A 55075-nucleotide genomic window follows, 5' to 3' on the forward strand; every position below is an offset into this window, starting at 1 on the left:
GGTGATTGCGGGAGCAGCCGTGCTGCCCTTCTTCATCTGGCGCTCCGCCCATGTTGAGCATTAGCCGGCCGCCATGCAAGCACTCCACCGCCTCGCCCTTCCCCTCGCCAGCCTGACCGCACTGGGCCTGCTGGCCTCGGACCTGTACCTGCCCGCCATTCCGGTGATGGCCGCGGAGCTTGGCGCCTCGATCCCTTCCGCACAGGCGACCATGGCGCTGTTCATGGCAGCGCTGGCCCTGTCGCAGCTCGCCTGGGGCTGGGCCGCCGATCATTTCGGCGACCGCCGCACCATCATGGCGGGCACCGTCCTGCTTGGCGGCGGCAGCCTGGTGTGCGCCATGGCGCCGGGGATCGACTGGATGCTGGCGGGCCGCCTGCTGCAAGGACTGGGCGCAGGCGCGGCCACCGTTGCCGTCCCCGCACTGATACGGCGCCGCTTCAACGAAGCAAACGCCGTCAAGGCGCTGGCCATGGTCGCCATGGCCGAATCGACCATTCCCGCCGTGGGGCCGGTAGCCGGCGCCGCGATCGTGCTGTACGCCGACTGGCGCACCACGTTCTGGCTGATCGCCGCCATGTCGCTCCTGCTGCTGCCGCTGGTCGCGCGCATTGTCGGCCGCCCGCCGGCCCCGGCATCGGCGCATCCCGCCGCGACGCCCGCCCAGCGCGGCTATGCCCCGCTGCTGCGCAACCGCCGCTACCTGCGCTACGCCTTGAGCTACGCCCTCATGTTCGGCGCCCTGCTGATGTATGTCGCCAGCGCGCCGGTGCTGGTCACGCATGCCCTCGGGCTGGGAATCGAAGCCTTCGCCATCTTGCAGATCTGCGGCGTGCTGGCCTTCATGCTTGGCGCCTCGGCCGCGGTAAGGCTGGTGAAGCGGCTTGGCCAGCAATGGCTGGTGCGCAGCGGGACGCTGCTGCAATTCCTGGCAGGCGCGGGCTTGATGGGAATGGCCCTGGCGGGCCTGGCCGGCACGCGCGGCCTGGTGGCGCTGGCCGTGCTCGCGGCCCTGTTCTGCGGCGGCCTTGGCCTGCGCGGCCCCGCCACCATGGGCGGCGCGCTGCATGCGGCCGGGGACGATGCCGGCAAGGGCGCGGGCCTGCTGATGTTCCTGGCCTTTGCCTGCGTTGCGGGCGCCACGCAACTGGTGGCGCCCTTCCTGCATTACGGCTTGCTGCCGCTGGGCGCCCTGCTATTCGCGATGGTCAGCGCCAGCGCGCTCTTGCTGCCGCGTTAATTGCCGCCGATGGCGGCACTCTTGATGAAGACCAGCCTGTCGGCATCGTCTGGCCCGGCGATGCGGCCATTATTGCGTTCGGTGGCGATGCGGGCGCTCACCGGCTTGCCGCGCAAGCTCGGTTTCAAGCTCACCACGTCGTCCTTGTCCGGCTCGGTAAACCAGTCGCCGCAGTGGGTCGTGCAATAGGCCTGGATCTCCTTGCCGTTCTCCGTGCGGATCTTCAAGGAATAGTTATCGAGGCCGCCGCCGCCGACCAGTTTGCCCTTGACAAGTTCGGTCGGGACAGGCGGGCAGTACGCGGGCGCATCATCGCCCAGGATCTTGCAGCCTCGCTTGATTTCGTCGGTGATCATCTCGCAGCTGTTTGCGGCATTGCATGGCGGACGCGTGGCGGGAGAGACATTCTTGCATTGCTTGACCAGTTCGGCGGCCTTTGCCTTGCCAAGCTGCTCGTCACAGGACAATGCCGCGGCATTGCCGGCAAAGGCCAGCCAGGTCAGGGAAATCAGGATCTTATTCAATTGCATGGTTGCACACCTGCGTGTGTTGGAGAGGCGCAAAGTGTAATCGCCGCCGCCCGCACACATATGCACGGAATGTCACGCACGCGGAACTTTGACGTGGCGCAGCAGCTTCATGCGGCTTCCGGTCCATTCGAAAAATGAAATGCCGCGCCGTTTCTCGTCCTCCTCGGGCTCGCCGATCAGGATGAACAGGCGGCTGTCGACGCGATAGCGCAGCATGCCGCCGCTATCGAACAAGGGGCCGTCGATATTGATGACGATATTGGTTTCGACACCGGCCGGATGAAACACCTTGCCGGTGCGGGCATCGATGATCTTGTTCATCACGCAGCTGCTGCCGCAGCCCCATTGCGCCACGATGAAATGACCGGCGAAATCCGGGCGCTGCTCCTGCGCCGCCTTCTTCAACATGGTGCGGTACAGGCGCGCCTGCGGGTCCGCCCGCCAACGCACGGCCGCAACCGGGCCCGTATAGGGCCTGGCGGGATAATCCTCGAAGCGCGGCGCATCGGCCGGATAATCTTCCTGGCAGATGGTGAGGCTGTCCTCCTCGCCGGGCGGATCGCTCTTGCACGCCAGCGCCAGCGACGGCGCCGTGCAGGCTGCCGCCGCCAGCAGCATGCCAAGCCGGCGCAAGACGGTTACAGCTTCCATTTGTTCCACGCCGCCAGCACCGCGTTCGGATATTCAGGCCGGCCGCGGCTGCCGTTGTAGCGGCCCAGGGCCAGGTAGAGGTTGCCCTGCTCCATGTCGATATACATGCGCAGGATCGAGCAGCCATAGCGCAGGTTGGTCTGCATATTGAACAGCTTGGAGCGGTCGCGGTCGCCGATCACATTGGTCCAGAACGGCATCACCTGCATATAGCCGCGCGCGCCGACGATCGACACCGCATATTTGCGGTAGGCCGACTCAACCTGGATCAGTCCCAGCACCAGGCCCGGGTCCAGGCCGGCGCGGCGCGCCTCGTACCACGCGGTTTCGAGGAATTCGCGGCGCGTGAATTCGTCCGGCAGCTTGCGCTTCAGGCGATCCGACATGGCCGCATACCAGCTGTCGTACTGTGCGCGGTCGGTGGGGTTGAGGAACACCGGCTTGGGCGGCCGGGCATCCATGATGGCGTTGGACAGCGCCAGCCGCACGCTGTCGGCCAGCGCCTCCTCTTTCTGGTTGCCGGCAAAGCCGAACGGCGCGCACAGCACGCCGGTGGCGAAGGCCAGCGTATGCCACCAGCGCAGGGGACGCGCCCACCAGCGGCGGCGGTCACGTCCCTGCTTTGGCAAATCCCTTGCCATGGCGATCACTTCTGGATTTTGCCCTTGATGAAGGCCAGGGCATCGGCGACCGGCACGGCAGTCGCTTCGGTATCGCGGCGGCCCTGGTATTCCAGGTTGCCTTCCTTCAGGCCACGCTCGCCGATCACCACGCGGTGCGGCACGCCGATCAGTTCCCAGTCGGCGAACATGGCGCCCGGGCGTTGGCCCCGGTCATCCAGGATGACGTCGATGCCCGCTTCCACGGCCGCGTTATACAGCTTCTCGGTTTCTACCTTGACCAGCTCCGAGCGGTCCATGCCCATCGGGCACAGCACCAGTTCGAACGGCGCCAGGGAAGTCGGCCAGATGATGCCCTTGTCGTCGAAGTTCTGCTCGATGGCGGCGCCCAGGATACGGGTGATGCCGATGCCGTAGCAGCCCATCTGCAGCGGGGCAGGCTTCTGGTTCTCGTCCAGGAAGGTCGCCTGCATCGATTCGGAGTAAGCGGTACCGAGCTGGAACACGTGGCCCACTTCGATGCCGCGCTCGATCGCCAGCACGCCCTTGCCGTCCGGCGAAGCGTCGCCTTCGACCACATTGCGCAGGTCGGCCACGATGGCAGGTTCGGCCACGTCGCGGCCCCAGTTGGCGCCGGTGTAGTGGTAATCCTCTTCATTGGCGCCGGTCACGAAGTCGGACATCAGCGCCACGGTGCGGTCGGCCACCACGGTCACAGGGCCCTTGGTGCCGATCGGCCCCAGGTAGCCAGGCTTGCAGCCGTAGATTTCCAGGATTTCGGCTTCGGTGGAGAAGCGGTTCTGGGCCAGGCCGGGCACCTTGCTGGCCTTGATCTCGTTCAGCTCATGGTCGCCGCGCAGCAGCAGCATGAAGTGCTGCTTGGAGCCGTCTTCCTTGTCGGCGGTCAGGGCGATGGTCTTGACGGTCTGCTTCAGGTCGATGCCCAGCAGCTTGGCCACGTCTTCGCACTTGGCAGCTTTCGGGGTCGAGGTCTTGGCCAGGGCGGCGCCGGCTGCGGCGCGGGTGCCGGTGGCCACCGCTTCCGCCGCTTCCATATTGGCCGCGTAGTCGGAAGTCGGGCAGTACACCAGGGCGTCTTCGCCGGTGGAGGCGATCACGTGGAATTCATGCGAACCGGTGCCGCCGATGGCGCCGTTGTCGGCCGCCACCGCGCGGAACTTCAGGCCGAAGCGGGTGAAGATGCGGGTGTAGGCGTCGAACATGATCTTGTACGACTTTTGCATGCCTTCCAGGTCGCGGTCGAAGGAATAAGCATCCTTCATGGTGAATTCGCGGCCGCGCATCAGGCCAAAGCGCGGGCGGCGTTCGTCGCGGAACTTGGTCTGGATGTGGTAAAAATTCAACGGAATCTGGCGGTAGGATTTAATCTCGCTACGCACCACGTCGGTGATCACTTCCTCGGAAGTCGGCTGGATCGCGAAGTCGCGGCCGTGGCGGTCCTTGACGCGCAGCAGCTCCGGACCCATCTTGTCCCAGCGGCCGGTTTCCTGCCACAGTTCCGCCGGCTGTACCAGAGGCATCAGCAGCTCAATTGCGCCGGCATTATTCATTTCCTCGCGAACGATGGCTTCGACTTTACGGATCACTTTCAGGCCCATCGGCATGTAGGTATAAATGCCGGAACCGAGGCGTTTGATCATGCCCGCGCGCATCATCAACTGGTGGCTGACGATCTCCGCGTCAGATGGAGCTTCCTTGAGGGTTGAAATAAAAAAACGAGATGCACGCATATCGGTGAATTCTTTTTAAAAAGAGAGAGTTATAATCGACCTAATTTTAAAGGATTAGCTGGCCCGATGCGTCCAAACTTTATACAAAGAGCGCTATTGCAGTTGGATTTGTAGTCAAAAATATAAGAGGACGCCTCGGCCACAGAAAGTTTGAGGTGCAATATGCTCGATCGTGAAGGGTTTCGCCCCAACGTCGGCATCATCCTGCTCAACTCGCATAACGAGGTGTGGTGGGGCAAGCGGGTGCGCGAGCACTCGTGGCAGTTCCCGCAAGGCGGGATCAAGTACGGTGAAACGCCGGAGCAAGCAATGTATCGCGAGCTCGAAGAGGAAATCGGCCTGCGTCCGGAGCACGTCAAGATTATCGGCCGCACGCGCGATTGGTTGCGTTACGAGGTGCCTGATCACTTCATCAAGCGGGAAATCCGCGGCCATTACCGTGGCCAGAAGCAGATCTGGTTCCTGTTGCGCATGTGCGCGCGCGACAACGACGTGAACCTGCGCCTGACCGACCATCCCGAGTTCGACGCCTGGCGTTGGCATGATTACTGGGTTCCGCTGGACGTGGTGATCGAATTCAAGCGCGAAGTCTACCAGCGCGCCTTGCAGGAGCTATCGCGCTTCCTGACCTGGCCGGCGCATGGCGACCGCCGCCATTCCTCGCGCTACCTGCGCCAGCCGCATGGCCAGCGTGGACAGCGCAGCAGCGACAAGCCGCAGCAGCCCGCGGTGACGCCGCCGCCAACGGAACTGGTAACGAAAGAATGAAGAAGCTGCCCGAGAGGGCAGCTTTTTTTATGGCTGGCGCAAGGCCCAGCGCTGCGACACATAGTCGATCACCAGCAGCTTGCCCAGCAAGTGGTGCAAGCCCACCACGCCGGCGAGAGGTTCGCCAGGCTCGAAGCCCAGGCCCTCGCAATAGCCGGCCAGGAAGGCGGGCAGCTTGATGCTGTCGCCGATCTCCAGGGTGCGCGGCGCCGTTCCCATCACGCAAGGCAGCTGCCTGCCCCACGCGTTGGCAGAAAAGCGCCGCTCGTCGCGCAGCGCAGTGCCACCGGTCAGCGCGGCCATCGCCTGCGCCGAATGGCCGTTCAGGCCAAACGCCGCGGAGCCGGTATCGAGAAGGGCAGCCTGCGGCTCGCCGCCGGCCACGCGCACCGTCACCAGGGGCTGGCCGCCCGCCCCGCCCCAACGCGCGTAGCGCATGGCTTGCGCGTCCGCTGCCTGCTGCAGCGCCGCGCCCTGCTGCCAGCGGTAGCGCGATCCGGCCAGGTCGAGCTCCAGCGTGCCCTGTTCGAAGAATTCGTTGCCGATGGTGGCAATCACGCCTTCGGTGCAGCGCCCCTGCTCCAGCAAGGCAAGGCTGGCGGAGCTCGCGGCGACCGCACGACGCAAGCCGGCAAGTTCGAGCGTCACCTCCTTGCGTCCCTCGCCGCCCTCGCTGTGCCAGACGACGGCGCCCGCGACACCGGTGTCGAGCTGCGCATAGCAATCGACGCCCTCGACCTTCACCGGCAGCACGATGGCGGCCGGCACCTTGGGCGCGCCTTCATAGAGCGCATGGTCGACAAAGAAAAACGGCAGGAATCCCGGCATTATCAAAAAAGCAGCAAAGAAAGGGGCGCAGGATACACCCTGGCGCAGCAAGGTACAATGGCGGCATGTTTACCCCGTCTTCCCACGACGTTCGCCGCTTCTTCTGCGACGTCTACCGCAAAGCCAACGCCAATGAAATCATGGACCCGATCGAACTGATCGCCCGTGACTGGATCATGGCGCACCCCGAGTACCACGACCAGTTGAAGGATGTGGAAGCGGCCATCGCCCGCGACTACTCGGTCGAAGGCAGCGAAGCCAACCCTTTCCTGCACCTGTCGATGCACCTGTCGATCACCGAACAGCTGTCGATCGACCAGCCGCGCGGCATTCGCGAAGCCTTTGTTGGACTGGCACGCAAGCTGGGCACCGAACACGCCGCGCACCACGAAATCATGGAGTGCCTGGGAGAGATGATCTGGAATTCCCAGCGCCGCGGCGTGCCGCCGGACGGCGCGGCCTACGTGGAAGCGGTCATGCGCCGGATTTGAGGAGCAGGCGCGCGGCGCCCGCCAAGCCATAGCCCGCAGCCAGCAACAAGGCGTAGCGCACGTCGGACATGGTTCGCGTCAGCTGCCACACCACCGCGGCCAGCAGCAGCATGATCGCTGCCGTTCCGAACAGGCCCTGCACAGCGCGTTTCCGGCTTACCGCCCGCGACTGCCAGATCCCCAGGGCCGCCAGGCAGAAGGCGGTAAAGTAAGCGATCACGCCTCGTCCACGCGGACGATAGGCATATGCCAGATCAGGGCGAACACCAGCGGGCTGGCGACTGCCGCGAAAATCACCGAGCGCACCAGGTGGTCGGAACCGGCTGCCAGCGCCGGGCCGACATTGATCAGCCACGGCAGCGTCGCAGCCAGCAGGGCTTGCGACTTGCGTCCCAGGCGGGCGATCAGGCACAGCATCAGCACTGCCACCCCGGCCAGCAATGCAGTAAGCAAGTACACCATCTCTCGGCACCTCCGCGATTTCTTGATACGGCCATGATAGACCACAGGTTCCTCGCGGAAACTATCCAATAATCGCAGTGCAGCAAATATTTATGCCGGCTTCCTGAACACGCAATAGCCGCCTGCCAGGCGGGCATCCGGCGCCGCGGCCAGGTGGCCATCGGACAGCAGGTAGATGCAGGAGCCTGCGCAGGCTTCCAGGTGCGCCAGCATCTCAGGCAGCGTGGCCTCGGCCGCAAAATCATCCCACGCCGTGCCGGCGCCCGCCCCGGCGCGCGGCGTCACGATGGCGTGGCTGGAGCCGAAGGCAGATGCCAGGCGCAAGGCAAGGCCCGCCAGCGCGGCGCGGCTGCCCATGCGCTGCAATACGCAAGGCCAGCAGAAAACGTCGTCGCGCAACTCAAGCGCCACCATATGCTGGCTGGCCTGGCGCGCGCTGGCCGGCAGTCCGCCAACCCGGCCCAGCGCCTTGTCGACGCGCCGCAACAGGCCGCGCGCTGGCAGCGCATGGCTGACGTAGATTGTCGAAGTTTCCATGTTGATTTCCTCCAAGCATCATGCTTTCCTTCAGCATAGACCATGAATGCCACATGGAAACTATCCAATCATTGCAGCCGCAGCCCGGCCTTGATCAAAGGCAAATCGGTGTAGCGCCGGCCGGTGGCGGCAAACAGGGCATTTGCCAGGGCCGGCGCCAGCGGGCCGACCGCTTCCTCGCCGACACCGCCGGGCGCCTCGTTGCTGTCGATGACCACGACGTCGATCTGCGGCGTTTCAGCCAGGGACAGCAGCTTGTAATCGCTGAAGTTCGACTGTTCCACCGCGCCATCCCTGACCGTGATTTCGCCGTAAAAGGCCGCGCTCAGGGCGAAGATGATGCCGCCCTCCACTTGGCCGCGGATGTTGCGCGGGTTGACCGCAATGCCGCAGTCGAGCACCGTGGTGACGCGGTGCAGCCTGACCCGTGATTCCGCGTCGACCGACAGTTCGACCACCTGGCCGATATAGGTGCCGTTGGCCCAGGTGAAAGCCATGCCGCAGTGGCGCCCGGGCAGCCTGTCGCCGCGCCAGCCGGAACGCGCTTCCAGCTGGTCGAGCACCGCGCTTTCGCGGCTGCCTGCCTTCATCAGGCTGCGCCGGTAATCAAGCGGGTCCTCCTTGGCGCGCAGGGCAAGGTCGTCCACGAAGGACTCGGTGGCGAAGACGTTCTGCGACGCGGCGACCGAACGCCAGTAGCCAAGCGGCACGCCGGCGTCGATGGTGTTGGTGCGGTGAGCGAAGCCGGGCAAGCCGTAGTGGCGGGTCATCAGCACGCCGACTGCGCTGCGGTCGAAAGGCCTGGCGTACTGCCTGTCCGCGCCGAATCGCGAGTAGTTGAACAGGGTGTCGCTCGCGCTGTCCATGCGCACGGCGGCCAGCGCACCGGCGGCGTCGAAGCCGGCGCGCAGGCGCAGCACGGCGGCCGGCCGGTGGTAGCCGTGGCGCATGTCTTCTTCGCGGCTCCACAGCAGCTTGACCGGCACGCCGGCTTCCTTCGCGATCAGGGCTGCCTGCACGGCGAAATCGGCCTCGATGCGGCGGCCGAAACCTCCGCCGCTTAGCGTCGTGCGGATCGTGACCGCTTCCGGCGCGATGCCAAGCGCCTGCGAGACATAGGTGCGGGCCGTGTCCTGCGCTTGCGTCGGCAGCCACAGTTCCGCCTTGCCGTCCCTGACGCTGGCGGTGCCGTTCATCGGCTCCATGGTGGCATGCGCCAGCAGCGGCACGCTGTAGGTCCGTTCCAGCCAGGCGATGGACCTGGCCACGCCTGCGTCGTGCGCGGCGCCGATGTCTTCGGCCTTGCCATTGCGCGGCACGACCAGGTCGCCCTCTTTCTGCACTGCCTCGCGCAGCAAATCGCGGTACGGGGCGCTGGAGTGCTTGCTGGCAGCGGCGAGGTTCCATTCCGGCTTGAGCGCATTGAGCGCTTGCTGCGCGCGCCAATAGCTGTCGGCCACGACAGCCACGGCATCGGGCAGGCGCACCACTTTTTTCACGCCGCGCTTTGCCAGCGCCGGCTGCGGGTCGAGCGCCGCCAGCTTGCCGCCGAAGTGCGGGCACTGCATGATCGCGGCATGCAGCATGCCGGGCACTTTCACGTCGATGCCGTACACCGCGCTGCCATCGGTCTTGGCGGGCAGGTCGAGCCGGGCCACGTCCTTGCCCATGCAGCGCCAGCGTTCCTTCGGCATCAAGGGCGGATCGGCCGGCACCGGCTGGGCTGCCGCCTGCTGCACCAGCCTGGCATAGGGCAGCTTGCGGCCGCTAGGCTTGTGCAGTACGGCGCCAAGCTGGGTGTCGCATTCTGCGGACGGGACTCTCCACTCCGCGGCAGCCGCACTCACCAGCATCGCGCGCGCCTGGGCGCCGGCCTTGCGCAGTTGCGTGAACTGGCGCGCCACGCCGCCGCTGCCATAGGTCGCATATTCGCCCCAGCCGGCGTTGATGAACTGCTTTTCGAGCGGCGCCATTTCGATGCGCACGGTTTTCCAGTCCAGGTCCATTTCGTCGGCCAGCAGCTGGGCGATGGCGGTGCCGGTGCCCTGTCCTATTTCACTGGTGTTGGAGAGGATGGTGACGCTGCCGTCCGGCGCAATGCGCACCCAGCCCGGCGGCGGAAGCGGCGCCTCGGCCGCCTCAGCGACGGCCGGGCCGACGGCGAGCAGCAGGCCGCCGGCCGCCAAGGTCTTCAGGAAGTCGCGGCGATTGCTCATGCCACCTCCCCCACCTTCATCCCCGCCGCACGCCTGATTGCGCGCCGCACGCGTGGATACGTGCCGCAGCGGCACAGGTTCGTCATCGCTTCCGCAATCTGCGCATCGGTCGGCCTGGGATGGGATTTGAGCAGCGCCGCCGCCGCCATCAGCATGCCCGACTGGCAGTAGCCGCACTGCGGCACCTGCTCCGCGATCCAGGCCTGCTGCAAGGCATGCGAACGATCCGGCGACAAGGCTTCGATCGTCCTCACCTTACCCTTGCCGACCGCGCTGACCGGCATCACGCAGCTTCGCACCACCTGACCGTCGATGTGCACGGTGCAGGCGCCGCAAACGCCCGCTCCGCAGCCGTACTTGGTACCGGTCAGCCCCAGCGTATCGCGCAGCACCCACAGCAGCGGCGTATCGCCCTCGACATCGGCCGTGCGGGCCGCGCCATTGATATCCAGCTTGTAAGCCATCGTCTCCTCCAAATGTTGGAGGAAGCTTAACAGCGGCCAGTGCACGCAGCTCGGCGCTGTGACGAACGCCGGCAACCGTGGTTTAAAAATGCAAAAAGCCCGCACAGGGCGGGCTTCTCTTCAAGCAGCGCTGAATCAGCGCTTCAGGACCAGCGAACCTGGCAGCGAGTGCAGGTAGGCGGCGATGTCCTGGATGTCCTTGTTGGTCAGGGGCTTGACCTGGCCGGTCATGATCGCGTTGGAGCGGCCGTTCGGCGCGTCGCCGCGCTTGTAAGCGGTCAGCGCATGCTGCAGGTAATCCTTGTGCTGGCCGGCCAGCTTTGGATAGCTCGGGTCGATCGGGGAGTTGTAATCCTTGCCGTGGCAGGCAGCGCAGCTGTATTTTTCAGTCAGGGCCTTGCCATTTTCGATGTTGCCGCCAGCCAGGGCGCTGAACGAGACTGCGGAGCAGAACAGAGCGGTAATCAGTTTTTTCATGGTTCAGGGCCTTATTTCTGCTGGGAGTAGAACGCGGCGATGTCGGCGATGTCCTGGTCGGACAGGCTGACAGCGATACCCTTCATGGTCGGGTGCTTGCGCTCACCCTTCTGGTAGCCCTTGAGCGCGTTTTCAATGTACTTGGCAGATTGGCCGCCGATCATCGGCACCTGGAAAACTTCGGGGAAAGTCGCTTTGTAGCCTGGAATTGCATGGCAACCGATGCACATCTCGATCTTGCCTTTTGCGTTCTTGGCGTCGCCGACGATGTCCGCGGCGACGGCTGCCTGCGCAACTGCGGTCAGCGCGAGGAGTGCGAAGATTTTTTTCATAGGTGTGGGCTTTAGTCAGTTGAAATCGGACACTGCATTGCGCAACAAAACCGCTCCTTTGCGCCCTCAACCTGCGATTTTACCTTAGAAGTTGGCCAATCGTCCATAAGATGGAACAAGCAACAGCCTGAAACTGTGGTTTGCCAGAGCTTGCCATTGCAGCAAGCCCTGGCTGGGCCTTAATAGCCGGCCGGATAGCTGGCGGTTGCACTCATGGCGACCGGCTGCCCCACGCCGCTGCCCGAGCTGACCAAGTCATTCATCGGGAAGAACAGCTGCGCTGCTGCCGGCAGGTTGTATGCCGCCACCTGGGCTTCCGCTGCTGCGCTGACCGTGATGCCCCACAGCTTGAACATCGGACGCATGTCGCGGCCAATCAGGAAGGAGCTCGAGACCAGCATGAAGTCGTTGCCGTCCATATTGGAAGGGTAGCTGGCGTAGGTGCCGAAGCCATAGCCCGATGCCACGCTGGCCCAGTTGCCCGAACTGGCGCTCATATTACGGTCCAGCAGGTATTGCAGGGTCGGCAGCTCCCAGCCGTCGACAAAGCTGCTGTTGTAATAGCGTGCGTATTCCACCAGCTGGCGATAGAACATGATGCGTACCGAGTTGTTGGCGGCGTAGCTGCTGTCGGACCAGGTGCTGTTGAACATGGCGTTGGCCGGATCGGCGGCAGCCAGCGCCGTCTTCAGGGCGCTGAACGCGGCGAAGCCGGTATCCGGGCGCGCCTTGAGCGGGGCGGCAATGCCTGCAGGCGATTGATTGAACTTGATCATCTTATGCACCGGGAAGATGTTGTTCGACACTTCCGTCGACTGGCCGCCGTAAATCTTCATGCGCCAAACCTGCAGGTTATGCCCGATCTCGTGCGACTCGCCCCAGCCAAGCGGCTCGAACGGCCAGTCCTGGTCATAAGGATTGCCGGAGCAGCCGTTGCCGCAAGCGGCATGCGAATCGGCGATCACGTTTTGCATGGTGTCGCGGCGGTGCTGGGTGCCGGTGCAGTCCCAGCCCAGGCTGTCGCACTTGGCCTTGACGCTTGGCGCCAGGCCCAGGAAGCCGCTGGAGGCGTTGAAGCCGGCCAGCTCGTAAGTATCCTTGATGGTGTACTTGAAGGTGGTGTCCGCCAGCCGCACCATATTGCCCTGGTAGTTGGAAATGGTGCGCTTGAACTTGTCCTTCTGCGACTGCACGGTCAGCGTATCGGTGGCAAAGACCACCCAGCCGGTCGGCGTCGTGTTGACGGCATCCTGGAAGGCCGCCACCTGCACCGGGTCGTAGGCATTGCGCAGGATAGGATGCGTAATCACGCCATCGACCTTCACGCTGACCGACTGTTCGCCGGCCACCGGCGCATCGATGAACAGGATCAGCGGACCGCCGTAAGGGCTGCTGATCACGACCGGCTTGTTCGGCTCCAGCGCGAAACGCGGCGAGCTGATTTGCGACGGACGGTCATAGGTGTTGAAGACCCAGGTGGTATCGCGCAGCATGTTCAGGCCGAAGCGTACGGTGTTGCCGCCGTTGTCGGTGCGGGTCAGGGTCACCTTCGTTCCCGGCATGACGTACAGGCCGGTCATGTATTGCTTGGTGCCGCTGCTCGGCAGGCCCGTGGTAACGGTGCTGGACACGGTCGGCGTGGTCGCCGGGAACAGGTCCGAGAAATTGCCCAGGTTCTTCGCGACGGTCGTGACGCTGCGGTTGTACATCACCGTCATGTCGGAGAACAGGCCGCGGAAAAAGTCCTGGCGGTTGGCGGTCCTGGTCATCGGGTAGGACAGGGCCGCACGGTATTTGTCGCCCAGCAGGACCAGCAGCTTCTCCAGCTGGTAGCCGGTCTGGGCGAACAATGGCGCCTGCGGGTTGTCCAGGTCCCGGATCACGTCCTGCACATCCTTGACCGGATTGCCGAATTCCGCCATGTACGCAACGTCATCCGAGCAGTCGATGCGGCCGCCGCTCGTGCAACCGCTCCAGCTGGTGGTGAAGTTGTTCTGGTTCAGGCGGTTGAGCAGGTTCTGGAACTTGCTCAGTTGCGGCGAATTCGCCGGCAAGGCCGCCGGGTCGAAGGACAACAGGCCTTGCTTGCTCCAGTAATTGGTTTGCTGGCTGAGACCGAAGTAATTCAGCAAGCGGTCGGACAGGTCGTCGCTGTCGCGGTAGTGGTGCAGGTACAGCACCGGAATGCCGCGCTTCTGGGCGTCGGCCACTGCCTGCATCACAGCCGCGCCATCATAGGCGCCCGGCCCCTGCTCGCGGCCAATCACCAGCAGGTCCGCGCTCTGCAGGCAGCCTGCCAGCGCAGCGCCGTCGCACACATTGTCTTTTTGCGTAGCGCCAGCCGCCAGGCCGTTGACGGTTGCCGTCGGCGACTTGGCAAAGAACCAGTCGCGCACCTTCTTCTCGTAAGGGAACCAATAGGTCTCGGTACCAGGCAGGTGCGCGGTAACGACCTTCAGGTTGGCCAGGCTGCTGCGCGCGGTCAACCAGGTCGCCAGGTTGACCATGAACTGGTCCATATTGGCGTTGCCCGGCACGCCCAGCGGATTGCCGCCAAAGGCGGCGTAGCGCGCATTGCTGCCCAGTGCAACGCCGGCGACCGCCAGGGCGGAACCGTTACCGGCGGCGCTGTCGCTATAGCTCCAGTTGGAAGGCAGGATAACGTGGTTGCGCGAGTTGTCGCCTACGCCGAAAACCGACGAATCATGGGTCGGGTTCCAGTCGATGAGCCCGACGCTGGAACTGGTCCGCTTGCCATCCGCGCCGAGCTGGAACAAGGCCTGCTTGAGTTCACCGTACTTGGCGGCCTGCCCTGATATCAGCGCCTGCGCCGCCTGCATGATTTCATCGGTCGTGGCGTACTGGGCATCACCGGCCGTCAACGCTGCGCTGACCCCGGTTTGACCGCTGGTCTGGCCGCCGGAAGGAGGCGTGGATGGCTGGCTGCCACCCGTTGCAGGATTGCCGCTACCGGTCGAGCCACTGCCAGGCGCACCGCTGGCGCCACTGTCGGAGCCGCCGCCGCAGCCAGCAAGGCCCGCCAACAAGGCGACCAGGGGAATTAATTGGAATAGGTTCTTATTCACACCAGCCCTTTATCTGAAGAATATTAGCAGTCGAAAAAATGTTGCCATATGGAAATGGCGGGAAGTATATCTCAAAAGGCAAGAGATATATCCGGCTAATTTTCGAGGGCACCCTCATTAGTGAGTAATTAGCAACAGAAGGCGGACATTTTGGCCAGAATCGGCAGAAATCATCGGGCAAATGCACGCTTGGCGGTGCGCCCGGCAGCAACCGCGAGTTTGCAAAACAATAAATACGCATTAACGCAATAGCATCAAATAAGAATATAAAAGTGCAACGGGATAATATAAAAAAGTTAATTGAAATCCGAGGACCGCGGCACCGCGCCAGGCCGCTCTGGCATATACTTCCATTGATCAACTCACTGGAAATTTTCTATGCACGCACCGCAACGCTTTGAAGGCTCGGACAACTACGTCGCCACCAATGACCTGAAGCTGGCCGTCAACGCCGCCCTCACCCTGCAGCGTCCCTTGCTGATCAAGGGCGAGCCGGGCACCGGCAAGACCATGCTGGCCGAAGAAGTCGCCGCCGCCCTCGACATGCCGCTGATGCAGTGGCATATCAAATCCACCACCAAGGCCCAGCAAGGGCTGTACGAATATGACGCCGTGTCCCGCCTGCGCGATTCCCAACTGGGCGATGAACGCGTGCGCGACATCCACAACTACATCGTCAAGGGCGTGCTGTGGCAAGCCTTCACCGCGCCGGAACCGGTGGTGCTGCTGATCGACGAGATCGACAAGGCCGACATCGAATTCCCGAACGACCTGCTGCGCGAACTGGACCGCATGGAGTTCTACGTCTACGAGACGCGCGAGATGGTCACCGCCAGGCACCGCCCGCTGGTGATCATCACCTCGAATAACGAGAAGGAACTGCCGGACGCCTTCCTGCGCCGCTGCTTCTTCCACTACATCAAATTCCCGGACAAGGACACGATGGAAGCCATCGTCAAGGTCCACTACCCTCACCTGAAGCAGGAATTGCTGGCCACCGCCCTGCAAACTTTCTACGAAGTGCGCGACGTGCCGGGCCTGAAGAAGAAGCCATCGACCAGCGAATTCCTCGACTGGCTGAAGCTCCTGATGGCCGAAGACATCCCGCCGGAAGTCCTGCGCGGCAAGGACCAGAAGGCGGCTGTCCCGCCGCTGCACGGCGCCCTGCTGAAAAACGAACAGGACGTGCACCTGTTCGAACGCCTGGTATTCATGTCGAGGACCAACCGCTGATGGACGCACCAACCCCGGTCACGCTGGAAGCCAACGGCCTGCGCCTGGAGCCGCTCGGACCGCAGCATGCCGACGCCCTGCGTGAAGCCGCGCAGGACGGCGAGCTGTGGAAGCTGCGCATCACCTCCGTGCCGGAACCGCACAAGGTGGAAGCCTACATCGCCACTGCACTGGAAATGCGCCCTTCCCGGCTGGCCTTCGCCGTGGTGGATGCGGCCAGCGGCCAGGTGCTGGGTACCACCAGCTACCACGACATCGTGCCCGCCATCGACCGCGCCGAAATCGGCTACACCTGGTACCGCCGCAGCGTGCAGCGCACGCATGTGAACACCACCTGCAAGCTGCTCCTGCTGACGCACGCCTTCGAAACGCTGGGCTGCGCCGTGGTCGGCTTCCGCACCGATAACTTCAACCATGCCTCGCAGGCCGCCATCGAACGACTCGGCGCAAAGAAGGACGGCGTGATCCGCCACCACGCCGTGCGCCGCGACGGCACCGTGCGCGACACGGTCATGTACAGCATCGTGCGCGGCGAATGGCCGGAAGTGAAGGCGCAGCTGCGCTACCTGTTGGCTCGGAGGGAAACGGCATGCTGATCGACTTCTTCTTCACGCTGAAAGACGCCAGGATCCCGGTCACGATCAAGGAATTCCTCACCCTGCTGGAAGCCATGCAAAAGCAGGTGCTGGAGCCGTCGCTGGACGACTTCTACTACATGAGCCGCCTGTGCCTGGTGAAGGACGAGGCCAACTACGACAAGTTCGACCGCGCTTTTGGCCAGTACTTCAAAGGCATCAACGCCGTCTTCGACACCACCAAGGAGATCCCGCTCGACTGGCTGCTGCAGCGCATGAAGCGCGAGCTGACGCCCGAGCAGATCGCCGCGCTGGAGAAATTCGGCTACGACAAGCTGATGGACCGCCTCAACGAACTGCTGAAAGAGCAGAAGGAACGCCACGAAGGCGGCAACAAATGGATCGGCAGCGGCGGCACCTCCCCGTTCGGCAATGGCGGCACCAATCCCGAAGGCATCCGAATCGGCGGCAAGGGTGGCAACCGCACCGCGGTCAAAGTGTGGGAGCAGCGCACCTACAAGGACTACGACGGCGAGCGCGAACTGGGCACGCGCAACATCAAGGTCGCCCTGCGCCGCCTGCGCAAGTTCGCGCGCGAAGGCGCGGCCGAGGAACTGGCGCTGGACCAGACCATCCGCGCCACCGCCAACAATGCCGGCTACCTCGACATCAAGATGCAGCCCGAGCGCAAGAACAACGTCAAGGTGCTGATGCTGATGGACGTAGGCGGCACGATGGATGACCACATCGAACGCGCGGAAGAACTGTTCTCGGCCGCCAAGACCGAGTTCAAGAACATGGAGTTCTACTACTTCCACAACTGCGTTTACGACTACCTGTGGCGCAGCAACCGCCGCCGCAACGCCGAACGCTTCGCCACCTGGGACGTGCTGCGCAAATACCCGCCCGACACCAAGTTGATCTTCGTCGGCGACGCCACCATGAGTCCCTACGAAGTGCTGCAGCCCGGCGGCTCGGTCGAATACAACAACGAAGAAGCCGGCGCCGAATGGCTCGGACGCTTCACCTCGCACTTCCCGAAGTTCATCTGGCTCAACCCCGAGCCGGAAGGCCTGTGGCAATACCGCCAGTCGATCAGCATCATCAAGCAGATCATGCAGAACCGCATGTTCCCCATCACCATCGAAGGCCTCGAGCGCGCCATGCGCATGCTCTCGAAATAAAAGTCGGGGTCAGGTCTGGCAATCCGCCACATTTGTGGCGGATTGCCAGACCTGACCCCGACTTTCAAGTTAATTGGAGGCGGTAGCCGACGGCGGTTTCGGTCAGCAGGTATTGCGGCTGGGCGGGGTCGTCTTCCAGCTTATGGCGCAGGTGGCCCATGTAGATGCGCAGGTAGTGGCTGTTGTCCGATTGCGCGGGGCCCCAGACGGCGCGCAGCAACTGGGGCGCGGTCATCACGCGGCCGGCGTTGGCGACCAGCACGGACAGCAAGCGGTATTCGGTTGGCGTCAGGTGGACGTGCTCGCCGCGCTTGGTGACGCGGCGGTTCGGCAAGTCGACCACTACTTCGCCAAATTGCACTTGGCCGGCGCTGTCGGCCTGCGGTTGCCGCTGGCGGCGCAGGGTGGCGCGCACCCGGGCCAGCAGCTCGCCGGTACCGAATGGCTTGCTGAGGTAATCGTCGGCGCCGGCGTCGAGCGCCTTGATCTTGTCGGCTTCGTTGACGCGCGCCGACAGCACGATGACCGGCACGTTCGACCATTTGCGCAGGTCGGCGATGAAATCGTTGCCGTCGCCATCCGGCAGGCCGAGGTCGAGGATCACCAGGTCGGGCCGGCGCGTTCCGGCGTCGATCAGGCCACGCTGCATGCTGGCCGATTCGTGCACGTGCCAGCCCTCTTCCTCCAGTGCGGCGCGCACGAAGCGGCGGATCTGGGGTTCGTCTTCCACTAGCAAGGCGGTGGGGACAATCTCGGATTGTTGGGTGTTCATTCTTCCTCGATTTCAGGCAGCCCCGGCGGCGTGCCGACCGGCAGCGTGAAGACGAAGGCGGCGCCTCCCAGGGGCGATTTGTCCGCTGCAATGGTGCCGCCGTGTGCTTCGACGATGGCGCGGCAAATCGCCAGCCCGAGGCCGACGCCCGGCTTGGCCGATTCTTTTTCGCCGCGGGTGAATTTTTCAAAGATCGCTTCTTCGCGCCCACGCGGCAGGCCCGGGCCGTTATCGTACACCATGACCCGCACGAATTCGCCACGCTGCACGGCGTAGATCACGATGGATGCGCTGGGCGGCGTGTACTTGGCGGCGTTTTCCAGCAGGTTGCACAGCACGCGTTCGATCAGCACCGCGTCGAAGCGCAACAGGGGCAAGCCGAGCGAGAGCTGGGTGCTGACCTTGTGCCCTGTCAGCTGCAGGCGGCTCGAACGCAAGGCGCTGCCCACTACTTCTTCCAGCGGTTGCCATTGCAGGTTGAATTTCAGTTCGCCGCTTTCGATGCGCGCCATGTCGAGCAGGTTGGCGACCAGGGCGCTCATGCGCAGCGCTTCGGCATGCAGGGAGCTGGCGAGGGACAGCTGCTGCGCCGACAGCGCCGGGCGCGAACCGGCCAGCGATTCGGACAGGCCGACCAGTGAAGTCAGCGGCGTGCGCAGGTCGTGCGACAAGGCTGCCAGCAGCGAATTGCGCAGCCGTTCCGATTCCATATTGACCAGCGCCTCCTGCGCCACTTCGACGTAATGCACCCGCTCCAGTGCAATCGCGGCCAGCGCCGCGAAGGTGTCGAGGTGCTGCCGCTGTTCGGGAATCAGTAGCCAGCGGCGCTGCGCCGGCTCAATGGCCAGCACGCCACGGGTGCGCATGGGCGCTACCAACGGCATGTAGAACAAGGGGCTGGCCGGAAGCGTGTCCGTGCACAGGCCAGCGCTTTCGGCATGGTCGAACGCCCATTGCGCCACGCCCTCGTCAAGCGCAGGCACCGGAGCGGTGCCTGGCGGCAGGTGCAGCCTTCCGTCGGCATCAGGCACCAGCAGCGTTGCCTTGGCATTGAAAGTCGATTGTACGAAGCGCGCCGTGGTCTCGAACACTTGCCCGGTCTGCAGCGCCCCGGACAGCTCGCGCGCGAATTCGTACAGGGCGCGGGCGCGTGCTTCACGATAGGAGGCCACACGGGCCTGGAAGCGCAAGCCCGCGGTCAGGTGGCCGGTGATCAGGCCTACCGCCAGCATCACGGCAAAGGTGATGGCGTATTGCAGGTCCGAGATCGCGAAACTGAAGCGTGGCGGCACGAAGAAAAAGTCGAAACACGCCACGCTGACGCAGGTCGCCAGCACGGATGGCCCGCGCCCGTAGCGCACTGCCACCAGCAGCACCACCAAAAGGAACAGCATGGCAATATTGGCCAGGTCGAAGTATGGCAGCAGCGGCGTCGCCAGCATGGCCATGCCGACGCTGGCGAGGCCAGCCACCGCAAAGCCCTTCGCCCGCCGCCTGAAGCGCAGCGCATCTTCGTCGGCGTCGTCCGGCGCGGCGGTGCCGGCTGCGGCTTGCACCGGATGCGCTTCGACCTCGCTGCCGGACACTTCGATCAGGTCGATGTCGGGCGCATGCGCCGGCAGGCTGCGGATATGCGAACGGCGCCATGGCCAGTTGCGGTGCGCCCGCCCCATCGCAATCTTGGACAGGTTGTGGCTGCGCGCGTACGCGGCAGCCGTGGCGGCGATATCGCTGCCGGACAGCACGGCAGTGGTGGCGCCCAGGTCCTGCGCCAGCTTGAGCATTTTCAGGACGCGCTCACGCTCCCCGGCCGGCAGGCGTTGCAAGGCCGGCGTCTCGACGTAGATGGCGTGCCATTGCGTGCCCAGTTGTCCCGCCAGGCGTGCGGCGCTGCGCACCACTTGCTCGCAGCCTGGGCGCGGGCCGATCAGCGCCAGCACCGATGCGCCGGTTTTCCAGATGGTGTCGATCGACTGCTCGACACGATAGGCGCGCACATCGTCTTCGATACGGTCGGCAGTGCGGCGCAGGGCCAGTTCGCGCAGCGCGATCAGGTTCCCTTTGCGGAAGAAGTTTTTCGCGGCCCGTTCGGCCTGCTGAGCCTGGTAGACCTTGCCGCCTTTCAGGCGCGACAGCAGTTCGTCGGCCGGGATGTCGACCAGCACCACTTCGTCGGCGGCGTCGAACACGGTATCGGGCACGGTTTCATTGACCTGGATGCCGGTGATGCCGCCCACCACGTCGTTCAGGCTTTCCAGGTGCTGCACGTTGACGGTGCTGAAGACATCAATGCCGGCTTCCAGCAGTTCTTCCACGTCCTGCCAGCGTTTGGGATGGCGCGAGCCCGGCGCGTTGGAGTGCGCCAGTTCGTCGATCAGGACCAGCGGCGGGCGGCGCGCCAGGGCGGCATCGATATCGAACTCGTTCAGGATCTTGCCGCGATAGGCAATTGCCCGAAGCGGCAGTACGTCCAGCCCTTCCAGCAGCGCCGCCGTTTCGCTGCGGCCGTGGGTCTCGATGACGCCGACCAGCACCAGCTGCCCGGCCGCCTGCAACTTGCGGGCGGCCGACAGCATGGCGTAGGTCTTGCCGACGCCGGCCGACGCGCCGAAGTAGATGCGCAGCTTGCCCCGCGCCGCCTTGCGCTCCTGCTGCTGCATTTGCGCCAGCAGCGCGTCGGGATCTGGCCGGTCGTCGTCGAGTGGAATCATATCAGCGAGTATGCGGCGTTTTCTCGTCCAGCGCCAGATTCAACGCCAGGACGTTCACGCGCGGCTCGCCGAAGACGCCCATGACCTTGCCCGACGCATGCTCGGCGATCAGCGCCCGCACCTTGTCCGGTGCGATGCGTCGCTCGTCCGCCACGCGCCGAAGCTGGTATTCAGCAGCGGCCACGCTGATCTCCGGATCGAGCCCGCTTCCCGAGGCCGTGACCAGGTCGACAGGGATTGGCGCCGTGTTGCCCGGATCGGCAGCCTTGAGCGCTTCGATGCGGGAGCGCACAGCATCGGTGAAGGCGGGGTTGAGCGGGCCCTGGTTGGAGCCGCCGGAGCCGTTGGCGTTGTAGGGCATCGGGCCGGTGGCCGACGGGCGGCCCCAGAAATACTTCGCCGAGGTGAATTGCTGGCCGATCAGCTTTGAGCCGACCGGCTTGCCGTCCACTTCCAGGATGGAACCGCCAGCCTGGGCCGGGAAAGCCGCCGAGGCAACGCCTGTGACGGCAAGGGGATAGATCACGCCGCAGGCCAGGGTCAGTGCGCCGAACAACACCAGCGCGGGACGAATAGTCGAAATCATCTTGTTCTCCAGCTTAAACGAAGTTGAACGCTGCCAGCAGCATGTCGATCAATTTGATGCCGATGAACGGCAGGACCAGGCCGCCGGCGCCATACACCAGCAGGTTGCGGCGCAGCAGAGCGGTGGCGCCGATGGCGCGATAGCGCACGCCTTTCAGGGCCAGCGGAATCAGGAACACGATGATCAGCGCGTTGAAGATCACGGCGGACATGATGGCGGAGTTGGGGCTGGCCAGGTGCATGACGTCCAGCGCCTTCAGTTGCGGATAGGTGCCGACGAAGGCTGCGGGGATGATCGCGAAGTATTTGGCAATATCGTTCGAAATCGAGAACGTGGTCAGCGAGCCGCGCGTCATCAGCATCTGCTTGCCGATCTCCACGATCTCCAGCAGTTTGGTCGGATTCGAATCCAGGTCCACCATATTGCCTGCCTCCTTGGCAGCCTGGGTGCCGGAGCTCATGGCCACGGCGACGTCGGCCTGGGCCAGCGCGGGCGCATCGTTGGTGCCGTCGCCGGTCATGGCGACCAGGCGGCCGTCGGACTGGTAGCTGCGGATAAGTTTCAACTTATCCTCAGGCGTCGCCTCGGCCAGGAAGTCGTCGACGCCGGCTTCTGCCGCAATCGCAGCGGCGGTCAGCTTGTTGTCGCCGGTGATCATCACGGTCTTGATGCCCATGCGGCGCAGCTCCGCGAAGCGTTCCTTGATGCCGCCCTTGACGATATCCTTGAGTTCCACCACGCCCACCACGCGGCCATTGTCGGCCACCACCAGCGGCGTGCTGCCGCGGCGCGATACATCCTCCACAGTGCGGCCCACTTCGGCAGGCCATTGCTGGCCGGCCGCTTCCACATGCTTGCGCACTGCGTCGGCGGAGCCCTTGCGCACTTCACGTCCCTCCATGTCGACACCGCTCATGCGGGTGTTGGCCGAGAACGGAATGAAGGAGGCATGCAACGGCGACAGTTCGCGTTCGCGGATATTGAACTTCTGCTTGGCCAGCACCACGATGCTGCGGCCTTCCGGCGTTTCATCCGCCAGCGAGGCCAGTTGCGCCACATCGGCCAGTTCGCGCTCGGTGACGCCCGGTGCCGCGAAGAAGGCCGACGCCTGGCGGTTGCCCAGGGTGATGGTGCCGGTCTTGTCCAGCAACAGCACGTCGACATCGCCAGCTGCTTCCACCGCGCGGCCGGAGGTGGCGATCACGTTGGCCTGCATCATTCGGCTCATGCCTGCCACGCCGATGGCCGACAGCAAGCCCCCGATGGTGGTCGGGATCAGGCACACCAGCAGCGCAATCAGCACCGTAATGGTGATCGGCGAACCCGCCTGCGCGGCCGCCACCGAGAACAGCGAGAACGGCAGCAAGGTCGCGGTCACGATCAGGAACACGATGGTCAGCGCCACGAGCAGGATCGTCAGCGCGATCTCGTTCGGCGTCTTCTTGCGCTTGGCGCCTTCCACCATGGCGATCATGCGGTCGAGGAAAGTTTCGCCCGGGTTGGCGGTGACCTGTACCACCAGCCAGTCGGACAGCACGCGGGTGCCGCCGGTAACGGAAGAAAAGTCGCCGCCCGATTCGCGAATGACCGGCGCGGACTCGCCGGTAATGGCGCTTTCGTCCACCGAGGCCACGCCTTCGATCACGGTGCCGTCGATCGGTATGATGTCGCCGGCCTCCACCAGCACGTAGTTACCCTTGCGCAGGTCGGTGGCCGGGCATGGCAACCAGGCGGTGCCATGTTGTGGCGCCGCGAGGCGCTTCGACATCACGCTCTGCTTCAGGCTGCGCAGCGAAGCCGCCTGCGCCTTGCTGCGGCCTTCGGCCAGCGCTTCAGCAAAATTTGCGAACAACACGGTGAACCACAGCCACACGGCTATGGCAAGGATAAAGCCGGAGCTGGCCTCGCCCACGCCGTTCAGCGCCTGGATGTAAAGCAGCGTGGTAATGATGCTGCCGATATAGACGACAAACATCACGGGGCTGCGCAATTGGACCGCGGGACTCAGCTTGCGGAACGCATCGGTGATGGCAAGAACCACCAGTTGCGAATCGAGCAGCTTGAGGCGCTGGCCTGGTTGGGCGAGTGGAATCGCCTGGGATTGCGACATGGTGTGCACTCCTTATTTATACAATTGCAGGTGTTCGATCACCGGGCCAAGCGCCAGCGAAGGAACGTAATTCAACACGCCCACCAGCAGCACCACGGCTACCAGCAGCATTACGAACATCGGGCCATGGGTCGGCATGGTGCCGGCGTTGGCCTGAAGCCGCTGTTTGGAGGCCAGCGAGCCGGCTATCGCCAGCACCGGCACGATCATCGCGAAGCGGCCAAACCACATGGCGACGGCCAGCATGATGTTGTAGAACGGCGTATTGGCGGAAAGCCCGGCGAAGGCGCTGCCGTTATTGTTGGCGGCCGAGCTGAAGGCATACAGGATCTCGGAGAAACCATGCGCGCCCGGATTGGCAACGCCGGCCTTGCCCGCTTCCAGCATGACGGCGATGGCGGTCCCCACCAGCACCAGGGTCGGCGTCACCAGGATGGCGATCGACGTCATTTTCATTTCATACGACTGGATCTTCTTGCCCAGGTATTCCGGGGTGCGGCCGATCATCAGGCCGGCGATGAACACCGCCATGATGGCGAAGACCAGCATGCCGTACAGGCCAGAGCCCACGCCACCGAACACCACTTCCCCCAGCTGCATCAGCAGCATCGGCCCTGCACCGCCCAAGGGCGTGAAGGAATCGTGCATGCCGTTCACGGCGCCGCAGGATGCAGCCGTGGTCACGGTGGCGAACAGGCTTGTGGCGGCGATGCCGAAACGCGTTTCCTTGCCTTCCATATTGCCGCCAGCCTGCAATGACGTGGCTGACTGGTCGACGCCCATTGCTTGCAGTGCCGGTTGCGCGGCCTGCTCCGCAGCGGTGATGCCGGTAGCTGCGACCACGAACATGATGGTCATAGCGCCCAGCACGGCCCAACCCCGGCGGCGATCGCCCACCAGGCGGCCAAAGGTAAAGCACAGCGCGGCGGGGATCAGGAAGATGGCGAGCATCTGTGCGAAGTTGGACAGCGGCGTCGGGTTCTCATACGGGTGCGCCGAGTTGGCGTTGAAGAAGCCGCCGCCATTGGTGCCCAGCATCTTGATCGCTTCCTGCGAAGCGACCGGGCCCATCGCGATGGTTTGCGTGGCCACGCTCTGGGTTTGGGCAGGGGCCTCGGGCGTGGCGCCCGGGACGGTATAAGTCACCGGTTCCACCAGGTTCACTTCCTTATAGGCGGAAAAGTTCTGGATCGATCCCTGGCCGACCAGGAATACTGAAAAGACAAAGGACAAAGGCAGCAATACGTACAGCACGGTGCGGGTCAGGTCGACCCAGAAGTTGCCGATCGACTTTGCCGAGCGCGCGGCGAAACCGCGGATCAGGGCAAAGGCCACGGCAATGCCGGTGGCCGCCGAGAAGAAGTTCTGGCCGGCGAGCGCCAGCATCTGGCTCAAATAGCTCATGGTCTGTTCGCCCGCATAGCCTTGCCAGTTGGTGTTGGCCACAAAGCTGACGGCGGTATTGAAGGAGGAGTCCGGACTGACGCCAGGCAGGCCCTGGGGGTTAAGCGGCAGCCAGGCCTGCAAGCGCTGAACAGCGTAGACAAACAGGGTGCCAACGAGATTGAAGACCAGAAGTGCCTTGGCGTAGGCCTTCCAGCCCATGCCTCGCTGCGCTTCGTCGCCCGGCACGCCAGCGGCACGGTACAGCAGCCTTTCGACTGCAGCCAGCCAGCCAAGGCCAGGGATTTTGCTGCCATCGGCCACGCGAGCCAGCAAGGCGCCGAGCGGCCACGCTGCGGCGACCAGGACCAGCAGGAAGACGGCCAGCAGCAGGAAGGATTGGGGGGTCATATTACAGGTCCTCCGCTTTCAGAAGGGCAGCCAGCAGGTAGACCAGCAAGCCGGCCGTGGCGACGGAGCCGATGAGATAAAAGATATTCATTGCTTCCCTCCCAGCTTGTCGCAACCGGCCGCCATGGCGACAACCAGCACGAAAAAGGTGACGATTGCGCCAATAAAAACGATGTCCATCAGGTTCCCCGAAAGGTCTTGTTTGCATGCGAACCAGCTTATCGAGACACGCCTAAATTCGGTGTAAAGACTCGGCAAAGCGGTGTAAACAAGGTGTAAAAATCAGAAGGTCCGGCTGACCGTGAGCTGCAAGGCGCTCTTGCCCAGGAACTTGCCGTTGGCTGGCGAGGCGTAGGCTGCCTTGCCGGCATTGGTGCCGACGGCAGCCAGCTGCACGCTGGCGATGCCCAGGTCTTTGCTCACGCCCAGCTTCCAGTCGCTGTAGTCGGCGACGCCATTGTTTTTCACGCGCTGGTGGCCGGCGTGCAGGTTGATGGTGTAGCCGGCGCCCGCATCGACATTTACGCCCAGGTCCAGGTAGCCGGAGTTTTTGCTGTCGGCGAAGCCGAACAGGCTGGTCACGGAATGCGAGTATTTCAAGGTCGCCGGGCCGTATCCAAGCTGGCCGTGGATCTCCGTCGTGTCAGGGTTATCGAGGCCTGGGATACGCCCCTTGTAAACATAGGTCAGCACGCCCGCGTCGTAGCTGACATCTGCCGTCAGTTGGCCGCGCTTGCCGCCGTAGATATCCAGCTCCACGCGGCCAGCCCCGCCGGCATCGCGCGTCCAGTTGATGGTCGACGCCCAGGCGCCCGCGTACCAGCCTGTCCCGCTGTCGGCAAAATCGGCGCCGGCCTGCAACGCGGGCTGCAGGCGCGATTGCGAGATCCCGCGATAGCGGTAGTCGCTGGCCAGCGCAGCGTTGAAGCTCAGGTCATTGGCAAAGGCAGGAGCGGACAGCATCGCCGCCGCCAGGAAAAACGCGTTCTTCATACATTCGCTTTCGTCAAAAAAGAAGGTGACGAAAGCGTATCGATCGGCGCGTAAAAACGGTCTAAATAGAAGGCAGCGACAAGTCAACGCCGCATAAAAATACCTACAGCCGCATGAACTTGCGCAGCACCGCCTGCACCTGGTGTTCAGCCAGCGGCTTGTCCAGCATGCCGGCGGCGCCGGCGGCGCGGCCGCGCGTCAGGTCGTAGTCGTGGGCCGACTGCACCAGGAAGATCACTTCGGGTTGCGCCTCCAGGCTGCGCAGTTGGGCGCACAGCAGGTAATGGTCGATGATCGGGGCGGCGAAGTCGATTAGTACCACAGCCACCGGCTGCTGGCGGCAATGCGCCAGCGCTGCCACACCGTCCACCGCCCACAGCACCGCAGTGCCGAACTGTTTCAGGGACTGGCCCAGCTGCTCGCTGAAATTGGCGTTGGCATCGACGCACAGCACGGCGCCCTCGCGGCGCGGCTTGCGCATCTTTTCATAGACAGCGGGATCGGTCAGATCGAGGTCGAGCCGCTCGCGGCGCCGGCGCTCGGGTACCAGCGAATCGACGGAAGCCGACAGGCCGGCCAGCACGTCGGCACGGCGCTGGAGCAGGCGGCCCAGTTCCGCATACATGGCGCTCCACTGCACTGGTAGCGGCAGGTTCGGGTATGGCAGGAGCACGCCGGTCGCTCCCAGCACCAGCGCCGGCCGGATGTCGCCTGCAGCCAACGATGCGATGGCTGCCAGCGCTTTCAGTTCCGTGCCGTTGGCCAGGTAAATATCGGGGTCCTGCAGGCTGTCTTCGGTCAGGCAGAGATAGGCCGGTCCGTCGGCGGGCGCCTTGGCCAGTCCCAGCGCGAGCGCCCGCTCGGCTTCCAGGGGGAAGCCGACCAGCCTGACTGCGAACGGGCGCCGATCTGTAGTCATAAAACCCATTTTAACGCTGCGATTCCCTTGCGCCACCGGCCGTAGCGGATAGAATGCGCAAGCATGCGATCCGTCAAACCGGAAAATACTGTATATAATCACAGCACTTTGCATTACCAATAACACGTATGGCCACTAAAAAACCAGTTTCCGACTACAGCGAATCATCTATCCGCGTCCTCAAAGGACTGGAACCCGTCAAGCAGCGCCCGGGCATGTACACCCGCACCGAGAACCCGCTGCACATCATCCAGGAGGTGATCGACAATGCCTCGGACGAAGCATTGGGCGGCCATTGCAAAAACATCATCGTGACGCAGAATGCCGACGGTTCCATCACCGTCGAAGACGACGGCCGTGGTATTCCGGTCGGCTTGCATCCTGAAGAAAACGTGCCGACGGTGGAAATCGTCTTTACCCGCCTGCACGCGGGCGGCAAGTTCGACAAGGGATCGGGCGGCGCTTACGCCTTCTCGGGTGGCTTGCACGGTGTCGGCGTATCCGTCACCAACGCGCTATCCAAGCGCCTGGAAATTGCAGTGTGGCGTAAAGACGACGCCGGCAACGGTTTCCACCAGATCGCCTTCGAACACGGCGACCTGGTCGAGCCATTGAGCTCCCAGCCGGCGCCGAAGGATGGCAAGAAGTCCGGTACCCGCGTGACCGCCTGGCCGGATGCGAAGTATTTCGATTCGCCGCTGATCTCGCAGGTCGAGCTGCAACGCCTGCTGCGCTCCAAGGCCGTGCTGCTGCCCGGCGTATCGGTCACGCTGAAGAATGCCAAGACCGGCGACGAACAGACCTGGATGTACAAGGACGGCCTGCGCGGCTACCTGAACGAGCAACTGGCGCAAACCACCTCCGGCGGCGAAACCCTGATCCCCCTGTTCGAGGGCGAGCAGTTCGCCACCCCTGATGCGGAAGGCTTTGCCGAAGGCGAAGGCGCGTCCTGGGTGGTGGCATGGACCGAGGAAGGCGCCGTGGTGCGCGAATCCTACGTCAACCTGATTCCGACCCCGAACGGCGGCACCCACGAATCGGGCCTGCGCGAAGGCCTGTTCGGCGCAATGAAGAACTTCGTCGAGCTGCACTCGCTGCTGCCGAAGGGCGTGAAGCTGCTGCCGGAAGACGTGTTTGCCCGCGCTTCCTTCGTGCTGTCGGCCAAGGTGCTGGACCCGCAATTCCAGGGCCAGATCAAGGAGCGCCTGAACTCGCGCGATGCGGTACGCCTGGTATCGACCTTCTCCAAGCCCGCGCTGGAACTGTGGCTGAACCAGCACATCGACTACGGCAAGAAGCTGGCGGAGCTGGTGATCAAGCAAGCCCAATCGCGCCTGCGCTCCGCGCAGAAGGTCGAGAAAAAGAAGTCGTCCGGCGTGGCTGTATTGCCGGGCAAGCTGACCGATTGCGAATCGGACGAAATGACCCGCACCGAATTGTTCCTGGTCGAGGGCGACTCGGCGGGCGGTTCGGCCAAGATGGGCCGCGACAAGGAATTCCAGGCCATCCTGCCGCTGCGGGGCAAGGTGTTGAACTCCTGGGAGACTGACCGCGACCGCCTGTACGCCAACAACGAAATCCACGACATCGCGGTGGCGATCGGCGTCGATCCGCACAATCATGGCGATTCGCCTGACCTGTCTGGCCTGCGTTACGGCAAAATCTGCATCCTCTCCGATGCGGACGTCGACGGCTCCCACATCCAGGTGCTGCTGCTTACCCTGTTCTTCCGCCACTTCCCTGCCCTGATCGACAAGGGCCACATCTGCGTGGCGCGTCCGCCGCTGTACCGCGTTGACGCACCGGCGCGCGGCAAGAAGCCGATCCAGAAGCTGTATGCGCTGGACGACGGCGAACTGGTGGCCATTGAAGACAAGCTGCGCAAGGACGGCTTGAAGGAAGGCTCCTGGACCATCTCCCGCTTCAAGGGCCTGGGCGAGATGAACGCCGAGCAGCTTTGGGAAACCACCATGAACCCGGACACCCGCCGCCTGCTGCCGGTGTCGCTGGGCGATTTCGACCACAGCTACTCGTCCTCGCGCTTCAATATGCTGATGGGCAAAGGCGAAGCCGCAGCCCGCCGCGCGTGGATTGAAGAACACGGCAACGAAGTGGAAGCGGATATCTAAAACCGGTAAAGCAGTGTCTGACCCGCGGGGTCAGACACTGGTACGCGACCGGTGCGGGCCTGGTGTCTGACTCCGCGGGTCAGACGGGACGGCCACCCGGCCGAATTACCAGTTAGAAAGTAAAAACTATGACTCAAGCAAATCTCTTTGACGAACCAACCCCGGAACTGCCGCCAAATGGCGGCAGCGGCGGTGATGACGGCGGCGAATCGCTGACCCTTTCGACCTTCGCCGAGCGCGCCTACCTGGATTACGCCATTTCCGTGGTCAAGGGCCGCGCTCTGCCGGACGTGTGCGACGGCCAGAAGCCGGTGCAGCGCCGCATCCTGTACTCGATGAATGAACTGGGCCTGGGCCCGACCGCCAAGCCGCGCAAGTCCGCCACCGTGGTCGGCGACGTGCTGGGTAAATTGCACCCGCACGGCGACCAGTCGGTGTACGACGCGCTGGTGCGCATGGCGCAGGATTTCTCGCTGCGCTATCCGCTGATCGACGGCCAGGGTAACTTCGGCTCGCGCGACGGCGACGGCGCAGCGGCAATGCGATACACCGAAGCCCGCTTGACCCCGATCTCGCGACTGCTGCTGGACGAAATCGACCAGGGCACCGTGGACTTCATCCCGAACTACGACGGCTCGTACGAAGAACCGGCCCTGCTGCCGGCGCGCCTGCCGATGGTGCTGCTGAACGGCGCCTCCGGTATCGCTGTGGGCCTGGCGACCGAGATCCCTTCGCACAACCTCACCGAGGTGGCGAAAGCTGCCGTGGCGATGATCCGCAATCCGAAGATCAGCCACGCGGAACTGATGGAACTGATCCCGGGCCCGGACTTCCCGGGCGGCGGCCAGTTGATCACTCCGCGCGCGCAACTGGACGACATGTACGCGTCCGGCCGCGGCTCGATGAAGGTACGCGCTCGCTGGAAGATCGAAGAACTGGCGCGCGGCCAGTGGCAGGCAGTTGTATACGAACTTCCGCCCGGTACTTCATCGCAGAAGGTGCTGGAAGAAATCGAAGAGCTGACCAATCCAAAGGTCAAGCTGGGCAAGAAAGCGCTGTCGCCGGAACAGGTTGCGCTGAAGGGCTTGCTGCTTGGCCAGCTGGACAAGGTGCGCGACGAATCCGGCCGCGAGGCCGCGGTGCGCCTGGTGTTCGAGCCTAAATCGAAGAACCAGAACCAGACAGAGTTCATGCACATGCTGCTGGCGCATACCTCGCTGGAGACTTCGGCGTCGATGAACCTGGTGATGATCGGCGGCGATGGCCGCCCGCGCCAGAAAGGCATCAGCGAAATCCTGGGCGAGTGGATTGAATTCCGCTTCGCCACCGTGACCCGCCGCACCCAGTTCCGCCTGAACAAGGTCGATGAGCGCATCCACATCCTGGAAGGCCGCCAGATCGTCCTGCTGAACATCGATGAGGTCATCGCCATCATCCGCAATTCGGACGAGCCGAAGGCGGCGCTGATCGAACGCTTCAAGCTGTCGGACCGCCAGGCTGAAGACATCCTGGAAATCCGTTTGCGCCAACTGGCACGCCTGGAAGCGATCAAGATCGAACAGGAACTGGCCGAGCTGCGCAAGGAGCGCGAAGGCCTGCAGGACGTGCTGGACAATCCGTCCACTCTGCGCCGCCTGGTCATCAAGGAAATCGACGGCGACGCCAAGACTTACGGCGACGCACGCCGCACCCTGATCGAGGAAGCGCAGAAGGCTGTCGTTGAACAGAAGGTGGCCGACGAACCGGTCACCGTAATCATTTCCGAAAAAGGCTGGGTGCGCGCACGGTCCGGCGTCGGCCACGATCCTGCGCAGTTCACCTTCAAGGCCGGCGATTCGCTGTATGGCGCATTCGAGTGCCGTACGGTCGATACCCTGCTGGGCTTCGGCGACAACGGCAAGGTGTATTCCGTGCCCGTAGCCGCCCTGCCTAATGCGCGCGGCGACGGCGTACCGATTACCACGCTGGTCGACCTGTCGGGCGGCGCCCGCCTGCTGCACTACTTCGCGGGCAATGGCGACAAGCAGTTGCTGCTGGCGTCCGACGCGGGATATGGCTTTATCGCCAAGGCCGGCGATATGGTGTCGCGACTGAAGGGCGGCAAGTCGTTCATTACGCTGGACGAGGGCTCGAAGCCGCTGCCACCGACCGTGGTGGCCGATGGCGCGAGCGCGGTGGCGGTCATTTCCGAGAAATCGAACCTGCTGGTGTTCGGCATGGACGAGATGAAGGTGCTGTCCAACGGCGGCCGCGGCGTGATCCTGATGGATCTGGCCGACAAGGAGAAGCTGGTTGCTGCTTGCGCGATCACCGACAAGGGCGTGACCGTGCAGGGGATTGGCAATGCTGCGAAGGCGAAGGAAGACCGCATGGGGCCGACGGCACTGGCGCCGCACTTCGGCAAGCGCGCGCGCAAGGGCAAGCCGATGCCGGTGCGGATCAAGCCGACTGGGTTGGCGCCGAACACCTGAACCGGCAACCCAGTGTCTGACCCGCAGGGTCAGACACTGTAACGCGGCGGCCGCAGGCCAAGTGTCAGACCCTATGGGTCTGACACTGGTTTACCGGTTTAACGCGGGGCGTACAAGTCAATTGTCTCCTGCACCGCATCGCTGCACACCGCGCAAAACTCCTCGCTGCGGTCAAACATCAGGCACTGTTGCTGCGAACGATAGTAGCCCGTCGCTTCGTAGTTCGCTCCTTCGAACGCTCCCACGGCCTTGCGGTTCGGCGCTTTCGAGAACAGCGCATTGGTCCAGGCCAGATCCTCCTTGAACAACTTGCTCATCTCCGCTTCCGGACGATTATCCTTGCGCAGTTGCGCTCGAATCTTCTGGTACTCGCGTGAATGCGCCTCGTACTCCGCCTTCGGCCAGGCAGTCGGCAACGCAGTCCCCGGCGTCACAAACTTCTTCCACTTCACATTGGCCGGATCCAGCAAGGCCGTCACGTTCGGCTCCCACGGCTCCATGCGCACTCCGCCCGTGGCATAAGCCACCGGCGAGGTGTAATACTCATCCGCCAGTCCCGCGAAGTGGTGGCCGAATTCGTGCACGAACAGATAGTTCGCCCAATCGTTATCCGCGGCGGCCGTGCTGAATTGCCCGTAGATGCCGCCACCGCCGTAAGTATCGTTGTTGACCAGGATCTCGATGAACTCATACGGCGCGTGCTGCGCAATCTCGCGCAGCGCGCGGTTGTCGATGGTCAGCACATAACGTTCGCTGCCGAAGATGTCGTAGCGCGTACCCAGCCTGGACGCATGGTGTGTATTGGTGGAAGGGCGCGACACGCCGCTCTCCTGGGTCGGCACCGCCATCGCCCATACGTTGAAGTCCTTGGCCCGCTCCTTGAACGGCGATACCGTGAACAGGTATTCGGACAGCTTGCGTGCCCGGGCTTCGAACTTGGCCATGTCGGCTTTGGTGTAGCCGTCGCCCAGGATCAGCAAGTCCACCTTCTTCTCGCTCGGCCCGTTGACACGGATCGGGATCGGCTTGGCGGGCGCCACGTCCTGCTTGCGCACCACATCCATCGCATCGGTATCGACGTCCACGCTCCACACCACGGAGAATTCATTACGCTCATCACGCTTCAGGATGCGCACCTTGACCGGGCGGTCAGGCTTAGGGAAGCGCACCGACTCATGGAAGCCGCGCGTCAGCTTGCCCGCCTCCTCGGTCGACTTCCACTCAACAAAGATGGTGGAGAAGGTGCGGGTGTACAGCACCTTGCCGGTCTTGGCGTCCACCACTTCAACCTTGTTCACGCCGCGGTTAGTGGTATCGATTGTCTTGGACATATCGCCGGGCCATGGCAACGGCTCAATCACAACTTGTTCGATCGCATAACTTTCGTTTAGCGCGTTACCGGTGTGCATATAGTCAAGGCGCACGGTCGCAGGTTGCGCCGCCAGCGCAAGGCCGGCCGCGGTGCTCAGCGCCGCTCCCGCCAGCAGTCGGTTCAGGTACGACATGAAGTCTCCAGTGTGGTTTTGGTGGCGGTTATTGTAGCTTTGCTTTGCGGAATACAGTAGACCGCCCCGTAAGCCCGGCATAAGATGGCCCCATGCCCATCGAACCCGAACAGCTAAGAACATGGCTGGCAGCGGCCGGCCGCCAGGATGCCGTGGCGTTTCGCGCGCTGTACGATGCAGCCGCGCCGAAACTGTTTGGCTTTGCCCTGCGTATATTGCAGAAGCGGGAACTGGCCGAGGAAGCGCTGCAGGAAGGCTTCGTGTCGATCTGGCACGCGGCGCCGCACTACCAGGCCGGCCTGGCAGCGCCGCTGACGTGGATGGCTGCCATAGTCCGCAACAAGGCACTGGATATCCTGCGCCGCACGGACGATACGGTGGAATTGGACCATGAAGCATTTCGCGACGAGTACACAAGCTCACCCGCCGAGGCGAGTGAAATGAGCAGCGACGCCCGTGCGCTCATTGCTTGCATGGCGCGGCTGGAAGGCTTGCACCGGCTGGCGATCGGCCTCGCCTTCTTCCATGACCTGTCGCACACCGAAGTGGCGCAGCGCCTGTCGCTGCCGGTCGGCACGATCAAGACATGGATCCGGCGCGGCATGGAAAAGCTCAAGCATTGCCTGTCGCAAGGAGAAGGCCCATGAAGATCCGCGGCAACGATGCCTTGCGCGACAAGCTGGCCGCCGAATACGTGCTTGGCACCTTGCGCGGCGGTGCACGCCGCCGCTTCGAAGGCTGGATGTACACTGATGCCGCCCTGCGCATGCTGGTCAAGGAATGGGAGCGCCGCCTGCTGCCGATGCATGAATTCGTGCACACGGCCGAGCCATCGCCCCAGCTCTGGCGCAATATCGAAATGCGCCTGCACCTGAAGCCGGAACGCAGCAGCTGGCATTTCTGGCGCGGCTTCGGGCTCGGAACGGCATCAGCCACAGTGGCGGCGGGGCTGGTGGTGGCGATCAGCTTGCAGCAGTTGCGCGGGCCTAGCTACGACCTGATCGCGACATTGACCGACCAGCAAGCGCAGCCTGCCCTGCTGGTGAAGGCCGACACCAGCAAGCGCCTGCTGCAGGCCCATATCGTCGGCGGCGCACCGGTGCCGGTCGACCGGTCATTGCAATTGTGGGCGATTCCGAAGAAAGGATCTCCACGTTCGCTGGGCGTACTGGGAAGCGATGGGCGTGCAACGTTCTCGCTCGCGTCGGGCGCTGTCGGCGACGACGTCGTGATGCTGGCGATCTCGCTGGAGCCGCGCGGCGGATCACCCGATCCGAACGGGCCGACCGGGCCTGTGCTGTACAAAGGCCCGTGGGTACGGGCCATGTAATTACACAGTAGCCCGTTCGACGATCCACAACATGGCCAGCACGGCGATGCCGGCCGAGCCGGCCTTCACCATCAACTGTTTGTAGATCCAGCTGCGGCGCATGGCGAATGCGAGCGGCAGGAAGGCCGCCACAATTGCCAGCTGTCCCAGTTCGACGCCCGCGTTGAACGCTGCCAGCGCGAGTACCGCCGAGCCTTTCGGCAGGCCAAGGTCGCCAAGCACTCCCGCAAAACCGAAGCCGTGCAGCAGCCCGAAAGCGAAGGCGGCCAGCCAGCGCCTGCCTTGCACCAGAGGCCAGATGTTGTTCAGCGCCGCGACCGCGACCGAGGCCGCGATGGCGGTTTCGATCAGGCGGCTTGGCAGCGCGACCACTTGCAGCGCCGCGAGCGAAAGCGTGATGGAGTGTGCGAGCGTGAAGGCCGTGACGACGCGCAGCACATCCACGCCAGCCGGCCGCCAGCCTTTTGCCAGCACCGCCGGCAGCAACAGGGAAAGCAGGAACAGGATGTGGTCGTAGCCGGTCCAGATGTGCCAGATGCCGTGGTGCAGGTAGCTGCCGGCCTGTTGCCACGCGTTGCCACCGCCATCTCCCCCGCCTGCGGCGAGCCCCGTGCGCTCACCGCCCAGCACGGCCGATTGCGTGCGGCCGTCGACCGTAATGCTGGCCATGCCGCGATGCTGCGCATCCAGGTCGGCGAACAGCTGGTAGTCGATGGCGAAGGCGGCGCCGCTTTCGCAATCGCCTTGCAGCAACAGGACGGAGTAAGCGCCGTCAGTATGGCGGTCGATTTGCTGGCCTGTCACGCGCAGCCGGCAGCCCGGCGCCAGGCCGAGGCGCGGCATGGCATAGGTGGCAATGTCAGCATGGCGGGACCGGACTTCATCCCACGTCAGCTTGCCGTCACCATCGGCATCCAGCCCAAGGGCGAAATCGAGGTCGCGCAAGGCAATGTCCCAACGGCCGTCGACAAGGCGCAGCTGGCGCGCCGCCGCCGGGACGGCAGCCGCCAGGCGCAGCGCCAGGTAGCTATCGCTTGGCTTGTGGGCGTGCGCCGTGCCGGCGGCCAACAGTAAGGTCAGGAAGATCAGTCCGGCCAGCCTGCATGCGCGGAATTGTCGGGCGATCATGGTGCGCCTCCCTCCAGCTGCCGTGCCAGCGAAGCGACCAGGCTGTCCTCAAGGCCATGCCGGCGACGCCATGCCAGCGCCGGGCGGGCAGCCTCTGGATCGCGCGCCGCGAGTGCCGCTTCCAGCAGTATGCGCAGGTCTGCAGGCTCTTTCTGCACTTGCCAGTTGGCCAGCGCCAGCTGCAGCGCAGCGCGCGCGTCATGGCGCAAATGCAGCTCAAAACGGGCCTGTTCACGCTGGTGGATCGCGTCGCCACGGCGGGCAGCCGCATCGAAGCGCGCCTGCAAATCTGCAACGGCGCTTGTCACGGCCGGCGCGGCCGGCGCGGAACGCGACGCGGCGATGGTGTGCCGCAGCAGCAGGCCATCGATGCGAAGGTGCTTGCGCAGCAGCGCCTGCACTTCCTCGCCGCGTCCCTGGTCCAGCAAAAGGTCGGCATAAGCGCCAAGTAAGTAGCTATCGCCCGGCGCCAGGCCGAGCCCCAGGCGAAAACGCTCTTCTGCGCGCACGGCATCGGCGCGCCGATATGCCAGTTCGCCGAAAAGCGTCAATGCCCAGAGCCGCAAGCCGGCGTCCGATGCGGACGATGCGCCCTGGCCCCTGCCCGAGCGTTCGATGGCCAGCGCCAGCAGGTGTTCGCTGGCTGCAAGCTGGCCGCTGGCGGCGCGGGCGTTGGCAAGGCAGGCCATGCCGGCCAGTTGGCTGGCCAGCGACGAGAGCCGTCCGCAGCTGCGAACGGCCGCGTCGTACTCGCCCCGCACCACCTGCACTGTCGCCAGCGTCAGCCAGGCCTGGGGGTTGGCCGGGTCTGCGCGCGTGACGGCGCCCAGGTCGCGGATCGACTCGGCGAAGCGATGGCTGGATTGCAGCAGCGTCGCGCGCAGCAGCAATACCTGGACCGGCGGCGCAGCAGACTTCCACCAGGGAGCCAGCACCGCTTGCGCGTAGCCGAAATAGCGTGGATCGCCCGACGCGCGGCCACGCTCGATGTACTGCCGCGCGGCTTCTGCGGCAAGGACAGGATCGTGCGGCGCAGCGGCTATCTGCGCACGCTGGCGGCGCAATGCCGCATCCGGGGCATCGCCCCAGCGCGGCAGCGTCTCCAGCACCTGGGCGCCGGATTGCGGCACAAACGGCGCGGCCAGGCCGGGCAGCGGGAGCGCCGTGGCTGCAACTGCGGCGAGGGCCGAAGCGGCAGCGCGGATGATGCAGGTATCGGGCTTCATGCCGGCCTCACTCCAGCGCGACCGGCTCACCGCCGTCAGGCTGGCCCAGCGCCGTGCCATCGACATCGGCAGGCTCGGTGGTTTCAGGCGCGCTGCGGACCAGCGCAACGAGGGCGGAGGTGAAGGTGTCGCCGGGCGGCGGCGGGGCCGGCACCGGATCGGATATCGACATCGTCGAAGCGGCATCGCCACCACCGCCGCCGCAGCCGGCGAGCAGCACGGCCGCCATGGCAAGACAAAGGCGTTTCATGATCGCGCCCCCTATTGCTGCGGCGAGCCGGGAATCGGCGTCTTCAGGTAGGGGAAGCCAGCGCTGAAGAAGCTGTCGTCCAGGAAAGCGCCATCGGTGAAGCGGATAGCCCCCGCCGGCGCGTCGCCGGGCGCGCAGCCGATGTTCAGCGTGCACAGCTTGCCCATGACGACACGCAAGGCGATATCGACCACGTCGTCGCCCGGCCGGCGTCCGTTGGGGAAGCCGGCGTTATCGCCATCGATCACGCCCAGCCGTTTCTGCGCGCCCTTTTCAACCGGGGCGATCGAAGTATTCAGGCGCAGCATCTCCGATGCCTTCACGCGCGCAGGCTGGTTAAGCCCGGGCACGCCGGTAAGGAACACCGTTACCAGGTCATTGCGCGGGAAATTGACAGGCGCCTTGGCGCCCGCGCTGCCGAACAGCACTTCAACCAGTGCCGGCAGGGTTGGATTGGTGACGTAGTCCGCAAACTGCCCATCCTGCACTGGCTTGCTGTGGTTGAAGCGGTCCTTGTCCTTCAAGCCGATCACCACCTCATTCACCAGCGGCATGCCGAGCCGCGACACCTGCGTCCATGCCCCGCCCTCCTTCGAGCCGCCGTTCGGATTGATCAAACGTCCCTGGCGCAGGCTGGCCGTGGTCCAGCCGCCAATCACCGCCTCCGTGCCGGAAGTCAGGCAACGGGCCGCCACTTCCATCTCGATGGATGTCACGTTCTTGTCGTCCAGGTCGTCGCGCGCATTCTTCTCCGCATTGGCCAGGAATTCCACCGCAGGCGCCTTGATGTTGATCAGGTCAAAGGTTTCGCCCAGGTTGACCACGAACGAATCCTTGCGCTGCCCGACAAACAAGCGCGCCGGCACCTCGCAGCCGGGAATACTCACGGTGTAGACATGCTTGCCCGCATACCCCGCATAATCGGGAATCGACTTGTTGCCGATATTATCGATTGGCTTGTCGAACACCGTGGCGCCGTTGCCCGCCATGCGCACCGCCTGGCGCACGCCGCGCCGGTCGCCGCGCACCACGCCCACCGTATAGGTCTCGCGCACGTTCAGCCCGGCCGCATTCACCTCGTTAATCGGCCCGCCATTGATCACCAGCGGAATCGGCACTTTCTTGCCGCCCACCGTGAACGCCGCATTCTTGAAAGTATTGGTGAAGCGGAACTGGAAAGTCAGGTCTTCCCGCGCATCGCCATTGTTATCGATGTGGATCTCGTACAGCGCATCCGGATCCATGGTGAAGAAATTCGGTCCGCCATACGCATCCTGCAAGGGCACGTAATTGGCGATCAGGGTCACGAACTGCTCGCGCCCCGGCTCGTAGCTGCGGAACATGTAGAAGTCTGTTCCGTCGACCTTGGGTTCGCGCGTAATGAATGGCGCTTCGCGGTGGCTCGATGCCTGCGCCGCCGGCGCCAGGGCCGACAGCAGGGCTAACTGAACAGCAGCTTGCTTGATGGGTGCCATGGTTTCCTCCTCTGTGGTTGGTTGCCATGGCATATACGCGGCTGCGCCGCCGCCGGATTCAGGAAATCGTCATTTATATTTGTATAGCGGCCGCGTGATTTCGATAGGCCGGATATCGAGGCGGATATTCAGCACCGAATACGCCTCAGCCACGCTGGAGACATAGCCCACCGTCTCTGGCGTCTTGGTGAAACGGAACTCGAAGCCGACCTCGGTCCCGCTGGCACGCGGGTTACCGCTGGCAATGCCGATCGCCTCTTCCTGGTTGCTGTCGATCAGCCGTTCCATCAGGTCGATCACGGCGCTATTGCCCAGCACGTCATTGCTGAACACGGCCCCGCGGCCCAGGGTGCGCGTCGGGTCGATGCGGCCGCCTGCCTTGTCGTTGGACGGCAAAAACATATGGGTGCCGATATTGAATTTGTCGCCCCGGTCGAGATAGCTGATCACGGCGTTGCGCACGCCGAAGTGCGGCGCTTCCTTGTCCCACTCGGCGCGCGACAGGTCGATCAGCAGCGCCCCCTTGTAGCCGATGATTTCCACCTCGCGCTGGGCATTCACCACCATCGCGCTGTCCTCATCGATGCCAAGGCCGATCTGGTACCCCTTGGCCAGCATGGCCGGGATCATGCGCGCAAAGCGGCCGCGCACCAGCAAGTGCTGGTCCACGAACACGTCGTCGCCGATGAAGCCAAGGCCCGGGCCCAGCTCGCGCCCATCGGCAATGCCGGTCTGCAGCATCGACAGGACGGCTTTCGGATTGGCGAACATGGTGCTGCTCATGATGGCCGCACCGGCCGAGGAACCGGCAATCACGCCGCCACGGCGGTACACGTCCCACACCGCCTCCAGCACCGCGGTCTGGGTGCCGTCCTCCCGCAACAGCGCCTTGGTGATGCGCCCCTGGTCGCCGCCGGCAAAATAGACGCCGTCCGATTCTCGGATCCTCTTCGCCAATGCTGCGTCGTCAGCGTTCTTCCGGTAATCGCTGCCGGCCAGGCGCACCGCAACCGGCACCAGGAAGGCATCCGCCCCCCACTTGCGCAGGTAGCCGATGATGGTCTGGGCCGAACGTTCCGGATTGCCCGCGGCAGAAGGGAAGACGGCGATGCGCGAGCCCTTGCCGCCCGCCAGTTTCACCACGCGCTGCCACACGTCGGCATTGTCGCCGCGCAGGCCGCCTCCGATGATGACCAGCGAGCCCTGGTGCGCCGCCACGGGAGAAGGTGCGATGGCGGCCGATCCGCCGCTGACGGTAGCGCTGGCGCCGGCCACGATGCGCACCGGGGCGACCGTATCGGGCAATGGGGCGGGAGTCGAAGGCGGCGCCGCCGGAGGCCTGGATGGCGCGTCCGGCGGCGGCGTGGTGCTGGTGCGCCCGGTCGTTGCCGGGACGGGATTCTTGGGCGGCGCTTCGCGGGCGTGGATAGGAAGGCCGCAGGCGGCTAGCAAGGCCAGGCCCAATCGGACCAGGCCGGCGGGGGAGTACAGCTTCACGATGGCCTCCTGTTCTGCTTGCTCACTGGCATCGCTGCTAGACATCTGGGTAATACCTTTCCGACAGTGTAGCCGGACGCAACGGTGGAGTAAAACCCTATCGCACGCCGGCGCACACTTTATTTTTATTGCGGCTTCAGGTAGCGTTCCGGCAGCGGGGTCTTTTCGCCTTCCGGCTGCCACAGGAGTTGCGAAATCCACCAACGCTTGCCGTCATTGACGAGCTGAATCGAATTGATGCCGCGCACAAAAGGCTTTTCCGCCGGCGCGTGGCGCGCCTCATAGGTACTGAAGACCTGGGCAATCTGTCCATATTCCTCGCCCTTGCGCGCGAGTTCGGATTCGTAGAAGCCTTCCTTCGCAAACACCGGCGTGACGCGGGTAATGTAGTCTTCCAGCGACAGTACGCGGGTATTCAGCGCCCCATCCTTGCCGGTGCTGTGCACCACCATGCGGCCATCGTTGCGGAACAGGGAACGCAGGCGGTCCCAGTCGCGCGCCTTGCCGGCGGGGCCGGAAATGGTGTCGTACAGGGCGGCCACGATGCCGTCCACGGATGCCACGTCGGACGGACGCGCACCCTGCGCGAAGGCGCTACCGCTGGCCAGCACCAACAGTAGCAAACTTGCTAACTTCTTCATTGACTCTCCTACTAATTTATAATCGTTTGAATTTCTCGTGCAAATCTCACCGCAAAGCCACTATGACAGATCAATTCTCCAAGAAGGCGGAAGCCTGGTCCGCTCGCTTCTCCGAACCTGTTTCCGACCTCGTGAAACGTTACACCGCCTCGGTGTTTTTTGACAAGCGCATGGCCAAGGCCGACATCCAGGGTTCCCTGGCGCACGCCGACATGCTGGCTGCCCAAGGCATCATCCCGGCCGCCGACCTGGCTGCGATCCAGAAAGGCCTGGCCCAGGTCAGCGCCGAGATCGACGGCGGCCAGTTCGAATGGCAGCTCGACCTGGAAGACGTGCACCTGAATATCGAAAAACGCCTGACCGAGCTGGTTGGCGACGCTGGCAAGCGCCTGCACACCGGCCGCTCCCGCAACGACCAGGTGGCCACCGACATCCGCCTGTACGTGCGCTCTGCGATCGACGACATCACCGGCCTGCTGCAGCAGTTGCGCGGCGCCCTGGTCGACCTGGCCGAGAAGAATGCGGACGTGATTCTGCCCGGCTTCACCCATATGCAGGTGGCGCAGCCGATCACCTTCGGCCACCACATGCTGGCCTACGTTGAAATGTTCGGCCGCGACGTCGAGCGCATGCAGGATTGCCGCAAGCGCGTGAACCGCCTGCCGCTGGGCGCCGCCGCACTGGCCGGCACCACCTTCCCGATCGACCGCCTGCGCGTGGCCAAGACCCTTGGCTTCGACGATGTGTGCCACAACTCGCTGGATGCCGTGTCGGACCGCGACTTCGCGATCGAGTTCACCGCCGCCGCCTCGCTGCTCATGATGCACGTGTCGCGCATGTCGGAAGAACTGATTATCTGGATGAGCCCGCGCGTCGGCTTTATCGACATTGCCGACCGCTTCTGCACCGGCTCCTCGATCATGCCGCAGAAGAAAAACCCGGACGTGCCGGAACTGGCGCGCGGCAAGACCGGCCGCGTGTACGGCCACCTGATGGGCCTCCTGACCCTGATGAAAGGCCAGCCGCTGGCTTACAACAAGGACAACCAGGAAGACAAGGAGCCGCTGTTCGACACCGTCGACACCGTGGTCGACACCCTGCGCATCTTCGCCGACATGGCGGGCGGCATCACCGTCAAGCCGGAAGCGATGCGTTCGGCCGCGCTGCAGGGCTACGCCACTGCGACCGACCTGGCCGACTACCTGGTGAAGAAGGGCTTGCCGTTCCGCGATGCGCACGAAGCAGTGGCGCATGCGGTGCGCGCCTGCGACGACCTGAAGATCGACCTGGCACAGATGTCGCTGGAGCAGCTGCGTGCCTTCTCGCCGCTGGTCGGCGAGGATGTGTTTGCGGTGCTGACGCTGGAAGGCTCGGTGGCGGCGCGCGACCACGTTGGCGGCACGGCGCCGAACCAGGTGCGCGCGGCGATTTCCCGCGTGCGTCAGCAGTTGGCAGGTTGAGCCTTGCGGGCGTGGCGGATGCTGTCCGCCATGTCCCGCATGACGAAGCGGTGCATGGAGCGGATCACGAGGTCCACGAGCAGGCGCCGCAACGTGCTCTCCGATCCTTTGGGCTCGTAGCTGGTGGCCATGCTCACCAGCGTCTGGCTGCCGGACAGGCGGGTCAAATGGATGCTGCCGCCCTTCAGCGCGAGATGGCGCTGGAACTGTTCGCTGGCTTCGGTCACGCTGAATTCAAGCGCAGCGTTATGCGCCGACTTCGTGATGCGCTTCATGATGTACTGCCCGTCCCCATACTCGCACCGGCACAGGGTGCCTACCGTCTTGTGGTCGCCGACTGTCCTCACGGGCAGGGGCAAGGTCCAGCGCAGGAACCAGTTCGGCCTGGCTTTCACTTCCTCGTAAAAGCAGACTTTATCCCATACTTCCGCGATGTCGGCGTCGATGATGCGTTCCGTTTGAGCGATGTTCATCTTGTAGCATCCTTATGGTTTTTGGCAGTGAAGAAAGCGTTACATCCAACCAGCCAGACTTCGACCTGGCTGAATCGTTGCGATAATTCGGCGTGCAGGGCGTCCAGCGAGTCGTCCCGGTTGTCCACCACTTTCAGCCAGTTCATGAAGCCCATCAGGGCCCTGGCGTACCAGGACATCGGCGCATCCTTGCCCAGCAGCGTGTAGCCGAACAGCGTCGTCCCGGGTGCGCACAGCGGCGCAATGGCGTCGAAAATGCGGCCCTTGTCCCGCATCGTCCCCGGCGCGCAGTGAATCAGGCCGCCGATACAGATTGAATCGACCGTGCCGCCGATGGCAATGGGTTCGAACGCGTTGCGCACATGACAATCGGGGACGTAGCGCTGCAGGCGCTGTGCCGTGTGGCGCAGGCAGTTCGGATTCAGGTCGATCAGGGCAATCTGCTGCCTTCCCTCGTCAAGCCCGGCATGGTCCAGGAAGTATCCGGTGCCCACGCCGATGTCGGCATGGCGGCGCCCGGCATGCCGGCGGTAGATGTCGATATAACGCTGCCCCTCGCACTTCCAGAAATACCTGGTAAAGATACCGATCACCAGCAGGTCGTAGCAGTGAAGGAAGAAAGGCGTGTAGGCCTTGACTCCGTTGCGGTATGCCCCAACGTCCATGCGTTGCCCTTTAAGTCAAAAAAAGCGTGCAAGAAACCCTGGCCCATGAAAGGCCATCATTGCGGTCTGCGTGTACTGGCGATTTACGCTTCGCCGGCCTTTTTCCTGGCCTTGCTTTCGCGCTTGATTGGCCCGGCGACCGGGCACAGCGCAAAGGCAAACTGCGTCAGCGTATTGACGAGGTTGTCGGACATCAGCTTGTAATAGACATACTGGCCGCGACGCTCGCTGCTGACCAAGCCTGCACCTTCGAGGACGGACAAATGACGGGAAACCGCAGGCGCACTCATTTCAAAGCGGGCAGCCACCTCCCCGGCCGTCATCTCCTGCTCAGAGAGATAGGCGAGGATCAGTCGACGTGGCGTCGATGCCAATGCTTCAAATACTTTGTCCGACATGCTGGTTTTCTGTTGAGGGGCACCGCAATGCGCGGCGAGGCCTCTAGTCTATACCCGACGGGCGCTCCAGCCAATGCCGGAGTACTACTTTTATTTAATTAAGCATTTAACGAATATCTTAAATGCTTAATTGTCACCTGTCCAGTTTTTTCGTGGCGAAACGTCAACCGTCCCCGGGGAGCGATTCAATTCGGGGTGATTCTCGGCTAATATCCTTGCAATAAATAATCCAATCACCAGGAGACGCAATGCAGGAGTTTCTTCGCCTGTCGCATTGGCTTGACCGCCTTGGCTACCGCTGCGGGCAGCTGGCCAATGTGATGATCCTCGCCTCATGCTTCATCAGCGCCAGCAACGCCATGATCCGTTATGGCTTCGACTGGAGTTCCAACGCCCTGCTCGAAATGCAGTGGTACCTGTTTGGCGCCGCCGTCATGCTTGGCGCCAGCTACACCTTCCAGCGCAATGAGCACGTGCGCGTCGACCTGGTCTACGGCCACGTCTCCGAGCGCAAGCAACTCTGGATCGACGTCTTCGGCATCATCTTCTTCCTGTTCCCGGCCTGCATCCTGTTTGCCTGGCTGTCGTGGGAATCATTGTTCCTGCCTTCCTGGGCCATCATGGAACAATCGAGCAACGCCGGCGGCCTGGCGCGCTGGCCGATCAAATTCGTGGTGCCCGTCGGCTTTGCCCTGCTCACCCTGCAAGGCATTTCTGAACTGATCAAGCGCATCGCCCACCTCGCCGGCCAAGCCAACCTGGACAGCAAATACGAAAGGCCAGTGCAATGATTCCGTTGGAGATGATGCCGCCGCTGATGTTCGGTGGCCTGGTCGTATTCATGCTGGTCGGCTTCCCGGTAGCGTTCTCGCTGCTGGCGGTGGGCCTGTTCTTCGGCTTTATCGCGATTGCGCAGGGCTTCTTCGGCGTGCCCTTCCTGCAGGCAGTACCGCAAAGGATTTTCGGCAGCGTGCTGGCCAACGACCTGCTGCTGGCGATCCCCTTCTTTACCTTCATGGGCGCGGTGCTGGAAAAGTGCCGCCTGGCGGAGGACATGCTCGACTCCATGGGCCGCCTGTTCGGCGGCGTGCGCGGAGGCCTGGGCTACTCGGTGATCATCGTCGGCTTCATCCTTGGCGCGATCACCGGCACGGTGGCGGCGCAGGTGATCGCCATGGCCATGATCTCGCTGCCGGTGATGATGCGCTACGGTTACCACATGCGCTACGCCACCGGCGTGCTGGCCGCTTCCGGCACCATCACCCAGCTGGTGCCGCCGTCGCTGGTGCTGGTGGTGCTGGCCGACCAGCTCAAGACCCCGACCGCTGCCGCCGACGTCGGCAGCATGTACCTGGGCGCCTGGGGCCCTTCGCTGGTGCAGATCGGCCTGTTCGCGCTGTACACCTTCATCCTGTCGCGCGTGAAGCCGCAATGGCTGCCGCCGGCGCCGCAGAACGAATTGGGCCCGCGCGGCTGGGCGCTGTGGAAGCAATGCCTGCAAGGCATCGTGCCGGCCGCTGTGCTGATCTTCATGGTGCTGGGCACCATGATGCTGGGCGTTGCGACGCCGACCGAATCGGGCGCCATGGGTGCGCTGGGCGCGGTGATCCTGGCAGCCCTGCGCCATCCGGAATTCAACGGTCGCGACAAGATATTCTTCCGCATCGGCATGGCGGCCCTGGCGGCCGCGGCATTGCTGGGCGCCTTTGTGGAAGGCGCCAAGCCTGTCGTGCAGGGCGCGCTGGCCGTGCTGTACGTGTGCGTGGCCTGGATCGTGATCCGCGCCAGCCAGATCAAGTCCTTGCGCGACCTGATCGTCCTGAGCTACCAGTCCACCATGCGCCTGACGGCAATGGTGGTGTTCATCCTGATCGGCTCCACCTGCTTCTCCGTGGTGTTCCAGGGCGTGGACGGCGGGCTGTGGGTGGAGCACCTGTTCAACGGCATCCCGGGCGGCTGGATCGGCTTCCTGCTGGTGGTGAACCTGTTCGTGTTCTTCCTCGCCTTCTTCCTCGACTTCTTCGAGATCGCCTTCATCGTGGTGCCGATGCTGGCGCCGGTGGCGCAGAAGGTGCTGGCGCCGCAACTGGAGCCGCTGATGGGCAGTCCGGAGGCGGCGGCATCGGCGGCGCTGGTATGGTTCGGCGTGATGCTGTGCGTGAACATGCAAACCTCCTTCATGCACCCGCCTTTCGGCTTCGCGCTGTTCTACCTGCGCGGCGTGGCGCCGAAAGAAGTGAAGTCTTCGGATATCTACTGGGGCGCCCTGCCCTGGGTCGGCCTGCAAATGCTGATGGTGCTGCTGGTGGCTGCGCTGCCGCAAACCGTCACCGCCTTCCTCGACCGGGGCACGGGCGGCAAGGTGGAGTCGGGCGACCTGCATATCGAGCAGCCGGCGGCTCCGGAATCGCTACCTGCGCAAAAGCAGGACGACGAACAGCAGCCCGAGCTGAACTTCTCGCAGCCTGAGGAAGAAAAGAAAAAGTAATCTGGGCAAACCTGATTATTTTATTGCAAGATTGCCATGAAGTAATTATCCTGTGGTGACCGGTCCGTTTCCGGGGTCAATACCACAGGATAATCATGTACAAGAAACTGCTATTCCCATTGGCCGCCAGCGCAATGCTCGGCGGCTGCGCCAACAACGCCCCGCTGATCGCGCCGGACCAGCTGGCAACGCCGGCCAATATCACCTGCATCCAGCTGCCCGAGGCCATGACGGCCGTCGATGAAGCCGGTATCCTGAAGCTGGTGACCGAAACCCGCCTTGAGCGCGGCCCCTACGTTTCGGAAAAAGTGGATGCGGACGGCACCTACTACCGTGCCCCGCAGGGCGGCATCTCAATGTTCCAGCCCGGGAATCCCGGCGCCAAGCGCGGCTACAACGATGGCGGCTTCTACATCCCCAACGATCCGCAGAAGATGCCTTACATTTACATGTACACCTCAATGGATGGCGTGCCGCACGAAGCGCCAGCCGCAGGCGTCGGCTGCGCCGATGTCGGCTATGCCAAGGACCCGGTCACGAAAAAAATCAGCGTCGGCCTGATGGCAGCCGTTGGCGGCGCAGGTGGGGTGGCTGGCCGTGCCGCCGTCAAACATAGCAGCCTCAGCTACGGACAAGCGGCCGCCGGCGGCGCGATCGCTGGGGCACTGGTCGCTTACCTGGTCAATCAGGACATGGGCAAGATCAGCCCTGTCACGCTGGTCAAGGACAAGGCCGTGCTGGGCAAGCTGCGTGAAATGTCGCTGCAGGCCGTTCCGGTCGCGCCGCAGCAGGGAGCCGCTACGTCCCCTGCCGCCGCCGCACCGCAATAAGACAGCGCGGCGCAGCGGCCCCTCAGTCGAGCGGGCCGCAGGAGGCCTTGGTGTATTGGGCCTCCAGCTTGTCGATGTCGTCCTGGGTCTTGGCCATGGCATCGAGCTGGGAATTGCGGCGGTTCTCATTGCGCCGGCCGTACAATTCTTCGCGGCGGGAACGCAGCGAATCGCAGCTGCTCTTTGCCACTGGCGCACTGGCGGCGGACTCCTTCGACGCTTCCTCTTCCTCCTTGGCCTGTCTGGCACGCGCTTCGCGGTTGCGCACGACAAGTTCGTCCACACGCTCGCGGTCTTCCTGCGCGCGCGCCTGGGCCGCCTTTACCTGGGCGGCCGTCGGCGGCGGCGGGTAATCGAGCGGGGCGCCGCCCTTGGCGCATGGCATGGACTGGTAGGTCACCTTGCCGTCTACCGTACACTTGAACAGCCCTTGCGCGCCGGCCTGCGACGCGGCGGCCATGCCAAGTACTGCGAACAACAGCGCTTTCTTCATTGCGCTTACTCCCAATGGGTCTGGGTCAAAAATTTGAGCCGGTTGTTATCTGGATCGAGAACGGACATCACGCGCAGGTCCGCTCCTAGGTCATTGTTCGGCGCTTGCTCGACGTTCACGCCGTACTCCAGGAAGTCGTCGTACAAGGCGTCGACGTCCGGAACATAAAAGTGTACCAGCCCGCCCGGTTGGCAGTCGCCCGAATGTTCTGATAGGAAAATTTCCATGCCATCGAGCATCATCGAGGCAAAGGTCGGCATGCCGGGCTCGAAGTGGTGGGTCCACTCCTCGCGAAAGCCAAGCGACTCATAGAAAGGCTTGCTGGCGGCGTAGCTCGCCACCCGCAATGCCGGCACTACCCGCTGCGTGTCTTTCAAGCCCATGCGAACTCCCTGTAAGTTCTCCTTACAGGGAAGTGTACATCAGTGCTTGTGCGCGATCATGTTGGAGAGGACGCTGAAGGCGGCGCCCGTGTGTTCCTTCTCCAGCAGCAGGGTGAGCTCGGTGTGGGTCGAGATCAGGTTGATCAGGTTGACCTTGTCCCACGCCAGCTTCTTCAGGATGGCGTGATAGATGCCCGGCGTGCGCCAGGAATCGGCGGTCAGCTGCAGCGTGACGGCGTTCAGGTTCTCCAGCCGCGCCAGCAGGCGCTCGCCGGCGAAGATCTGTTCGACCAGGCCGATGAATGGGCGGCTGCAGATCACCACCACTTCCTCGCTGCCGCGGGTGACGGTCAGGTACAGGCCGTGGCCCGTGCCCGAACGCTCCAGCAGTTGGCGGTGGCATTCATCGATGCGGTCCGAGCGGCGGAAAGTGAATTCGACGAGGTCGGTGCGTGCGGTCAGCTGGCCGGACTGCTGGGCCAGCACCAGTTCCTGTGCATCCTTGTCCGGCAGGCGCCCGGCCACGCGGCGCAAGGCCATGACCACGGCCGCCTGGCCGACGGGCTTCCACAGGTCGTTCTGGAGCTGCGGCTGCAGCTGGCGCGCCAGTTCCGACAGGTTGATCAGGCCACGGCGCAGACCTTCGCTCAGGAAGGGCGACTCCGTGACGATCCTTTCGACTTTGGTAGATATAGACAACATGAGTGATGCGCCCTCACTAAGTGGTACGTCAAACAAATGACGGGCTAGTGTAAAACGCAAAATTCAACTAGTGCAACATGAGTGTGACAATTTGATACATATTTGTGTTGCGTCAAACACGAAACTAGAAAAACACCTCTATTTCGTTGTAACTTCCCTACAAATCGCGCCAATCGTGCGCCATTTCGTCGCGAGGCAAGCTAGTTCAACAACCACGCAAATGTAATCAAATGTCTAAAACTGAACAAAAAGTGTAGAAACGACTTATTTCGCAACTTTTTTGACTTGCATAAAGAACAGGCATAACTTCCCGCTCTCCCTAAACCCCAACGCTCACAAGGAGAGCTGATGAAACTTCGCAAAAGCCTGCTGGCTGCAGCTGTAGCCGCCTCTTTCGCCCCCGCATTTGCAGGCGTCCTGCCAGAAACCATGATGGCCGCGCCGGCCCAGCCGATGAGCCTTGCAGCCAAGGCCAACCTGGCTGCGCGCCTGGACGAGCGCCGTTCCGCCGCAGGCCTGGACAGCGAGCACGGCTACAAGATGCGTGAACAGCACCCGGGCGCCAACGGCCAGCGCATCCTGCGCGCCGACCATACCTTCCAGGGCCTGCGCGTGTTCGGTTCCGAGTCCGTCGTCGTCACAGACGAAAACGGCGACATCGTCAGCGAGTCCGCATCCGACCGCCGCAACGGCCTGGACGCGCATCGCTCCGCGCGCGCCACCGGCAAGGGCGCTCCTGACACCACGCCAGCCTTCAGCGCCGACGAAGCGATCCGCGTCGCCGTTTCGCGCACTGCCGGCAAGACCCACCGCGTCAAGCCGGAAGCCGAACTGCTGATCTGGCCGGTGGTCAAGACCCAGCGCACCGCCGCCGCCGCCAACAAGGCGGAAAGCGCGCTGAACGCGATGGACGTGGAAGACGTGGTCGACCATTACGAGCTGGCCTACCTGGTCAAGACCCGCATGAATAAGGACGGCCGTCCTGTGTTCCGCGATACCGTGATCAACGCCGCCACCGGCGCCGTGATCAAGCAGTGGGATGCGCTGCAGACCGTGGTCGGCGTCGGCCACAGCCAGTACAACGGCGACGTGCCGATCAACACCACCCTGTCCGGCTCCACCTACAAGATGCTGGACTCCACCCGCGGCGTAGGCGGCACCTTCGGCGGCATGGCAATCACCAACGCCAACCACTCGCCGGAATCCAACCCCCAGGCCGGCTCGATCTACACCAACAGCACCAACACCTGGGGCGACGGCCAGCAGTACATCAGCGGCGGCAGCACCACCAACGCCAACGGCCAGACCGCCGCAGTGAATGCGCTGTGGGGCCTGATGAACACCTACGACACGCTGAAGAACGTGGTGGGCTGGTCCTCGCTGGACGGCAACAACACCGCCACCTACATCGCCGTCCACGTCGACAACAACTACGACAACGCCTTCTTCGATCCGAACTGCAAGTGCATGTACATCGGCGACGGCTCCAGCTTCTACAGCCTCGGTTCGATCGACGTGATCGGCCACGAAATGGGCCACGGCGTGACCGACGCCACCTCCAACCTGACCTACTCCGGCGAATCCGGCGGCCTGAACGAGTCCAACTCCGACATCACCGGCGAAATGGTGGAAGCGTATGCCCGCAACGGCGGCACCGGCAGCACCATCCCGTCCGGCAACGACTGGATGATGGGCAAGGAAATCGCCAGGAACGGCCAGCCGCTGCGCTGGATGTGGAAGCCTTCCAAGGATGGCTCGTCGAAGGATGCCTGGAGCAGCACCCTGGGCAACCTGAACGTGCACTACTCCTCGGGCCCGAACAACCGCATGTTCTACTTCCTGTCGCAAGGCTCGAACTCCTCGTCCTCGAGCGAGATGTACAGCCCGTACCTGACCAAGCAGCCGCTGGCCATGACCGGTATCGGCAACGACAAGGCGTTCCGCATCTGGTTCAAGGCCAACACCACCAAGTTCACCGCGTCGACCAACTATGCTGACGCGCGCAACAAGGTGATCCAGGCTGCGGAAGAACTGTACGGCGTGGGCAGCAAGGAATCGATCGCTGTCAAGCGCGCATACGCTGCGATCAACGTCGGCACCGACGTCGACGAAGCAGGCGGCACCGGCGTGTCAATCTCCACCCAGCCGAACAACATCACCGTGGCTGCAGGCGGCACCGCCAGCTTCACCGTAGGCGCAACCGGCGGCACTTCGCCTTACAGCTACAAGTGGTACCGCAACGGCACCCAGATCTCGGGCGCCACTTCGGCTACCTACTCGTTCACCGCGCAGGCGGCCGACAACGGCGCCGTGTTCAATGCCGTGGTCACCGACTCGTCGTCGCCGGTGAAGACCGCGACCTCGAACAACGCGACCCTGACCGTGGGCACCACCCAGCAATCCGAGCTGGTCGTGAACGGCGGTTTCGAGTCCGGTACCACGCCATGGGCCGGCAGCACCGGCGTGATCGGCAACTACAGCGGCCAGTCGGCGTACGAAGGCACCCGCTTCGCATGGCTGGGCGGTAACGGCGCCACCGCGACCGAAACCCTGTACCAGACCGTGTCCATCCCATCGACCGCGACGTCGGCGAACTTCTCGTTCGCGCTGCATATCGACACCGCGGAATCGGGCAGCACCGCGTACGACAAGCTGGTCGTGACCGTGAAGAACAGCTCCGGCACCACCCTGGGCACCCTGGCGACCTACAGCAACGCCAACGCCGCCAGCGGCTACCAGGTCCGCAGCTTCAACCTGCTGCCGTACAAGGGCCAGTCCGTGCGCCTGCACTTCAACATGACCGAAGACTCGTCGCTGCAGACGTCCTTCGTGGTTGACAAGGTCAGCCTGCAAGTCAAGTAACAGGCGGTAACCGGCAGTCAGGCGGGGGCGGCTCACCAGGCCGCCCCCGTTTCTTTTGGTGACTATAAAACCGTAATCTATTGTCTAAAAATATACAAAATAAGTAAAAATGACTCATTTCGCAAGTTTGTTGACTTGCACAAAAAACAGGCATAACGTCATCTCTCCCCACCAACCCAAGTTCCCAAGGAGAGTCGATGAAACTTCGCAAAAGCCTGTTGGCCGCAGCCGTTGCCGCCTCGTTCGCCCCTGCATTCGCAGGCGTCCTGCCAGATACCCTGATGGCCTCTCCTGCTCAACCGCTGAGCGTTGAAGCCAAGGCGAACCTGGTGACGCGCCTGGATTCACTTCGCTCTGCAGCCGGCCTCGATAGCGAGCATGGCTACAAGCTGCGCGAACAGCACCCGGGTGTCAACGGCCAGCGCATCGTGCGCGCCGACCACACCTTCCAGGGCCTGCGCGTGTTCGGTTCCGAGTCCGTCGTTGTCACCGATGAAAACGGCAATATCGTCAGCGAGTCCGCATCCGACCGCCGCAATGGCCTGGACGCTTCGCGCGCCGCCAGGGCCTCGGGCAGGGGCGCACCGGAAACCACTGCTGCCTTTGGCGCCGACGAGGCGATCCGCATCGCCGTATCGCGTACACCGGGCACCCAGCACCGCATCAAGCCGGAAGCAGAATTGCTGATCTGGCCAGTAGTCAAGACCCAGCGCACCGCCGCCGCCGCCAACAAGGCCGAAAGCGCGCTGAACGCGATGGACGTGGAAGAAGTAGTCGACCACTACGAGCTGGCCTACCTGGTCAAGACTCGCATGAACAAGGACAACCGTCCGGTGTTCCGCGACACCGTGATCAGCGCCAAGACCGGCGCCGTGATCAAGCAGTGGAACGCCCTGCAGACCGTGGTCGGCGTCGGCCATAGCCAGTACAACGGCGACGTGCCGATCAACACGACCCTGTCCGGCTCCACCTACAAGATGCTGGACTCCTCGCGCGGCACCGGCGGCACCTATGGCGGCATGGCCATCACCAATGCAAACCATTCGTCGGCCAACAACCCAAGCCCAGGCTCCATCTACACCAACAGCACCAACACCTGGGGCGACGGCCAGCAATACAACGGCGGCAGCACCACCAACGCCAACGGCCAGACCGCCGCTGTGAACGCGCTGTGGGGCCTGATGAACACCTACGACACGCTGAAGAACGTGGTGGGCTGGTCTTCGCTGGACGGCAACAACACCGCGACCTACATCGCCGTCCACGTCGACAACAACTACGACAACGCCTTCTTCGACCCAAGCTGCAAGTGCATGTACATCGGCGACGGCTCCAGCTTCTACAGCCTGGGTTCGATCGACGTGATCGGCCACGAAATGGGCCACGGCGTGACCGATGCCACTTCCAACCTGAACTACTCAGGCGAGTCCGGCGGCCTGAATGAATCGAACTCCGACATCACCGGCGATATGGTCGAGGCCTATGCCCGCGCCGGCGGCACCGGCAGTACCATCCCGTCCGGCAACGACTGGATGATGGGCAAGGAGATCAGCAAGTCCGGCCAGCCGCTGCGCTGGATGTGGAAGCCTTCCAAGGACGGCGCATCGCGCGATGCCTGGAGCAGCACCCTGGGCAATATCGACGTGCACTACTCCTCGGGTCCGAACAACCGCATGTTCTATTTCCTGTCGCAAGGCTCGAATTCCTCGTCCTCGAGCGAGATGTATAGCTCCTACCTGAACAAGCAGCCGCTGGCCATGACCGGTATCGGCAACGACAAGGCGTTCCGCATCTGGTTCAAGGCCAACACCACCAAGTTCACCTCGTCGACCAATTATGCCGACGCGCGCAACAAGACGGTGCAGGCTGCGGAAGAACTGTACGGCGTAGGCAGCCCGGAATCGATCGCGGTCAAGCGCGCATACGCTGCGATCAACGTCGGCAGCGACGTGGACGAAGCCAATCCGAATACGGTAACGATCACCACGCAGCCGAACAACGTGACGGTCGCCCCCGGCGGCACCGCCACCTTCACCGTGGGTGCAAGCGGCGGCACAACGCCTTACAGCTACGCGTGGTACCGCAACGGCACCCAGATCTCGGGCGCCACTTCGGCGACCTACTCGTTCACCGCGCAGGCAGCGGACAATGGCGCCGTGTTCAAGGCCATCGTCAGCGACTCCTCGTCGCCGGCAAAAACCGCCACCTCGAACAACGCCACCCTGACCGTGGGCACCACGCCGCCGCAGAGCGAACTGATTGTCAACGGCGGCTTCGAGTCCGGCACTTCGCCATGGGCTGGCAGCACCGGCGTGATCGGCAACTACAGCGGCCAGACGGCCTACGAAGGCAGCCGCTTCGCATGGCTGGGCGGTAACGGCACGACCGCTACCGAAACCCTGTACCAGACCGTGACCATCCCGGCCACCGCAACGTCGGCCACCCTGTCGTTCGCGCTGCATATCGACACCAACGAGTCGGGCAGCACCGTGTACGACAAGATGGTCGTGTCCGTGAAGAACAGCTCCGGCACCACCCTGGGCACCCTGGCAACCTACAACAACACCATGCCGGCCAGCGGTTACCAGATCCGCACTTTCAACCTGCTGCCGTACAAGGGCCAGACCGTGCGCATCCACTTCAACATGACGGAAGACTACTCGCTGCAGACTTCCTTCGTTGTTGACAAGGTAAGCGTGCAAGTCCAGTAAGATTCGTCATCCCGGCCGGTATGCGGCTATCGTCATCCCCCGATACGATAGCTGCATAGCCGGCTTTTTTCCGTCCTTGCGGTGCTATGATGTTTCCCTTGTTTTTAAGGAGGCAGCATGGGCATTGGTATCGGCGGCAAGACTATCGAAGAGGCATTGGCATCCCTGTCGGACATGACGGCGGGCGCCACGCCGATCGGCAAGGATGAACACCTGGCGCGCATCGACAAGGCGCAAGCCTACATGCGCCAGCAAGGCATTGCCGCCATCTATATCAATGCAGGCTCCAACCTGCTCTACTTCACCGGCACCAAGTGGTACCCGAGCGAACGCATGGTCGGCGCCATCCTGCCAGCCAGCGGCGCCGTCGAATACATCGCCCCCGCCTTCGAAGAAGATACGCTGAACGACTTCATGCTGGTGGAAGGCGCCGTCAACTGCTGGCATGAGCATGAAAGCCCATATGCGCTGTTCATCGCGGTCCTGAAGAAAATGGGCATTGTGCCGAATGCCGCACAGCCGCCGCGCGTCGGCATCGACGAAAGCGCCGCCTTCTTCATCTTCGACGGCATCCGCCCCCTGGCCGAAGGCTATGCGCTGGAAAACGCGCGCCCCGTCACTGCCCATT

The 55075-nt window shown here is 63.5% G+C and carries 52 protein-coding genes (2 of these 52 cut by a window edge); 18 read left to right on the plus strand and 34 right to left on the minus strand.

What is annotated here, in order from left to right; all coding sequences use genetic code 11:
• Positions 1-64 carry the 3' portion of an MFS transporter gene (locus ACN9M3_RS27840; RefSeq protein ID WP_426319279.1) on the plus strand. 1076 nt of this gene lie to the left of the window's left edge, so 64 of the gene's 1140 nt are visible here — the last part of the coding sequence; its start codon lies off the left edge, out of view; it ends in the stop codon at positions 62-64.
• A gap of 9 nt (positions 65-73) precedes the next feature.
• Entirely contained in the window at positions 74-1240 is a 1167-nt protein-coding gene (locus tag ACN9M3_RS27845; RefSeq protein ID WP_426319280.1) for an MFS transporter, read from the plus strand.
• Here ACN9M3_RS27845 and ACN9M3_RS27850 read toward each other — a convergent pair.
• The 4 genes from ACN9M3_RS27850 to ACN9M3_RS27865 form a co-directional block, all read right to left on the minus strand.
• Complete coding sequence (locus tag ACN9M3_RS27850) at positions 1237-1770, minus strand: hypothetical protein (protein ID WP_426319281.1); 534 nt, start codon at positions 1768-1770, stop codon at positions 1237-1239. The genes ACN9M3_RS27845 and ACN9M3_RS27850 overlap by 4 nt on opposite strands.
• Before the next feature lie 72 nt (positions 1771-1842).
• The gene (locus ACN9M3_RS27855; protein WP_426319282.1) at positions 1843-2421 is read right to left on the minus strand and encodes a hypothetical protein; all 579 of its coding nucleotides are present in this window, start codon (positions 2419-2421) and stop codon (positions 1843-1845) included.
• The gene (locus ACN9M3_RS27860; protein WP_426164943.1) at positions 2409-3062 is read right to left on the minus strand and encodes a lytic transglycosylase domain-containing protein; all 654 of its coding nucleotides are present in this window, start codon (positions 3060-3062) and stop codon (positions 2409-2411) included. Before ACN9M3_RS27860 ends, ACN9M3_RS27855 begins: the two co-directional genes overlap by 13 nt.
• A 5-nt stretch (positions 3063-3067) precedes the next feature.
• The gene (locus tag ACN9M3_RS27865; protein ID WP_426319283.1) at positions 3068-4792 is read right to left on the minus strand and encodes a proline--tRNA ligase; all 1725 of its coding nucleotides are present in this window, start codon (positions 4790-4792) and stop codon (positions 3068-3070) included.
• Positions 4793-4954: 162 nt separating this feature from the next.
• Between ACN9M3_RS27865 and ACN9M3_RS27870 the strand changes: the two genes are divergently transcribed.
• Positions 4955-5560, plus strand: coding sequence for an RNA pyrophosphohydrolase (locus tag ACN9M3_RS27870; protein WP_057260876.1), 606 nt, complete (start codon positions 4955-4957; stop codon positions 5558-5560).
• Between the two features lie 27 nt (positions 5561-5587).
• Here the strand turns inward: ACN9M3_RS27870 and ACN9M3_RS27875 are convergent, their stop codons facing one another.
• Positions 5588-6388, minus strand: coding sequence for a hypothetical protein (locus ACN9M3_RS27875; protein ID WP_426164947.1), 801 nt, complete (start codon positions 6386-6388; stop codon positions 5588-5590).
• Positions 6389-6453: 65 nt separating this feature from the next.
• On the opposite strand from ACN9M3_RS27875, the gene ACN9M3_RS27880 reads away from it, so the two are divergent.
• Positions 6454-6879, plus strand: coding sequence for a DUF1841 family protein (locus ACN9M3_RS27880; protein WP_426319284.1), 426 nt, complete (start codon positions 6454-6456; stop codon positions 6877-6879).
• On the opposite strand, the gene ACN9M3_RS27885 is transcribed toward ACN9M3_RS27880, so the two are convergent.
• The 8 genes from ACN9M3_RS27885 to ACN9M3_RS27920 form a co-directional block, all read right to left on the minus strand.
• Positions 6863-7099 carry a hypothetical protein gene (locus tag ACN9M3_RS27885; protein ID WP_426319285.1) on the minus strand — a complete coding sequence of 79 codons (237 nt, stop codon included), beginning with the start codon at positions 7097-7099 and terminating at the stop codon, positions 6863-6865. The two genes, ACN9M3_RS27880 and ACN9M3_RS27885, sit on opposite strands and share 17 nt — an antisense overlap.
• Entirely contained in the window at positions 7096-7341 is a 246-nt protein-coding gene (locus ACN9M3_RS27890) for a hypothetical protein (protein WP_426164953.1), read from the minus strand. The genes ACN9M3_RS27885 and ACN9M3_RS27890 overlap by 4 nt, the downstream gene beginning before the upstream one ends.
• Positions 7342-7431: 90 nt before the next feature.
• A complete protein-coding gene (locus ACN9M3_RS27895; RefSeq protein WP_426164955.1) occupies positions 7432-7878 on the minus strand; it encodes a hypothetical protein in 447 nt (148 codons plus the stop codon).
• Positions 7879-7946: 68 nt separating this feature from the next.
• A complete protein-coding gene (locus ACN9M3_RS27900; RefSeq protein ID WP_426319286.1) occupies positions 7947-10094 on the minus strand; it encodes a molybdopterin cofactor-binding domain-containing protein in 2148 nt (715 codons plus the stop codon).
• On the minus strand, positions 10091-10558 hold the full coding sequence (locus ACN9M3_RS27905; RefSeq protein ID WP_426319287.1) for a (2Fe-2S)-binding protein: 468 nt from the start codon (positions 10556-10558) through the stop codon (positions 10091-10093). Before ACN9M3_RS27905 ends, ACN9M3_RS27900 begins: the two co-directional genes overlap by 4 nt.
• 135 nt (positions 10559-10693) lie before the next feature.
• Positions 10694-11035: a c-type cytochrome gene (locus ACN9M3_RS27910; protein ID WP_426319288.1), complete on the minus strand. Its 342-nt coding sequence runs from the start codon at positions 11033-11035 to the stop codon at positions 10694-10696.
• 11 nt (positions 11036-11046) lie between these two features.
• On the minus strand, positions 11047-11367 hold the full coding sequence (locus ACN9M3_RS27915) for a c-type cytochrome (protein ID WP_426164961.1): 321 nt from the start codon (positions 11365-11367) through the stop codon (positions 11047-11049).
• Positions 11368-11546: 179 nt separating this feature from the next.
• Complete coding sequence (locus ACN9M3_RS27920; RefSeq protein ID WP_426319289.1) at positions 11547-14453, minus strand: ImpA family metalloprotease; 2907 nt, start codon at positions 14451-14453, stop codon at positions 11547-11549.
• Positions 14454-14831: 378 nt separating this feature from the next.
• On the opposite strand from ACN9M3_RS27920, the gene ACN9M3_RS27925 reads away from it, so the two are divergent.
• Genes ACN9M3_RS27925 through ACN9M3_RS27935 form a run of 3 tightly spaced genes read left to right on the plus strand, consistent with a single transcriptional unit; the run spans position 14832 to position 17445 of the window.
• Entirely contained in the window at positions 14832-15686 is an 855-nt protein-coding gene (locus ACN9M3_RS27925; protein WP_426164965.1) for an AAA family ATPase, read from the plus strand.
• Complete coding sequence (locus tag ACN9M3_RS27930; protein ID WP_426319290.1) at positions 15686-16282, plus strand: GNAT family N-acetyltransferase; 597 nt, start codon at positions 15686-15688, stop codon at positions 16280-16282. Before ACN9M3_RS27925 ends, ACN9M3_RS27930 begins: the two co-directional genes overlap by 1 nt.
• On the plus strand, positions 16276-17445 hold the full coding sequence (locus tag ACN9M3_RS27935) for a vWA domain-containing protein (RefSeq protein ID WP_426319291.1): 1170 nt from the start codon (positions 16276-16278) through the stop codon (positions 17443-17445). Before ACN9M3_RS27930 ends, ACN9M3_RS27935 begins: the two co-directional genes overlap by 7 nt.
• A 64-nt stretch (positions 17446-17509) precedes the next feature.
• On the opposite strand, the gene kdpE is transcribed toward ACN9M3_RS27935, so the two are convergent.
• The 8 genes from kdpE to ACN9M3_RS27975 form a co-directional block, all read right to left on the minus strand.
• Positions 17510-18217, minus strand: coding sequence for a two-component system response regulator KdpE (gene kdpE, locus ACN9M3_RS27940; RefSeq protein ID WP_426164970.1), 708 nt, complete (start codon positions 18215-18217; stop codon positions 17510-17512).
• On the minus strand, positions 18214-20928 hold the full coding sequence (gene kdpD, locus ACN9M3_RS27945) for a two-component system sensor histidine kinase KdpD (protein WP_426319292.1): 2715 nt from the start codon (positions 20926-20928) through the stop codon (positions 18214-18216). The genes kdpE and kdpD overlap by 4 nt, the downstream gene beginning before the upstream one ends.
• A gap of 1 nt (position 20929) precedes the next feature.
• Positions 20930-21514 (minus strand): potassium-transporting ATPase subunit KdpC, encoded by a 585-nt coding sequence (gene kdpC, locus ACN9M3_RS27950; RefSeq protein ID WP_426164974.1) that lies wholly within the window; start codon positions 21512-21514, stop codon positions 20930-20932.
• A gap of 13 nt (positions 21515-21527) precedes the next feature.
• Positions 21528-23624 carry a potassium-transporting ATPase subunit KdpB gene (gene kdpB / locus ACN9M3_RS27955; protein ID WP_426319293.1) on the minus strand — a complete coding sequence of 699 codons (2097 nt, stop codon included), beginning with the start codon at positions 23622-23624 and terminating at the stop codon, positions 21528-21530.
• A gap of 12 nt (positions 23625-23636) precedes the next feature.
• Positions 23637-25418 (minus strand): potassium-transporting ATPase subunit KdpA, encoded by a 1782-nt coding sequence (gene kdpA / locus ACN9M3_RS27960; protein ID WP_426319294.1) that lies wholly within the window; start codon positions 25416-25418, stop codon positions 23637-23639.
• A gap of 1 nt (position 25419) precedes the next feature.
• A complete protein-coding gene (locus ACN9M3_RS27965) occupies positions 25420-25509 on the minus strand; it encodes a potassium-transporting ATPase subunit F (RefSeq protein WP_426164980.1) in 90 nt (29 codons plus the stop codon).
• 191 nt (positions 25510-25700) lie between these two features.
• Complete coding sequence (locus tag ACN9M3_RS27970; RefSeq protein ID WP_426319295.1) at positions 25701-26411, minus strand: TorF family putative porin; 711 nt, start codon at positions 26409-26411, stop codon at positions 25701-25703.
• Between the two features lie 103 nt (positions 26412-26514).
• A complete protein-coding gene (locus ACN9M3_RS27975) occupies positions 26515-27330 on the minus strand; it encodes a response regulator (RefSeq protein WP_426319296.1) in 816 nt (271 codons plus the stop codon).
• Positions 27331-27458: 128 nt separating this feature from the next.
• Between ACN9M3_RS27975 and ACN9M3_RS27980 the strand changes: the two genes are divergently transcribed.
• A complete protein-coding gene (locus tag ACN9M3_RS27980; RefSeq protein ID WP_426164986.1) occupies positions 27459-29459 on the plus strand; it encodes a DNA topoisomerase IV subunit B in 2001 nt (666 codons plus the stop codon).
• A 128-nt stretch (positions 29460-29587) separates the two neighbouring features.
• Complete coding sequence (gene parC / locus ACN9M3_RS27985; RefSeq protein WP_426319297.1) at positions 29588-31930, plus strand: DNA topoisomerase IV subunit A; 2343 nt, start codon at positions 29588-29590, stop codon at positions 31928-31930.
• Positions 31931-32028: 98 nt separating this feature from the next.
• On the opposite strand, the gene ACN9M3_RS27990 is transcribed toward parC, so the two are convergent.
• Complete coding sequence (locus tag ACN9M3_RS27990; protein ID WP_426319298.1) at positions 32029-33435, minus strand: M64 family metallopeptidase; 1407 nt, start codon at positions 33433-33435, stop codon at positions 32029-32031.
• A gap of 92 nt (positions 33436-33527) precedes the next feature.
• On the opposite strand from ACN9M3_RS27990, the gene ACN9M3_RS27995 reads away from it, so the two are divergent.
• Both ACN9M3_RS27995 and ACN9M3_RS28000 read left to right on the plus strand, forming a co-directional pair.
• On the plus strand, positions 33528-34082 hold the full coding sequence (locus ACN9M3_RS27995) for a sigma-70 family RNA polymerase sigma factor (protein WP_426319299.1): 555 nt from the start codon (positions 33528-33530) through the stop codon (positions 34080-34082).
• Entirely contained in the window at positions 34079-34765 is a 687-nt protein-coding gene (locus ACN9M3_RS28000; protein WP_426319300.1) for an anti-sigma factor, read from the plus strand. Before ACN9M3_RS27995 ends, ACN9M3_RS28000 begins: the two co-directional genes overlap by 4 nt.
• Here the strand turns inward: ACN9M3_RS28000 and ACN9M3_RS28005 are convergent, their stop codons facing one another.
• The 6 genes from ACN9M3_RS28005 to ACN9M3_RS28030 all read right to left on the minus strand — a co-directional run bounded on the left by ACN9M3_RS28005 (position 34766) and on the right by ACN9M3_RS28030 (position 40982).
• Positions 34766-35893 (minus strand): HupE/UreJ family protein, encoded by a 1128-nt coding sequence (locus ACN9M3_RS28005; RefSeq protein WP_426319301.1) that lies wholly within the window; start codon positions 35891-35893, stop codon positions 34766-34768.
• Positions 35890-37179, minus strand: coding sequence for a hypothetical protein (locus ACN9M3_RS28010; RefSeq protein ID WP_426319302.1), 1290 nt, complete (start codon positions 37177-37179; stop codon positions 35890-35892). The genes ACN9M3_RS28005 and ACN9M3_RS28010 overlap by 4 nt, the downstream gene beginning before the upstream one ends.
• Complete coding sequence (locus tag ACN9M3_RS28015; protein WP_426165000.1) at positions 37127-37369, minus strand: hypothetical protein; 243 nt, start codon at positions 37367-37369, stop codon at positions 37127-37129. The genes ACN9M3_RS28010 and ACN9M3_RS28015 overlap by 53 nt, the downstream gene beginning before the upstream one ends.
• 11 nt (positions 37370-37380) lie before the next feature.
• The gene (locus ACN9M3_RS28020; RefSeq protein ID WP_426319303.1) at positions 37381-38844 is read right to left on the minus strand and encodes a DUF4331 domain-containing protein; all 1464 of its coding nucleotides are present in this window, start codon (positions 38842-38844) and stop codon (positions 37381-37383) included.
• 69 nt (positions 38845-38913) lie between these two features.
• Positions 38914-40341, minus strand: coding sequence for a cyanophycinase (locus ACN9M3_RS28025; RefSeq protein WP_426319304.1), 1428 nt, complete (start codon positions 40339-40341; stop codon positions 38914-38916).
• 125 nt (positions 40342-40466) lie between these two features.
• On the minus strand, positions 40467-40982 hold the full coding sequence (locus ACN9M3_RS28030; RefSeq protein ID WP_426165006.1) for a hypothetical protein: 516 nt from the start codon (positions 40980-40982) through the stop codon (positions 40467-40469).
• A gap of 62 nt (positions 40983-41044) precedes the next feature.
• Between ACN9M3_RS28030 and argH the strand changes: the two genes are divergently transcribed.
• Entirely contained in the window at positions 41045-42442 is a 1398-nt protein-coding gene (gene argH, locus ACN9M3_RS28035) for an argininosuccinate lyase (protein WP_426319305.1), read from the plus strand.
• Here the strand turns inward: argH and ACN9M3_RS28040 are convergent.
• From ACN9M3_RS28040 to ACN9M3_RS28050, 3 genes are all read right to left on the minus strand, one after another.
• Positions 42424-42915, minus strand: a complete 492-nt coding sequence (locus tag ACN9M3_RS28040) for a hypothetical protein (RefSeq protein WP_426319306.1) — start codon at positions 42913-42915, stop codon at positions 42424-42426. The two genes, argH and ACN9M3_RS28040, sit on opposite strands and share 19 nt — an antisense overlap.
• Complete coding sequence (locus ACN9M3_RS28045; RefSeq protein ID WP_426319307.1) at positions 42912-43580, minus strand: class I SAM-dependent methyltransferase; 669 nt, start codon at positions 43578-43580, stop codon at positions 42912-42914. The genes ACN9M3_RS28040 and ACN9M3_RS28045 overlap by 4 nt, the downstream gene beginning before the upstream one ends.
• A gap of 83 nt (positions 43581-43663) precedes the next feature.
• The gene (locus tag ACN9M3_RS28050) at positions 43664-43978 is read right to left on the minus strand and encodes a metalloregulator ArsR/SmtB family transcription factor (protein ID WP_426319308.1); all 315 of its coding nucleotides are present in this window, start codon (positions 43976-43978) and stop codon (positions 43664-43666) included.
• Positions 43979-44226: 248 nt separating this feature from the next.
• Here ACN9M3_RS28050 and ACN9M3_RS28055 point away from each other — a divergent pair, with 248 nt between their 5' ends.
• From ACN9M3_RS28055 to ACN9M3_RS28065, 3 genes are all read left to right on the plus strand, one after another.
• Entirely contained in the window at positions 44227-44769 is a 543-nt protein-coding gene (locus ACN9M3_RS28055) for a TRAP transporter small permease subunit (protein ID WP_426319309.1), read from the plus strand.
• Positions 44766-46466: a TRAP transporter large permease gene (locus tag ACN9M3_RS28060; RefSeq protein WP_426319310.1), complete on the plus strand. Its 1701-nt coding sequence runs from the start codon at positions 44766-44768 to the stop codon at positions 46464-46466. Before ACN9M3_RS28055 ends, ACN9M3_RS28060 begins: the two co-directional genes overlap by 4 nt.
• A gap of 95 nt (positions 46467-46561) precedes the next feature.
• Positions 46562-47296, plus strand: coding sequence for a hypothetical protein (locus ACN9M3_RS28065; RefSeq protein WP_426319311.1), 735 nt, complete (start codon positions 46562-46564; stop codon positions 47294-47296).
• A gap of 22 nt (positions 47297-47318) precedes the next feature.
• Here the strand turns inward: ACN9M3_RS28065 and ACN9M3_RS28070 are convergent, their stop codons facing one another.
• From ACN9M3_RS28070 to ACN9M3_RS28080, 3 genes are read right to left on the minus strand one after another with little or no spacing between them, the layout of a single operon-like run.
• Complete coding sequence (locus ACN9M3_RS28070; RefSeq protein WP_426319312.1) at positions 47319-47789, minus strand: hypothetical protein; 471 nt, start codon at positions 47787-47789, stop codon at positions 47319-47321.
• A 5-nt stretch (positions 47790-47794) separates the two neighbouring features.
• Entirely contained in the window at positions 47795-48172 is a 378-nt protein-coding gene (locus tag ACN9M3_RS28075) for a glyoxalase superfamily protein (RefSeq protein ID WP_426165023.1), read from the minus strand.
• Positions 48173-48211: 39 nt separating this feature from the next.
• Positions 48212-48874: a hypothetical protein gene (locus ACN9M3_RS28080; protein WP_057260906.1), complete on the minus strand. Its 663-nt coding sequence runs from the start codon at positions 48872-48874 to the stop codon at positions 48212-48214.
• 348 nt (positions 48875-49222) lie between these two features.
• Between ACN9M3_RS28080 and ACN9M3_RS28085 the strand changes: the two genes are divergently transcribed.
• The 3 genes from ACN9M3_RS28085 to ACN9M3_RS28095 all read left to right on the plus strand — a co-directional run.
• Positions 49223-51736: a M4 family metallopeptidase gene (locus ACN9M3_RS28085; protein ID WP_426319313.1), complete on the plus strand. Its 2514-nt coding sequence runs from the start codon at positions 49223-49225 to the stop codon at positions 51734-51736.
• A gap of 197 nt (positions 51737-51933) precedes the next feature.
• Positions 51934-54447 (plus strand): M4 family metallopeptidase, encoded by a 2514-nt coding sequence (locus tag ACN9M3_RS28090; RefSeq protein ID WP_426165027.1) that lies wholly within the window; start codon positions 51934-51936, stop codon positions 54445-54447.
• A gap of 117 nt (positions 54448-54564) precedes the next feature.
• A protein-coding gene (locus tag ACN9M3_RS28095) for a M24 family metallopeptidase (RefSeq protein WP_426165029.1) crosses the window boundary here: on the plus strand, positions 54565-55075 show its 5' end (the start). It continues 722 nt past the right edge of the window; the window shows 511 of its 1233 coding nt (coding positions 1-511); it begins with the start codon at positions 54565-54567; the stop codon falls past the right edge of the window.

It is taken from the genome of Pseudoduganella sp. R-43 (assembly GCF_049913255.1).
Taxonomy (GTDB): domain Bacteria; phylum Pseudomonadota; class Gammaproteobacteria; order Burkholderiales; family Burkholderiaceae_D; genus Rugamonas.

Bases quoted from the DNA above. Each gene is read 5' to 3' on its own strand.
- ACN9M3_RS27845 (WP_426319280.1), top strand. From the start codon at position 74: ATGCAAGCACTCCACCGCCTCGCCCTTCCCCTCGCCAGCCTGACCGCA.
- ACN9M3_RS27850 (WP_426319281.1), bottom strand. From the start codon at position 1,770: ATGCAATTGAATAAGATCCTGATTTCCCTGACCTGGCTGGCCTTTGCC.
- ACN9M3_RS27855 (WP_426319282.1), bottom strand. From the start codon at position 2,421: ATGGAAGCTGTAACCGTCTTGCGCCGGCTTGGCATGCTGCTGGCGGCG.
- ACN9M3_RS27860 (WP_426164943.1), bottom strand. From the start codon at position 3,062: ATGGCAAGGGATTTGCCAAAGCAGGGACGTGACCGCCGCCGCTGGTGG.
- ACN9M3_RS27865 (WP_426319283.1), bottom strand. From the start codon at position 4,792: ATGCGTGCATCTCGTTTTTTTATTTCAACCCTCAAGGAAGCTCCATCT.
- ACN9M3_RS27870 (WP_057260876.1), top strand. From the start codon at position 4,955: ATGCTCGATCGTGAAGGGTTTCGCCCCAACGTCGGCATCATCCTGCTC.
- ACN9M3_RS27875 (WP_426164947.1), bottom strand. From the start codon at position 6,388: ATGCCGGGATTCCTGCCGTTTTTCTTTGTCGACCATGCGCTCTATGAA.
- ACN9M3_RS27880 (WP_426319284.1), top strand. From the start codon at position 6,454: ATGTTTACCCCGTCTTCCCACGACGTTCGCCGCTTCTTCTGCGACGTC.
- ACN9M3_RS27890 (WP_426164953.1), bottom strand. From the start codon at position 7,341: ATGGTGTACTTGCTTACTGCATTGCTGGCCGGGGTGGCAGTGCTGATG.
- ACN9M3_RS27895 (WP_426164955.1), bottom strand. From the start codon at position 7,878: ATGGAAACTTCGACAATCTACGTCAGCCATGCGCTGCCAGCGCGCGGC.
- ACN9M3_RS27900 (WP_426319286.1), bottom strand. From the start codon at position 10,094: ATGAGCAATCGCCGCGACTTCCTGAAGACCTTGGCGGCCGGCGGCCTG.
- ACN9M3_RS27905 (WP_426319287.1), bottom strand. From the start codon at position 10,558: ATGGCTTACAAGCTGGATATCAATGGCGCGGCCCGCACGGCCGATGTC.
- ACN9M3_RS27910 (WP_426319288.1), bottom strand. From the start codon at position 11,035: ATGAAAAAACTGATTACCGCTCTGTTCTGCTCCGCAGTCTCGTTCAGC.
- ACN9M3_RS27915 (WP_426164961.1), bottom strand. From the start codon at position 11,367: ATGAAAAAAATCTTCGCACTCCTCGCGCTGACCGCAGTTGCGCAGGCA.
- ACN9M3_RS27925 (WP_426164965.1), top strand. From the start codon at position 14,832: ATGCACGCACCGCAACGCTTTGAAGGCTCGGACAACTACGTCGCCACC.
- ACN9M3_RS27930 (WP_426319290.1), top strand. From the start codon at position 15,686: ATGGACGCACCAACCCCGGTCACGCTGGAAGCCAACGGCCTGCGCCTG.
- ACN9M3_RS27935 (WP_426319291.1), top strand. From the start codon at position 16,276: ATGCTGATCGACTTCTTCTTCACGCTGAAAGACGCCAGGATCCCGGTC.
- kdpE (WP_426164970.1), bottom strand. From the start codon at position 18,217: ATGAACACCCAACAATCCGAGATTGTCCCCACCGCCTTGCTAGTGGAA.
- kdpD (WP_426319292.1), bottom strand. From the start codon at position 20,928: ATGATTCCACTCGACGACGACCGGCCAGATCCCGACGCGCTGCTGGCG.
- kdpC (WP_426164974.1), bottom strand. From the start codon at position 21,514: ATGATTTCGACTATTCGTCCCGCGCTGGTGTTGTTCGGCGCACTGACC.
- kdpB (WP_426319293.1), bottom strand. From the start codon at position 23,624: ATGTCGCAATCCCAGGCGATTCCACTCGCCCAACCAGGCCAGCGCCTC.
- kdpA (WP_426319294.1), bottom strand. From the start codon at position 25,418: ATGACCCCCCAATCCTTCCTGCTGCTGGCCGTCTTCCTGCTGGTCCTG.
- ACN9M3_RS27965 (WP_426164980.1), bottom strand. From the start codon at position 25,509: ATGAATATCTTTTATCTCATCGGCTCCGTCGCCACGGCCGGCTTGCTG.
- ACN9M3_RS27970 (WP_426319295.1), bottom strand. From the start codon at position 26,411: ATGAAGAACGCGTTTTTCCTGGCGGCGGCGATGCTGTCCGCTCCTGCC.
- ACN9M3_RS27975 (WP_426319296.1), bottom strand. From the start codon at position 27,330: ATGACTACAGATCGGCGCCCGTTCGCAGTCAGGCTGGTCGGCTTCCCC.
- ACN9M3_RS27980 (WP_426164986.1), top strand. From the start codon at position 27,459: ATGGCCACTAAAAAACCAGTTTCCGACTACAGCGAATCATCTATCCGC.
- parC (WP_426319297.1), top strand. From the start codon at position 29,588: ATGACTCAAGCAAATCTCTTTGACGAACCAACCCCGGAACTGCCGCCA.
- ACN9M3_RS27990 (WP_426319298.1), bottom strand. From the start codon at position 33,435: ATGTCGTACCTGAACCGACTGCTGGCGGGAGCGGCGCTGAGCACCGCG.
- ACN9M3_RS27995 (WP_426319299.1), top strand. From the start codon at position 33,528: ATGCCCATCGAACCCGAACAGCTAAGAACATGGCTGGCAGCGGCCGGC.
- ACN9M3_RS28000 (WP_426319300.1), top strand. From the start codon at position 34,079: ATGAAGATCCGCGGCAACGATGCCTTGCGCGACAAGCTGGCCGCCGAA.
- ACN9M3_RS28005 (WP_426319301.1), bottom strand. From the start codon at position 35,893: ATGATCGCCCGACAATTCCGCGCATGCAGGCTGGCCGGACTGATCTTC.
- ACN9M3_RS28010 (WP_426319302.1), bottom strand. From the start codon at position 37,179: ATGGCACGGCGCTGGGCCAGCCTGACGGCGGTGAGCCGGTCGCGCTGG.
- ACN9M3_RS28015 (WP_426165000.1), bottom strand. From the start codon at position 37,369: ATGAAACGCCTTTGTCTTGCCATGGCGGCCGTGCTGCTCGCCGGCTGC.
- ACN9M3_RS28020 (WP_426319303.1), bottom strand. From the start codon at position 38,844: ATGGCACCCATCAAGCAAGCTGCTGTTCAGTTAGCCCTGCTGTCGGCC.
- ACN9M3_RS28030 (WP_426165006.1), bottom strand. From the start codon at position 40,982: ATGAAGAAGTTAGCAAGTTTGCTACTGTTGGTGCTGGCCAGCGGTAGC.
- argH (WP_426319305.1), top strand. From the start codon at position 41,045: ATGACAGATCAATTCTCCAAGAAGGCGGAAGCCTGGTCCGCTCGCTTC.
- ACN9M3_RS28040 (WP_426319306.1), bottom strand. From the start codon at position 42,915: ATGAACATCGCTCAAACGGAACGCATCATCGACGCCGACATCGCGGAA.
- ACN9M3_RS28045 (WP_426319307.1), bottom strand. From the start codon at position 43,580: ATGGACGTTGGGGCATACCGCAACGGAGTCAAGGCCTACACGCCTTTC.
- ACN9M3_RS28050 (WP_426319308.1), bottom strand. From the start codon at position 43,978: ATGTCGGACAAAGTATTTGAAGCATTGGCATCGACGCCACGTCGACTG.
- ACN9M3_RS28055 (WP_426319309.1), top strand. From the start codon at position 44,227: ATGCAGGAGTTTCTTCGCCTGTCGCATTGGCTTGACCGCCTTGGCTAC.
- ACN9M3_RS28060 (WP_426319310.1), top strand. From the start codon at position 44,766: ATGATTCCGTTGGAGATGATGCCGCCGCTGATGTTCGGTGGCCTGGTC.
- ACN9M3_RS28065 (WP_426319311.1), top strand. From the start codon at position 46,562: ATGTACAAGAAACTGCTATTCCCATTGGCCGCCAGCGCAATGCTCGGC.
- ACN9M3_RS28070 (WP_426319312.1), bottom strand. From the start codon at position 47,789: ATGAAGAAAGCGCTGTTGTTCGCAGTACTTGGCATGGCCGCCGCGTCG.
- ACN9M3_RS28075 (WP_426165023.1), bottom strand. From the start codon at position 48,172: ATGGGCTTGAAAGACACGCAGCGGGTAGTGCCGGCATTGCGGGTGGCG.
- ACN9M3_RS28080 (WP_057260906.1), bottom strand. From the start codon at position 48,874: ATGTTGTCTATATCTACCAAAGTCGAAAGGATCGTCACGGAGTCGCCC.
- ACN9M3_RS28085 (WP_426319313.1), top strand. From the start codon at position 49,223: ATGAAACTTCGCAAAAGCCTGCTGGCTGCAGCTGTAGCCGCCTCTTTC.
- ACN9M3_RS28090 (WP_426165027.1), top strand. From the start codon at position 51,934: ATGAAACTTCGCAAAAGCCTGTTGGCCGCAGCCGTTGCCGCCTCGTTC.